Raw genomic sequence first — 57,197 nt, 5'->3', positions numbered from 1 at the left:
TGGCGATTTCGATGGATTGATCGACCTCTTCGCTCGACCCTGCGATCACATTCATCAGAAAGTCGGCTGGCTCGCCGCTTGCGGGAGAATGTGGTGTGAAACAGCCCGAATCAACGGCGAGCGAATTGATGATCGGGCGCGGTGAGCCCAGGTCAAATTCGGCCCAGCCTTGCGTATCGCCATCGACAATTGCGATTGTCCCGAGGCTTTCCTCACAGGTGACGAGTTCGACATCGTCCTTGGCCTGCGCCGGCGCATGTGATGCCAGAGCGGCGATAACGGCGATGGATGCCAGTTTTGCAGTCAGTCGTTTCATTGCACTTCCCCTTACGAATTGTCGCGTGGAAAGCTTGTCGCAAGCGAGGGGCGCGCGGACCACACACAGTCCTTGTCACGAGGATGACAAAGGCTGTTAGGTGTGCGACCTGCGCGCCCCTTGCTCACCGGTTTTACTGCTGGACGCCGCCCCAGCTGATCATGCCGCCCATCATCGCTTCGGCCCCAGCAATCGCGCCTGCCCTGTCGGTGACTTGCCGTGCGGTCACCGCCTCAAGCGTCGGCATCGTTGCAGGTGCGATCGAGGCTGGCGCATCGCTTTTGCCAGAGGCGGCGACATCCCAACGGCTCCAGTCGGTCGCCGCGCTCGAAGGCGCCTGCACGCTGGTCGGGCTTGCAGCCCCTTCCTGGGCGAAGATCGCAAGGCCCGAAGCTGCGACAACACGGCTGAGACCGCTGTCTGTCACATTCATCGCCAGAGCGGCATAGGCAGCATCATCACCATAGAGTGTCCCGCTTACGTTGACGAAACAACTGATCGAGCAAGTGTCTCCGGTCGAGGTGACGGTACCAATTGAGTTGGCAAAAGAGCCGCCAAAGGTGAAGCCTGCACTGCTCACCACAAGGTTGATGTCGCTGCTCGCCGGATCGGCTGCACCGCCGTTGGTCGATATAGACCAGCTGCGTCCGCCCACGGCCATGGTAAGGTCGTAGCCGACAAGGTTGCCTGCGCCAAAAGCGATGGCAAGATCACCGGTGAGAGTGCCGGGCGCAGAGCCCGCGTTGTCGGTCGCTGAGGTCCCGCCGATCAATTCGTAGGCGACTGTGCCGCCCGGAAGGCTCGTGGTCACTTCGCCGGTCATCACATGATAACCGCCATTGGCGCCCACGGGGAAATCGAGATTTCCAAGAAGGCCAGTGGTTTGAACCGTGCCATTGGTCCACCGTGCCCACGCGACTTCGCCAAGATCGGTGGCTTCGACAATGGTTGTGTCGTTGCTGGAAACGGTCCCGACGAGCGATGACATACCGGTGATCTGGCCATCAACGAAGTCGACCGACCCACCAAAGCCAGTGTTGAGCGACCCGTCGAGGAAGGCATAATACACCTGACTATCGCGCGCGCCGGTGAAGCCTGTGCCGCCGCCAGTGCCGCCACCTGTGCCGCCGCCGGTTCCGCCGCCTGTGTCTCGGGTGCCTGTGGCGCCGAAAACGGCGATCCCTTGTGCAAGCGTGTTCACCGCGCCGCTGATGTCGTTGACGAGAAACGCGGTCGCAGAGCTAGCAGCACCGTCGCCAAAAAGTCGTCCCGACAAAGTCGCGGTGCAGCTGGAAGTGCAAGCATTGGCGCTGCTGGTGAAATTGGGAGCCGCCAGTTCGAAGGGATTCTGCACGAAAGGCAGTGTGATCTCGCTCTGCGTCGGATCAGCGACCCCGCCTGTTGTAGCAGTTGACCATGTTTTGCCGCCAACAGTCATATCGAGTTCAAGACCGATATGTCGGGGCCCAGCAAAGCTCACGACCATGTCGCCTGTGATTGTGCCCGGTGCGCTGCCCTGATTATCAGTCGGGCTCGTCGAACCGATCAGTTCGTATTCGACAACACCTGTCGTCGGCAGATTGATTGGGCTGGAGCCTGAGAAAACGTGTGCCGAGCTGTTATTCGCCCCTGAGAAACTCAGGAAATTGGTGACGGTCACGGTTCCATTGGTCCAACGGCCCCACGCCAGGTCATCGTTAGAGCCACCCTCGACGATTTCAGCGGTAACTGGCTCTACGGGGCCTGCTCCGGTGGTAAATCCGGCGAGCCTGCCGTCAGATACCGTCGCTGTGCCCAGCCCGCGTGCATTGTCCGCGGCGTTATAGAAGATGGTGCTGAAGACGTCGGAGCGCGTTGTGATAATCGGGTTGCCGCCCGCGCCACCACCGGTGCCCCCATTGCCACTATCGCCATCAACCGCGCCGAAAATCGCAGCGCCAAGAATGTTTACCGCATCAGCGGAATTGCTCAGGTTGAAATCGCTCGCGGTGTATTGCGTGCCGAATTGCGAGGCTTGTGCATCGGGAACCTGGACCTGAAACACGATCTGGCCCGAGAAGCCTGAGCCGCGCGATCCGGGCGCTGAGACGTTGAAATATCCCAAATTGCCATTGCCATCGCTCGGCAGGAAGATTGGCCGGCCCTCTCCTGCTACTCCGCCGTCAGTCGCAAAATTATAGGTGAAGTCGGCAAAAGCAATTGACCCTTCGATTGCGAAAGCGGGGCTCGTTCCGAAGATAATCGCGGCATCGGCGGCAAAGGTGCCAGGTGCCTGTGATCCGTCGATCAAGGTTGGCGACGTGGCTGCCAGCAATTCGTATTCGACCCGTCCGGTCGGATAATCCGCCGGGCCGGTAAAACCGTTCGCCAAGAGGTAATGGAACCCCTGATTAGCGGTCAGGTCGTAACCGAACAGCTCGCCCCTGCCGTTTGAGCGTTGATAGGTGCCGTTGGTCCAGCGACCGATCAGAAGGTCTTCATTGCCACTGATGTCAACCGTTTGCGCCGTCCCGCGATCAGCATAGATGAAATTCTGACTTGCAAAGACATATTGCTCCAGCCCGCCATTTTCATCGAGAATAGCATCGTAAGGTCCAGGGCCAAGCAGGCGGATATCCCTGACATAGGCATCGTCGATCGGATCCCTGCCTTCATCGGCCCATGAGCCTGCGCCAATGATCCCGGTGCCTTGCGGGGTGAACCCGCCGGTATAAACGAGCGTCGGATTGTTGCCTGAGCCCGGATCACCCCCGCCATTACCGCCGCCCATTCCGGGCAGACCATCGAACAGGTCGGGATCGTTTCCTGCGAGCAGGAAGTTGAAATACTCGATGAAGAAATCATTGAGATCGCCAAACCCGGCAAGCCCCCCTTGCGCTGCGGTCAGTGCGGCGAGATAGGCCTGGATCGTTGCCTGATCGAGCTCGGTATATTCGCTGGGCAGATTGCCCGCTTCAAGGAAGGCGAAATAGGCATTCAGAGCCGCGACATACTCGAGATAGACAGGCAGCCCTGTAAATCCGTCGGGCGCACCGCCAGAGGCGAGGAATGCAAAATACGCCGAGAGCAGCGCGGCATTTTCGCCAAGCAGGTCATCGACCTGTCCAGATTGCTCCACCGCGCTGAAAAATTCGCGCAAGGCCGCAAGGTCGGTCTCGGTGAAATCCGAGGGCAGGCCATTTGCAGACAGGAACGCGGCATAGGCGTTGAGCGCGGCTGCGAACGCGGGGAAATCAGGTGGCACAGGAAGCCCTGCGAAATTGTCGGGATTGCCGCCATCGCTCAGGAAGGCGAAATAGGCTTCGTAAAAATCAGCCAGATCGCCGAGGAACAATTGGGTTGCCCCCGCTTGCTGGAGCGCGGCGATATATTGTGCGATCACCTCTTGCGACAACGGCGTGTAAGCCGATGGAATACCGCCATTTTCGAGGAAGGCGAAATAGGCGGCAAGCTCGGTTTGATAGCCTGCGAACACATTGGCCGGAAGCCCGGCGAAGGCATCGACATCGCCCCCTGCGCGCAAGAATGCGAGGTAGTCGGCGAAAAATTGCGCCTGAACACCATCAAGGTTGGCAAGCAGCCCGGTGTTCGAAAGCACTTCGAGATAGGCGCGCACTGTCGCCTGATCGAGAGCTGCGTAGTCGCTCGGGCTCTGGCCGCTTGCGAGATAGGCGAAATAGTCGGCAAGCGCGGTCTGGAACTGCGCGGCAAAGGCAATCCCGCCATTGTCGAGAAACGCTGCGATCAGGGCCTGATCGGCGGCGCTCAGCTGAACCAGAAGGCCGCTTTGCTGAAGAAAGGCGATGGACGCCGCGAGCGCTTCGTCGCTTGCGCCGGTGAACTCCGAAGGTACGCCGCCAGCGCGCAGGAATGCAAAATAGGCGGCAGTCAGATCGGTGAAGGATGCAGCGAACAGATCGCGGTCCTGCCCGCTTGCGATAAACGCGAGATAGGCATCGACCAGCGCGCGGTCCTGCGCGCCAAGATCGGTCAGTGCACCGGTGCGATTGAGGAAAGCGAGATAGGCGTCGATATCCGCCGCTGTTGCAACGCCGCTGCTAAAGCCGCCGGGCACCCCGCCTGCGCGAAGAAGCTCCAGATAGCCGAGCGTGAAGGCGCTGTATGCGGAGAGGAAGTCTGCGCCCGATGCGCCGCTCGCCAGAAAGCGCAGATAGGAACGGATGATGTCGGCTTGCGCTGCGTTGAAGGGCGCGCCGCCATATGCTCTTTCAAGATCGGCTGCCGCTGCGACCAGCAATGCAAGATCGCCGCTCGGGAACCGGTCGATGGAAGGGTTCGCGACCGCGGCTTCGACCCGGCGGCCTGCATCGATAATGTCCGATGACGCGCCAGCGGCTGCAAGCCCATCGCCGAGCGTGACCGGAATACCGTTAAGCGCCGCGTTCACCGGGCCTGCATCGCCGCTGATGGTGGCGACCTCAACCGGTTCGGTCGTTGCACCTGGCTGGCGTTGCGGAGCGTTGGCGATGGTGCGCCTGGGCCCCTGACCCGCTTTTGCACCCCACATATCGCCCGCCTTGTATGTCTTGGCGCGCCCGTTCTCACGGCCCACCTTTACACTTCCGGTCAGCGTATGGCCCGAGGCGCTACCGTCCTCGGCCACAGAGAAGCTGGCCGCCGAATCGGCGCTTTCGACCCTTGCAATGGTGCCGCCAGGCATCCGGACCTCGGTCGCGGACCGGCCCGCGCCCGTCACCGTGATCGAGCCTTTGTGAAGGTCAATCGAGCCGTTCTGGTTGAGCGTGTATTGTGTGCCCTGCGTGATCGAAACGGTCGCACCGGATGCCAGCCTGATCTGCAACAGCCCCGTGGTTTGCGTGGTGCGTTGTCCGGCCTGGACCTGCGTTGCCGAAGTGCTGAAAAGGACATCATTGGCACTTGCCGGCACGCTAAGGGCAAGCACTGAAGCCCCGATGAGAAGGACGCGCGAGGTGGCTTTTGAAGTTGTTGTAATGGCGGTCATGTCATTGCCTCCAAGAAAGAATCAAAATTCGAGACGCGCGCCGACCGACACGGTCCAGCGCTCAAAGTCGAAAAGGGGAATGTTGCTCCAGTTGCGCGTGTAGGTGGCGCTCGGCTGGAGGAAGAGATTGTCGAGCACGGCGACTTTCACTCCGCCACGAACATCAAGGCGTTCGTCCTCGCGCTCCACAAGGAACAAGGGGTCGCTCGTGTCATGGCGGCGAAGGTCAAACGCTGCGCCGCCGACCAGCGCGATGCGCTTGGCCACCGGCACTTCTGCGCCGACATTGGCAGCGACAAAGCCAAAGCTTTGCGCATCGCCTGCTTGCTCACGGGTTTCTTCCTTGCCCCCTGAGATATTGGCGGCGAAATTCTTTCCGACAAAGCCGACGCCCGCTGCGAAACGATCGGCATCGCGCAAGGGGTCACCATCGAAATTGAGCCGGTTCCACTGCGCCGAAACGCTCAGCGCACGGCCCCCCGAAAGCGGTTTTGTGTATTGGGCAATCGCCCCGACGGAGGAACGGAAACCGTCATCATCAAGCCAGAACCGCTGTACCTGACCCGAAAGCGAGACGACGTCGCGGTTGGCAAAAGTGTGGGCATAGCCGGCGGTCGCGGTAACGGCGGCCTGATCAAATGCGCCAGAGCTGAAATTGTCGCGCCAGCTGCCCAGAGCCGATGCGAACAGGCGATCCTGACGCCCTATTGCGGTAACGCCCGAGATGCCGCCGGTCAGCTCGTAATATTCATCGCTTTGCGCCTGCGCAGCGGCGCCCAATTGGCCTGCTCCCAGAAAGCTGAACAACGGGATTACAATCGCGTCCTGCGCGGTGGCGGTGTTGATATTGTCGTCATAGCCCACCCGTGCATCGACAAAGCCGCTCACATCCGAGCCGCCGCCTGCGATTTGCCTGTCGAACTGGCGCACGAAACCGGTGAAGCGCTGGCGCACGGGATCGGGCAAGGTGGGGTCATCGACGACGGTCGCGAATTGTTCGCGCGCGGTGTCGATATCGCCCGCCAGCGCATAGGCGCGTGCCAGCTCGGCGCGTGCGGCTGCATTGTCGGGTTGGACCGCAAGGACCCGCTGGAGCGCGATGATCGCATCGCCAAAGCGGCCTGCATCTATCGCTGCAATGGCAAGCTGATAGTCGAACGCAGGATCGCCTGCCCGTTCGCCAGCCTGTGCCGCAAGTGCCTCGTAATTTGCGTTTTCACCGGCTTGCGCCTGCGCCATCGCAGGCGCGAATGTTGCAAGCGATGCCGCACCCACGAAAGCCATCTGGCGTGCCGCGTGGAAAAGGTTGAACATATTGAAACTGCCCCCGTTATCACCCAAAATTCGCCCCGCATCGGGGCTCGCATGTGGGGCAATGCCGCAGTTGTCCGCGCGCGTCCGCTGACAAGCATCGTTACCGATGTGACAAAGGCTGTTAGGAAGGGCGGCCACGCGCAGATAACGTCTCAAGAGTGGCAATCTCGCGGGCAAGACACTATAGACAAGCCCATGTCTTCGCCCATCCATCAATTTGCAAAGCTTCCGCAGGATGCAAGCCCGGCTCCCGCTGTGGTCCCGGGCGCGGCTCCTGCGCCGCGTGCGCGCGAAATCGGCGAAGCGCCGCGTGTCGGCGTGATCTACAATCCGCGCAGCCACGGCAATAAGGGCGTCGATTTCGACTGCGACCAATCGCCGCAAGTGCACTTTGCACTGCCCGGCGATCGCGAGGACTTGCCGAACGCTCTGGCGGATTTCGTGCAGCGCGGGATCGACCTGCTCGTCATCAATGGCGGCGACGGGACCGTGCGCGATGTGCTCACGAGCGGGGCGGCGATCTTTGGCGATAACTGGCCGGCTGTTGCCGTCCTGCCCAAGGGCAAGACCAATGCGCTGACCTTTGATCTGGGCGTGCCGACCGGCTGGACCTTGCAGGAGGCGATTGATGCCTTTGACCAGGGCACGCGTGTGCGCCGTCGCCCGATGGAAGTGACCCCGCTGGGCGAAACGCAAAAGAGCCGCCTTCTGGGTTTTATCCTTGGCGGCGGCGCGTTCACCACCGCGACAACTGCGGGGCAAAGCGCGCATAAAATGGGCGCGTTCAATTCGATGGCCGTGGTCGTTGCGGGCGTGCTGGGTGTTTGCCAGTGGCTGTTTGCCTCACGCGAAAATTCCTGGCGCAAGGGATCGAAAATGCGGATCGGGCTTGGTCCGGACGATACGCCGCTTGAACATTCGGGCGTGGGCGATCCTGAATGGCGGCAGATATTACTGGCCTCGACGCTTGAGCGAATGCCGGGCGGCGCCACTCCCTTCGGCACGGCGCGCGGCGGATTGAAAATCGCCGTAACCGATCAGATTTCACGCAAATCCGCAGGGATCGTGCTGCAGATGCTGCGCGGAAAAACGCCTGAAAACATTCGCGAAAAAGGGTTCCACCAACTCAGCACCAGCCAGTTCACCTTGCGCATCGAAGACAGCTTTATCGTCGATGGCGAGGCGTTTCCGCCCGGCGAATACCTAATCGCGCAAGGGCCAGAGCTGGAATTTGTCGCGCCTTGAGGCGTGAAGGATCCGCGCACAATGTCCAGCGACACACAATCCCTGCATCAGCGGATCGAGGCGCGCGCCAAGGCCGGCGTTGATCCGGCGGTCGCCGAATTTGCGCGCCATCTGGCGGTGGAAGCGGGCGCGTGTGCGGTGCTGTTCTATGGCTCTAACCTGCGCACAGGCTCGCTTGAAGGGGTGCTTGATTTCTATATCCTGCTGCCCGGCGATCAGCGCGAGCGCATCTGGCCGCGCGTAAGTTATCAGGAGCGCGAGGCCGCCGATGGCACGCCGTTACGCGCAAAAATCGCGACCATGGCGCTATCGACCTTCGCCAAGGCCGCCTCTGGCGAATTGCTCGACACAACGATCTGGGCGCGGTTTGTCCAGCCCAGTGCACTGGTATGGGCCGCCGATGATGCGGCGCGCGGGCGTGTGATCGAGGCGATCGCAACCGCCGCGCAGACCGCAGCGCGCCTCGCGGTGGCGCTTGGCCCTCCTTCAGGGACAGCCGAGGACTATTGGCGTGCGCTTTTTCGGGCGACCTACAAGGCCGAATTCCGGGTTGAGAAGACGGGCCGCGAAAACGATATCCTGAGCGTCAATGCTGACCATTTCGACGGGCTTTTGCCGCTTGCGCTCACGGCGGGTGGCGTTCCCTATACGGTCACGAACGGGCGCATCACGCCGGGCCTTTCGCAAAGGGAGCGTTCGCAAATCCTCAAATGGTGGAAAGCGCGCGAGGCGATGGGCAAGCCGCTCAACTTCACACGGTTGATCAAGGCAAGCACCACGTTCGAAGGCGCCGCCCGCTATGCCGCATGGAAGGTGGAGCGCCACACCGGCATGCCGGTGGAAGTCACCCCGTTTCGCGAGAAATACCCGCTGCTCGCCGCGCCTTCGGTGTTATGGCAGCTGCGCAAGCACCGCCGGACACCCAAAGGCTAACGGCGCGATCAGGTCATATATTTCATTGTGATCGAGATGGATTTGACCCCATCGCCAACGCTGAAGCGGGTTTTATCGATGCCCGGCTTGCCAAGATTGAAGATGTTGATCGAGGGGTTGTTCGACATTGCGCCGCCATCGGTGCGAAGGTCGGTTTTGTCGTTATTGTTCACATCGTGGCGCACCGCGACCGCGTAATTGCCGCTTTCGGGAACAGGCAGACAGACCGTCATCCGGCCCCGGCGCGCCGGGACCTCGACGCGGTTCAACCATTTGCCCGAGGTGAGCCAATCGGCCTTGGTGCCGTTGTAAACCTGTGCGCGGATGGTTCCGTTTGCTTCCCTGATGCCATTGATCGTGACCCGCACCGCCGGTCCATTGCCGGGCGCACAATTGCGCATCACATTGGGCACGGGATTGCGATAGTCGCTTGCGCTGCTCGCCTGAGCAAACGCAGGCGCACTTGCCCCTGCCACGGCCATTCCAGCCAGCGTTGCAGCCCCGCCAAGGGCGGCAATCGTTTTCATTTTCGCCATCAATTCAAACCCTTTGTTGAGCGCGCGCTGCGGTGTTGTTGCAGGTTTTTTGCAAGGGTCCACCCCTGCCTTTGCGCGAATCTATACCGCTCTTTTGCAAGATGCGGGCTGAATTGCGCCTGAATTGAGTGTGTTGCCTCGGGTTAAGCTATCGGCGCGATGCGCGATACCGCAGTGCAAAAGAGCGGGGAAAAACCTTGAACCCCGCCTTGCTGCACGATTCGCGGGCAGAGTAAGGCGGGGATTAACCCTTTTGACCCACGCCCTCCTGCCTGAAAGCGTGATCATGCCAACGCCGCTTATTTCGCCCAGTATCCTTTCTGCCGACTTTGCCAACCTTGGCGAAGAGGTGCGGCGCGTTGATGCGGCCGGTGCGGACTGGATCCACATCGACGTAATGGACGGCCATTATGTGCCCAATATTACAATCGGACCCGATGTGGTGAAGGCGCTCCGCCCGCATTCGGACAAGACATTCGATGTCCACCTGATGATCGCGCCGGTCGACCCTTATCTTGAGGCATTTGCCGAGGCGGGCGCGGATATCATCACGGTCCATCCGGAGGCCGGCCCGCACGTGCACCGCACTTTGCAGGCGATCCGGTCGCTGGGCAAGAAGGCGGGTGTGGTGCTCAATCCGGGGACGCCGGTCGAGGCGCTCGACAACCTCATGGACCTCGTTGACCTTGTGCTGGTGATGAGTGTGAACCCCGGATTTGGCGGGCAGAGCTTCATCCATTCGCAGCTGGAGAAGGTCCGGCGGATCCGCGCCATGATCGAGGAAACGGGTCGCGATATTCATTTGGAAGTTGATGGCGGTGTGAACGCGGACACCGCCAGATTGTGCGTCGAGGCGGGTGCCGACGTGCTGGTCGCAGGTTCTGCCACGTTCAAAGGCGGGCCAGAGCAATATGCGGCAAATATCAAGGCGCTTAAGGGGGATGGGTGATGGATACGCTTTTCAGCGCGGGCGAGCCGGACGATCTGACTGAGGTCGAGGATGGCCGCTCGGGTGACGATCAGGGCGCGCTTGGCCTTGGCGCAGGTGAAGAGCTGCATCGCAAAGCGCAGCGGGAGGAGACGCCCCCGCCTTTCCCCGCCGAACCCATCGACAATTCACGCGCACTTGCGCTGAGCGATGTGATTGCGCCCCGTGCGCGGCCGGGTGAGGCGTTGATCCGGATGGCTTATCGGATGGGTGTGCCCGGTCACACGCTGTCTGCGCCCTTTCGCAAAGCCCCTGCAAAACGGCTTTTGGCGACCGTCATCACCCCCACCACCGGCGACCGCGCTGCGGGGATGGCGCTTAGGGCGGGGTATTTTCAGGTTCACGGCGTCAAACAGCCCATCGGTTCGCTGGATTTCAATCCGGGCACGCGGCTTGCTCCGGGGCTTGAGCGATCAATCCATTCCTTCTCATGGTTGTCCGACCTTGCAGCCTGCGCCCCGCGCGAGGAATGCACAGGCGTTGCAGAACGCATAACGACCGCCTGGCTCAAAGCGCATGAGGCGCGCACACGCCCCTCGCTCAACAGCGCGGCATGGGACCTTGAAAACACAGGGCTCAGGCTCCTTGCCTGGCTTGTTCACGCACCCTTGCTGCTTTCAGGCGAACTGCGCCCGCGCCTTCTCGATGCGATGGAAGACACCGCGCACTGGCTCGACCGCAAGGCTTTGCGTTCTGGCGCTGGTCTTGGCCAGGTCGCCGGTTGGGCAGCGGTGACGGCGGCGGGCCTTCTTCTTCCCGAAGGCCGCCCGCGCCGTCTTTATGGCGAGGCAGGGCTGATCAAGGCGCTGGGTGAATTTGTTGCCGAGGATGGCGGCAATCTTGGCCGTTGTCCGTTGGCACAGATGGAGGCGATCCGTGTGCTGACCGATCTGGTCTCCTGCTACGAAGCGGTGAACCGCGACGCGCCCGAAGCCTTGCTGGTGATGCGTGAGCTATTGGTGCCGCCGCTCCTTGCGCTGCGTCACGGGGACGGCGCGCTTGGCAATTGGCAGGGACATGGCGCGATTGCGGCTGATCGGGTGTCTGCCCTGATCGTTGCAAGCGGTGTACGCACGCGGCCTCTCAATGAGCCAAAGCACTGGGGCTATCAGCGCGTCAGAGCGGCGCAGACAACGGTGCAATTCGATGCAGGACCACCGCCGCGCGCGCGCCACACGCGCATCGGATGTGCTTCGACACTCGCGTTTGAAATGTCCGACGGTGCATCGCGCGTTATCGTCAATTGCGGCGGCTCCGCGCTTGCAGGGGGGCTGGTGCCTGCGCACATCGGTCAGGGTCTGCGGGCAAGCGCCGCGCATTCCACCCTCGTTCTGGATGATGCCAACTCAACCGCCGTGCAGTTGCATGGCAAGCTTGGCCGGGGCGCCGAAACGGTCGAGGTCGAGCGGCGCGTTGTCGGCACTGGCTCTGGCTCGCAGCGGCGCGAGGGCGTGCGGGTCGAGGCAAGCCACGATGGCTATGCCCAGCGTTTTGGCCTGATACACGAACGCCTTCTCACCATCGCCAATGACGGCAACGAAATCGCTGGCGAAGATGTGCTGGTCCCCACCTCGAGCAAGGGTAAGCGCGGCAAGGTCGGCTTTGCGATCCGTTTCCACCTTGGAAAAGGGGTCGAGGCGCATCTCAGCGAAGACGGCCTTGGCGCAAGCCTCCTCCTGCCCGATGGCAAGCTGTGGCAGCTTCGTTTGCGCGGCGAAGCGCCCGGCGGCGATGAGATCAAGCTGACACGCGATGACAGCATGTGGGTGGATGGCGAAGGACGCCCTCACGCAACCGAGCAATTGGTGATAGAGGGCTTGGCCTCACGCAGCGGAGCGCACTTCGGCTGGCTCCTCAAGAAGATGGGATAGACCAAAAATGGCATCAACGGTGATCAAGCGGGCGCTTCTTTCGGTGTCCGACAAAAGCGGCTTGGCAGAATTGGGCAAGGCGCTCACCGCGCGCGGGGTAGAGCTTGTAAGCACCGGCGGCACGGCGCGCACGCTGCGCGAGGCAGGGCTTGAGGTGAAGGATGTGTCCGACCTCACCGGTTTTCCGGAGATGATGGACGGGCGGGTCAAGACGCTCCACCCCAAGGTTCACGGCGGCCTTCTCGCGCTGCGTGACAATGACGATCACGTCGCCTCCATGGAAGAGCACGCAATCGGCGCGATCGACCTTGTCGTGGTCAATCTCTACCCGTTCGAGGCAACCGTCGCCAAAGGGGCAGAGCGGGCCGAGATCATCGAGAACATCGACATTGGCGGGCCTTCGATGGTGCGCTCGGCGGCCAAGAACCACGGCTTTGTCACTATCATGACAGATAGCGGCGATTACGCCGAATTGCTCGAAGAACTGGACGCCAATGACGGCGCGACCTCAGATGCTTTCCGTATCCGCATGGCGGGCAAAGCCTATGCCCGCACGGCCGCCTATGACGCAGCGATTGCGAACTGGTTTGCCTTTGGCGATGCCTTCACCAATCCACTGGGGACAGAGGCTCTGAAGGCGACGCCGTTCACCGACACCATGCCGCTCGCCTTCAAACGTTCGGACACGCTGCGTTATGGCGAGAATCCGCATCAGTCGGCTGCGATTTACGTGCCGCAAGTCACCGGCACCAACGGCGTGCCACAGGCCGAACAGCTTCAGGGCAAGGCGCTGTCCTACAACAATTTGAACGATGCCGATGCGGCGCTTGAACTGGCGGCGGAATTTGCAGGTGGCGATCCTGCCGTGGTTATCGTCAAGCACGCCAACCCATGCGGCGTGGCGCAGGCGGGCACTTTGCTCGAGGCGTGGAACGGCGCGCTGCAATGCGACAGCGTTTCGGCCTTTGGCGGGATCGTTGCGGTCAATACCGAGCTTGATGGCGCAACGGCTGAAGCGATTGCCAGCATCTTTACCGAAGTTGTCATCGCGCCTTCAGTGAGCGCGGAGGCGCGCGAAATCTTTGCGAAGAAGAAAAACCTGCGCCTGCTTGAATGTGGCACTCTGCCCGATCCGCGGCGCGGCGGCTTTTTCATGAAGACGATTGCGGGCGGGATGCTGATCCAGGGGCGCGACAATGGCGCTGTCACCATGGAAGACCTCAAGGTGGTCACCAAGCGCGAGCCGACAAGCCAGGAACTCAAGGACTGCCTGTTCGCATGGACCGTTGCGCGCCATGTGAAGTCGAACGCGATTGTTTATGCCAAGGACGGGATCACGGCTGGCATTGGCGCAGGCCAGATGAACCGCCGCGATTCGGCGCGGATCGCGGCGAGCAAGGCGGCAGAGGCTGCGGAAACCTACGAATGGGGCGAACCCCGCACCAAGGGCAGCGCGGTTGCCTCGGACGCTTTCTTCCCGTTTGCAGACGGCCTCATTTCAGCGGCTGAAGCAGGCGCGAGCGCGGTTATCCAACCGGGCGGTTCAATCCGTGATGAAGAGGTGATCGCGGCGGCAGATGAAGCGGGCCTTGCCATGGTCTTCACTGGCATGCGGCATTTCAGGCATTAGTTTGTTTCGTGCTCCCCCATCCGGGGGAGCGTCCTCGCTAGACGGGCAGGCAAGCTGCCCCCGCTGCGGGCGGGCGGTCGCCCTTGCGACGCCTGCTGCGTCGAACAAGCACTACGTCGAAATGAAGTCGCGGAGCACAGTCACGCCTGGTGACCGCAAGCCCGACCGGGCGCCCGCAGGTGCCCCGAAGCGAAGCGCAGGGAACAGCACCGAGGACGAAGGCGCGGATGCGCCTTCGAAAAACTTAGGAAGGTATAACCGTCCGAGCGTTCTGACCGTCACCTTCGGGAGCGGCGATGATGTCGCGGGTTACGCGGCCTTTGGCGACGGTGTTGGTGCCCTCATCGCCGACAAGCGAACGGATGCTGGGAGCCGCTGCCCCTGCACGGTCGAGCGCGCTGGTTTCAATGCTACTGCGTGGTGCCGGCCCGCCGAAAAGCGCGTCGAGCGCCTGTTCCTGCGCGGTTCCTTCGGCTGCGCGAGGCGCGCCGGGGGCAGGAGGGGTGAGCGTGAAGTCAGGCGGGATCACCAGCGGCGCCTGACGCTGCACGGCGAATTCATCGGGGCGGTCACGGTTAAAAATCCCGCTTCCCCCGCAAGCAGCAAGCATTGCCGCGCCCGATGCGAGTAAAATGGCGGTTTTGACGTTACGCATTATGAATTCTCCGCTTGGGCGATTTCAGCGCCCTCTTCACCATCCTTTTCGCGCACAAACAGACTGCGCGCAAGGATGATCACAACACCAATGGTGATAGCCGCATCCGCGACGTTGAAAACAAGAAATGGCCTAAAGCTACCGATGTGAAAGTCGGCATAGTCGATCACATAGCCGAACACATAGCGGTCGTAGATATTGCCAATCGCCCCGCCCAAAATGAGCGCGAGGCCCAGAATATCGCCCAAAATCTTCTCGCGCATCATCCAGACGAGGACCACGAGGCCGATCAGCGCGGTCATCGCGACAAGCAGCCAGCGCATCTCCATATTGGTCGCCTGAAGCATGCCAAGGGAGATGCCCCGGTTCTCGACATAGGTGAGATCGAAGAACGGCAAAAGCTCGATATTGCGCACATTGCGCAGGTTCAGCGGGCCGATCACGTACCACTTGATGATCTGGTCGATGACAGCGACAAAGGCCGCAAAGCCTAGCCCGATCAGCCGGTTACGGGTGAACAGATTATTCACCAACCACTCCTTCACACCGGCCACACAGCGCGCCGTCTTCCGCAACATCGGGAAGAAGGCGCCAGCAGCGGCCGCATTTGTGGTCAGAAGATTTGGTGACTGTCACCTCGTCCGTATCGCCGCGGGTCACTGTCCCGGTGATGAACAATTCGGCGAGTTGTTCGTCGCTCACGCCTTCTGGCACTGCGGAGGCTGGCACGGTGACGGTCGCTTCATTGCTGGAACGGATCACCTTCTCGCGCCGCAGCGGCTCAATCGCCTCGGTCACACGCTCGCGAAGGGCGCGCAATTGCTCCCACTTGGCGCGGTCAGCGGGCACTTGCGGCACGCTCGGCCATTCGAGAAGGTGGACGCTGCCCTCTTGTTCGCCATCTTCGGGATAGCGGGTTTGCCACACTTCCTCGGACGTAAAGACCAGCACCGGCGCGGCATAGCGCACCAGCGCGTGGAACAGCAGGTCGAGCACCGTGCGATAGGCATTGCGCGTGGTCGAATCCTCCCCATCGCAATAGAGCGTGTCCTTGCGAATATCGAAGAAGAAGGCGCTGAGGTCCTCGTTACAGAAGTCCACCAGCAGGCGGGTGTAGGTGTTAAAGTCGTATTCGGTCGCGGCCTTTTTCAGCTTGCCGTCAAGCTCGGAAAGCAGCGAGAGAACGTAGAGTTCAAGCTCCGGAATTTCGCCGCTATCTGACATATCGCCGACATATCCATCGAGCGCGCCGAGCAGATAGCGGAAGGTGTTGCGAAGGCGGCGATATTGGTCGCCCACGCCTTTCAGGATTTCATCGCCAATGCGGTGATCTTCGGTGAAATCGACGCTCAGCGCCCAAAGGCGGATGATGTCCGCGCCGGTCTGCTCCATCACCTGCAGGGGCGAGACCGTGTTGCCGAGCGATTTCGACATCTTCTTGCCCTTGGCATCCATCGTGAAGCCGTGGGTGAGCAGCTGATCGTAAGGCGCGCGGCCACGAGTGGCGCAGCTTTGCAGGAGCGAGGACTGGAACCAGCCGCGGTGTTGGTCCGAGCCTTCGAGATAGAGGTTGGCGGGCCATTGGAGGTCGGGCCAGCGCCCGCTTTCGAGAACGAAGGAATGCGTACAGCCCGAATCGAACCACACGTCGAGGATGTCCATGACCATCTCGAACTCTTCGGGATTGTGCTGGTCTCCGAGGAACTCGGTCTTGCGGCTTTCATCCCAGGCATCGACGCCTTCTTCTTTGACGGCTGCGACAACGCGCGCGTTGACCGCTGCGTCTTGCAGATAGGTACCGTCGGGGCGCACGAACAGCGTGATCGGCACACCCCACGCGCGTTGGCGTGAGAGCACCCAGTCGGGCCGCCCCTCGACCATGGAGCCGAGGCGGTTCTGGCCTTTTTCAGGGATGAACTCGACCCGGTCGATTTCCGACATGGCGCGGCTGCGCAGCGTGCCGCCGCCGTCGAGGTCCTTGTCCATCGGCACAAACCATTGCGGTGTGCAGCGGTAGATCACTTTGGCTTTGGAGCGCCATGAGTGCGGGTAGGAGTGCGCGTAGTCGGCAGACGCACTGAGCAGGGCGCCCGCTTCGCGAAGGTCCGAGCAGATCGGCCCATCGGGCGCGTTGAACGGTTTGTTGATGACCGAGCGGCGGCGTTCCTTGCCCTCGTCGTCTGTGTCATCTGCGCCCAGCCACGGCCAATCATCGCGATAACGGCCATCGTCCATCACGGCGAAGACGGGGTTGAGGCCGTTAGCTTTGCACAGGTCGAAATCGTCCTCGCCGTGGTCGGGCGACATATGGACAAGGCCGGTCCCGCTCTCGGTGGTGACAAATTCGCCTTCGAGGAAGGGGCGCGGGGTAGCGTAAAATCCGCCGAGATGGTGCATCGGGTGGCGGGCTTTGGTGCCTGCTAGCTCTGAGCCTTTAACCGAATGAAGCATACGCTCGAATGGTGCGGAACGACCTTCGCCAAGCCATTCGCCCGAAATCTCGAACACAGCATTCTTCGCACCGAAGTCACTGACATCGACCATGGCAGCCAACGCATTCAAACGCGACAGGAAGCTTGGTACAAGGTCTTTTGCGATCAAAAGCCGCTTGCCGTTAAAGGGCAGGCCTGCATCGTGCAAACGCTTCTCTGCCTCGTTCACATCACCCGCGATCTCGCCGCCAGTCTTGCCTTCGGCTAAGCCAACCACGTCGACTACGAGCGAGAAAATCGCATACTCAACATCCGCCCCATAAGCCAAAGCCTGGTTCACCGGGATCGTCCACGGCGTCGTCGTCCAGATCACCGCATGCGCGCCGACCAGCTCCGGCACCGCCGACTCGATGATCTCAAACGCCACGTCGATCTGCGGGCTGTCGGTCAGGTCCTCATACTCAACCTCGGCCTCGGCCAGAGCAGTTTTCTCAACCGGCGACCACATGATCGGCTTTGACCCGCGATAGAGATTGCCAGCCTCGGCAAACTTGCAAAGCTCGGCAACAATCGTCGCCTCGGCCTGAAAATCCATGGTGAGGTAGGGGTTGTCCCAATCGCCCATAATGCCAAGGCGCTTCAGCTGCTCGCGCTGGGTGTCGACCCATTTCTGCGCGTAGGCGCGGCACTCGGCGCGAAATTCCTTGGCCGGAACCTCGTCCTTATTCTTCTTTTTCTTGCGATATTGCTCTTCGACCTTCCACTCGATCGGAAGGCCGTGGCAATCCCAGCCCGGCACATAGGGCGCGTCTTTGCCCATCAGGTTCTGCGTGCGGCAGACCATGTCTTTCAGGATATGGTTCAGCGCATGGCCGATATGCATATCGCCATTGGCATAGGGCGGGCCATCGTGGAGGATGAACTTCTCGCGGCCAGCGCGGGCCTCGCGGAGCTTGCGGTACAGATCAATCTCGCGCCAGCGCGCCTCAATGCCCGGTTCCTTCTGTGGAAGGCCGGCTTTCATCGGGAAGGCAGTCTTCGGCAGGAAGACGGTGTCCTTATAGTCGCGTTTTGTGCTGTCGTCTGTCATTGTGGGAGCGCGCTTAGAAGCCTTCTCGCTTCCTCGCAATCCTTCTCCATCTGAACCATCAAATCATCGAGGCTGTCGAACTTGGCTTCACCGCGCAGGAAATGGTGGAAGGCGACCTCAATTTCCTGACCATAAAGGTCGCCGGAAAAGTCGAAGAAATAGGGTTCGAGCAGCTCCTTGGGCGGCTCAAATTGCGGGCGGATGCCGATATTGGCCGCGCCTTTGTAGGTTTCGCCGGACGAAAGCACCGTGCCTGTCACCGCATAAACCCCGTATTTCGGGCGCAAATAAGTGCCGATGGCTATGTTCGCGGTGGGATAGCCCAGCTTGCGCCCGTTTTTATCGCCATGTTCGACAATGCCCCGAATAGCGAAGGGGCGAGTGAGGAGTTCGGCTGCCAACTCCGGGTCGCCGTCGCGCAATGCCTCGCGCACGCGGCTGGAGGATATGACGCCCCCTCCATTTTCATTGGCGCTTTCAACCGCTTCGACAACCCGTGATTTAAGTCCCTGCTCGGCTCCGAAGGTCTGGAGCAATTCGACATTGCCCTTTGCCATCTTCCCGAAAGAGAAATCACCGCCGGTGACTACGCCATATGCGCCAAATCGTTCAATCAGGATCTGGGTGATGAAGTCCTCGGCGCTGGTGCTCGCTAGCTCTGCGTCGAAATGGAACACGAGCATCGCGGTTGCGCCTGCGGCGAGGTAGAGTTCCTGCCGCTGTTCCAGAGTGGTCAGGCGAAAGGGCGGCACATCGGGCTTGAAATGGCGCACAGGGTGCGGGTCAAAGGTCGCGATGATCGAAGGGCGGCCCTCCTCGTGTGCCCATTTGATCGCTTCACCCGCAACCGCCTGATGCCCCTGATGAAATCCGTCAAAATTGCCCAGCGCGATGACAGCACCGCGAAGGGGCTCCATCACAGGCTCGCGGTGGTCGAGCCAGCGCATTACTCGGCCTTTGTCCGTTTGTAGGTGACGAAGGAGAAGGCAGGCGTGTCGCCTTTCGCCTCGTGATCTTCGCGCGCCACCTCGATCCATTCGTCGCCCAGCGGCTTCATGAATACATCGCCCTTGAATTCCGCGTGGATTTCGGTGACTTCCACGCGGTCGGCCATGGGCCGGAACACGTCATAGATCGCAGAGCCGCCGACAACGGCGATTTCGCCCGTGTCATTGTTTTCGCGCGCCAGATCCAGCGCATCGGCGACGGTGTGCACCACCTCTGCGCCTTCGCAGCTCCATTTGGGGTGGCGGGTGAGCACAATGTGGCGACGACCGGGCAATATGCCGGGCAGGCTCTGGAAGGTTTTGCGCCCCATAATCATCGGTTTGCCCATGGTCATGGATTTGAACCGCTTGAAATCGGCAGGAATATGCCACGGCAAACGGTTCTCAAACCCGATAGTGCCGTTGGCAGCGCGCGCGTAAATCAGGAAGATCTCGTGGTTCATATGGTGGCGCCGGATGCCGCGTTCGATACGCGCGTCACATGGCCCATCTTGCGGCCATCGCGCGCCTCGCGTTTGCCGTAAAGGTGCAGGTGCGGCTCGCCCTCTTCGGCCAGAAGCTGGTGCGCGGTAAGGGCATCCTCGCCAACGATATTGCGCATCTCGATCCGGGCAAAGCGCGTTTGCGTCCCGCCAAGAGGCAGCCCCGCGACGGCGCGGATGTGGTTTTCAAACTGGCTGGTCGCAGCGCCCTCAATCGTCCAGTGGCCCGAATTGTGCACCCTCGGCGCCATCTCGTTGAAGATCGGACCGTTGGCAGTCGCAAAGAATTCAAGTGTCAGCACCCCGACATAGCCAAGCGCATCGGCGGTCTGGCGGGCGATTTCACGCGCCTTTTCGACTTGCCCTTCGATGACGTCGCCTGCGGGCAGGGTTGAAACCGCGAGCATTCCGCCCTCGTGGACATTGGCGGTCGAATCCCAGAAGCGCACCTCGCCATCGCCGCCACGCACAAGGATGACGGAGAATTCGGCGGCGAAATCTACGAAGCCTTCGTAAATGCAGGTGCGCCCCGGAAAGCGCACGCCTTCGGCCTCATGCGCCGATGAAATGCGCCACTGGCCCTTACCGTCATAGCCATCGCGCGCGGTCTTGAGGATGCCGGGCGCGCCGATCGAATTGACGGCGCGGGCAAGCTCTTCATCGCTTTCGACGCGGGCATACGGCGCACAGGTCGCGCCAAGATCGCACACGAAGCTTTTTTCGTTCAGGCGATCTTGGGCGACTTCCAGGGCGCGCCTGCCGGGCACGATCAATTCGGATGGAAGCGCGTCGATCACCGATACAGGGACATTCTCGAATTCCCAGGTGATGACATCGCACTTTGACGCAAACGCGGCGAGCGCAGCCTTGTCGCCCCAGCCGTTTTCGAAGAAGTCGGCGCTCACCTCGGCGGAGACATTGTCCCCGGGAGGCGCGTATCCAATAACGCGGTAACCCAGCTGCACGGCGGCCTGCGCCATCATGCGGCCCAATTGGCCCCCGCCAAGAATGCCGATTGTCGAACCCGGTGTGAGAGCCAAAATGTCCTGTCCCCATTGCCTTGCTGCCTGCATGTCGCGCTGGCGCTAAGGCTGTGTTGCTTTGGCCAAAGGCTTTAAGAAAACCCCAGCGTTTCTACAAGATCAGCGTTTCTACAAGATCAGCGTTTCTACAAGATCAGCGTTTCTACAAGATCAGTCGACGGGTGTTTCGCCTACATCGGATGTTCGTGCGGCGCGCCAATCCTGGAGCCGCTCGGATAACTCCTCATCGCCCAGCGCCAGAATGGACGCCGCCATAAGCCCTGCGTTCTTCGCGCCCGCCTCGCCGATTGCCAATGTGCCGACGGGAACCCCGCCCGGCATCTGCACGATCGAGAGAAGACTATCCATGCCAGAGAGAGCTTTGGACTGCACCGGAACGCCGAGCACGGGCAGATGGGTCATCGCCGCGATCATGCCGGGCAAATGCGCCGCCCCGCCGGCGCCTGCGATAATCACATCGAAGCCTTCGCCCTCGGCTCCCTTGGCAAAGGCGCTCATCCGGTCGGGCGTGCGGTGGGCCGAGACGATGCGCGCCTCATGCTCGACTTCAAGTTCGTCCAGCACCTCGCTTGCACACTTCATGGTCGGCCAGTCCGACTGGCTCCCCATGACGATTGCCACCTTGCCTGCCATCACGAATCCTTCAGATAATAGCGTTCGCCTGGCACCAGGCGTCCATCGTCTTTGGCATCAAAATCATAGATGATCGGCTGACCCGTCGGGATTTCGAGGCCCGTGATGTCCTCATCCGAGATGTTCGACAGGTGCTTCACCAGCGCACGAAGCGAATTGCCGTGGGCCGAGATAATCACCGTCTCGCCGCTTTCGAGCACGGGAAGAATATCGCTTTCCCAATAGGGGAGCACGCGCTCGATCGTGAGTTTCAGGCTTTCGGTGTAGGGAACGTCGATCCCGTCATAGCGCGGGTCCGCGCCCGGATCGTATTGGCTGCCCGGCTCCATTGGCGGAGGCGGCGTATCGAAGCTGCGGCGCCAGATGTGGACTTGGTCCTCGCCGTGCTTGTCGCGTGTTTCCTGCTTGTCGAGGCCGGTGAGCCCGCCATAGTGGCGTTCATTCAGACGCCAGTCTTTTGTGACCGGTAGCCACAAGCGGCCCATTTCTTCCAAGGCCAGATTGAGCGTCTTGATCGCGCGGGTTTGATAAGAGGTGAAGCAGGTGGTCGGTATGACCCCTTTTTCCTTCATCAGCGCGCCTGCCGCCTTTGCTTCGGCAACGCCTTTCTCGGTCAGATCAACGTCCCACCAACCGGTGAAGCGGTTTTCGAGGTTCCACTGGCTTTGGCCGTGGCGCACGAGAATAAGCTTTGGCATTGTCACTCCGTATTAGCGGGTGGTCAGATCCTTTTGGAATACGGCGCGCTGGTTAGCTTGGCTCACCGGTCTTGGAAAGGTCTTGCGCGTCCGATTCGCCATTTTCGTGTGGCGGTTCCTCGCGCATTTCGCGGGTTTGCGCTTTCCTGCGGCGAAGATTCTCGCGCAATTTGGCCGCGAGCCGCTCTTCCCGCGTCATTTCAGATGATTTTCCTTCACTCATAATTAGTGCCCTGCCGCCTAAAAACGCCAAGCTCAAGAGGGTTTGCGCCATTCGCGGCATACACCCTTGGCAATCGGGCTTGACATTCGGGGACCATCTGACGATAGGCGCGCCTCGGTTAGCTGCTGTAGCTCAGTGGTAGAGCGCACCCTTGGTAAGGGTGAGGCCGAGAGTTCAATTCTCTCCAGCAGCACCATTTCCCTGCATTATGAACCAACGGTAGCCGGGTAACCTGGTCGCAGCGCCGCACCACGTCTGTGTTCGCTGCCTCTTCAATCCGTTCGATTTCGCGCCTTTGGGCGGTTTCTCAAGTGTCGCAGGCGCTGTGAACTCAAACAGGCTCGTCCATCCTCGCCATCGCCACGTAGCTTGGCGTATATGAGGCTTTGCAGATTGGCTGCTTGCCGATAACAAGCGCCCAAACATTAAGACGAAGAGGTGCCGCTATCAATTTCGAACTTCCCGAAGAGTACCAGATGCTCGAAGACCTCGTGCAGCGGTTTGTGCGCGATGAGTTGATGCCGTTGGAGGCGGGCGTTCTTGAACGCGATGCGAACGGACAGGGCGGATATATCACGCCGGATGAGAAGGCGCGGCTTGATAAAGTTTCAAAGGATATGGGGCTTTGGGCGCTTGATGCGCCGGAGGAAGTGGGCGGCTCAGGCCTTCCGCACGTCGCGCTTGTCGGTGTGAATATCGCCATGGGCAGCACGGTGGCGAAATATAACCTTCCCCCTGACAGCCCGAATCTGAAGATGCTCGCAGGCTATTGTGATGAACGCCAGCGCGAAGCCTATCTTGTGCCCCATGTCGAAAAGGGGACACTGTCGGCCATCGGCATTTCGGAGCCGGGTGCGGGCGCTGACCCTTCTGGCATGAGCACCAAGGCGGTGCTTAAGGGCGACAAGTGGATCATCAACGGGCGCAAGATCTGGATCACGTCGGCAAAAGAAGCCGATTTCACGATCCTTCTTGCGCGCACCGACCCTGAGGCCAAGGGTTCGGCGGGCATGTCGGCCTTCCTCGTGGACCGCGATGCGCCCGGTTTCAATGTGGTAAAGCAGGTGCCGATGCTGGGCGGCGAATACACCTATGAAATCGCACTCGAGGATTGCGAGGTCGAGGACTGGAAGCTGCTTGGCAAAGAGGGCGAGGGTTTTGCGCCGATGCAATTGCGCCTCGGCACAAGACGTATGCAGATGGCGGCATGGTGCATCGGGGCGGCCGAACGCGCTCTCCAGATCATGACCGAACACGCGCCGGAGCGCGTAACTTTCGGAAAGCCGCTTTCCGCGCGTCAGGCGGTGCAATGGTGGGTGGCCGATGCCAAGACCAAGATCCATGCCGCGCGCCTTATGGCTTATGATTGCGCATGGAAGCTCGATGAGGGGCGCGATGTGCGCTCCGAGATTTCCATGATCAAGGTCTATTGCAGCGAGATGGCTCAGGAAGTCATCGACAACGCGATGCAGTGCCTTGGCGGGATGGGCGTAACCAAGGAAATGCCGCTTCACATGCTCGCAGGGCGTGTGCGCAATATGCGCATCTATGACGGCCCATCCGAGGTGCACCGCATGGTGATCGCGCGCAATTCCATGAGCGTGCCCAGAGGATAAAGTGCGCAGTTTTCGCGCCGGCGCTCTAGTTTTGTCTTGCGCTGGCACGCGCGCCTTCGCACATAGCTTTGCATGAGCGACGAAGGATCTGGAAACCCGGACGACAAGACAGGCTCCGGCACGAGCGCAGGCGGCGCACAAAAGCCTGCCTCCAAACCCGGTCCTGCGAGCCATCTGTTCGGCCATGATGGCGGGGCAAAGCCGTGGGACCCGGGCCAGCGCCGGGCAGCCGCCGCGCCTTCTGCGTCGCCGGCCTCCGCTCCTTACCCGCGCGATGCGCAATATGCGCCCAGACCGCAAGGGCGCCCCTTGGGCGAGGATGCCGGCGAGGACGGATCAAGTGCTCCTGTCGCAGACCCGACCTCTTCGATATTCAGCGATGTCGACGACGAGGCAGAGCTCACTAGGCTGCACCCCAATTACAAGCTGTTGATGCGGCTGACGGCTGTGTTTGTGGGCTTCCTTCTGATGATCGCGGGGCTCGTCGTCGATGGCGCCCTGCAAAATGAAGGTGCGCCCATACCCTTTGGCGTGATCACCGGGATTGCGGTTCTCATCGCGCTGTTCATCATCATCCGCATCCCGCTCGCACGCTACAACGCGCGCGGTTACCAGATCAGCCATGATCGCCTTCGCGTGGTGCGCGGGATCATGTGGCATTCCGACACCATCGTCCCCTTTGGCAGGGTGCAGCATATTGACGTTGACCAGGGCCCGATCGAGCGCGCCTTGAGCATTGCCACGATGACGCTGCACACCGCCGGCAGCCACAATGCCTCGGTCCGTCTGCCGGGTCTGGGGCATGAACTTGCAATTCAGATGCGCGAGGAAATCCGCGCCCACATCAAACGTGAGACGATGTGAACGAGGCGGTGTCATTAGCGGCCGAGCACGAGGGCGCGCCGGAAGGGCTTAACACCGACCCCAAAACGGTGGCGGTCGGCCTTTTGGCAAGTGTCCAGAACGCGATCCTGCCAACGCTCGCGATCACCTTTGGCACAGGCGGCATTGGCACTTTCGTCGCTATCCCCGTGGCAGCCGCCATCATCCTGATCGGCACATTTTTCGCCTACATCAGTTGGAAACGGCTGACTTACACTATCGGTCAGTCGGACATACGGGTTGAAAGCGGCGTGCTGAGCCGCGCGGCGCGCTCTGTCCCCTATGAGCGTATCCAGGATGTGAGCCTTGAGCAGAAACTGCTTCCGCGCCTGCTTGGTCTGGTGTCGGTCAAGTTTGAAACCGGTGCTGGCGGGGGTGAGGATCTGGCGCTCGCCTATCTCACCGAAGAACGCGGCGAGGAATTGCGCCAATTGGTGCGCGAGCGGCGCGACAGCAACGAAACGGCGGAGGCGAGTGCCGAGCGTCAGGTCCAAGCGCAATCCGACGATGCCGAAGCACTCTTCACCATGGGACCCGCACGGCTTTTCACCTTTGGCCTGTTCGAATTCAGCCTTGCGATCTTCGCAGTGCTGGGCGTTGCACTCCAATATGTCGACAGCCTCGACCTCATCGACTTTTTCCGGCGCGAATTCTGGGAAAGCGCGATTGAAGAATATGGCCTCGACATCGGCGCGCTTGACCGCTCGATGCAGGTGATCGGGGTAATTCTCAGCCTGTCTGCGCTGTTCGTAATCGGGACGATCACCGGCATGGTCCGGGTTTTAACCCGCGAATGGGGCTTTCTGCTTGAACGCACCGCGAGAGGATTCCGTCGCCGCCGCGGTCTGTTCACCAAAACCGATGTGGTCATGCCGATCCACCGCGTGCAAGGGGTGCGGATTGGCACGCGGCTCCTGCGTTACCGCTTCGGCTGGCACTCTTTAAGCTTCGTCAGCCTCGCGCAGGACATGGGCGCATCAAGCCACGTGGTCGCCCCCTTCGCCAAGCTGCACGAGATCGCGCCGATTGCAGAGGCGGCTGGATTTGCGCTTCCGGACGAGAACACCGATTGGCGCCGCGCGAGCGAGAAGTATCTGTTCGACAGCGCGCTTGGCGATGCCTTCAAGTTTGTGATCCCCGCGATTGCGGCGGGCGCTGCGACCAGCATCTATGCGCCCGAATGGACGAGCCTTGCCGTCGGGGCGTTCCTTGTGGTCGCCGGAATTACGGTCATCCTGAACGTGCTTGCATGGCGCTATCAACGCCACGCACTCGATGAGCGGCAGATTGTCTCTGCGCGCGGGGTGCTTTCCCCCCGCAGCCAGATTGCGACGCGCCTGAAACTGCACTCGGTCGAGATTTCGCAAGGGCCCATTGCGCGCCTTCGCGGCTATGCGACCGTGCATCTGGGACAGGCGGGCGGTGTTTTTGCAATCCCCGGCGTGCCAATTGAGCGGGCACGCGAGGTGCGCGCAAAGGTCATGGAGACGATTGCCGTAACCGATTTCAGCCAGTTGGAAACGGCTTAAGCGCGAAGGTCAGCCCACTCGGGATTTTCGTCGAACTTCTTGGCGACGTAGGAGCATTGCGGGACAATCTTGAAATCCAGCCGCCGCGCGTCTTCGATCATGCGCTCAACCAAAAGCCCCGCAATCCCACGCCCGCCGATTGCTTCGGGCACGATTGTATGCGTTGCAACGCGCACGTTCTCGGCCTGCGGCTCCCATTCAAGGTGACCGGATGCGCTTTCACCTTCGATCGCGGCGACATACTTTCCGCCCTGCCCCTGAACGTGGTGGGTGATTGTGACTTTGTTGTCCTGACCGCTCACGAAAAATTCTCCTTCTTGCTGCGCTGATTATTGCCAAGAGCCTCGATAGCAGTAGAGGCATGAGGCATGAGTGATGTGAAGCCCTTCCTGTCTGACAACGCCGCGCCCGTCCACCCCAAGGTCTGGGAAGCGATGCGCGCAAGCGATAGAGCGGACAACCCCTACGACGGCGATGCGCTTTCCGCGCAATTGGATGAACGGTTCAGCGATCTGTTCGGACGCGAATGTGCAGCGCTCTGGGTGGCGACGGGGACGGCGGCGAATTGCCTGGCGCTTTCTACCATGGTGCAGCCGCACGGCGGCGTGGTCTGCCACGAAGAAGCGCATATCGAGGTCGATGAAGGCGGCGCGCCGGGGTTTTATCTTCACGGGGCAAAATTGATGCTGTGCGCCGATGGTCACGGGGGCGAGGGCGCCAAGCTTACGCCCGATCAGATCGCCGCTCACATCGACCCCATCCGCGACGATGTGCATCAGGTGCAGCCCCACGCCATCGCGATTACGCAGGCGAGCGAATATGGCCGCTGCTATTCACGAGCCGAGCTTGAGGCCCTGAGTGCTTTTGCCAAAAGCCGGGGCCTTGGCCTGCACATGGACGGCGCGCGTTTTGCCAATGCGGCGGCATTTCTGGGCGGTTCAGCGAAGGAGGCGGCTTACGGCGTCGACAGCCTCGCTTTCGGTTTCATCAAGAACGGCGCGATGAGCGCGGAAGCGGTGGTTCTGTTCGATCCGGAACAGGCGAGCCTCGCCAAATATCGCCGCAAGCGCGCCGGTCACCTGCAATGCAAGGGCCGCTATCTCGCCGCGCAAATCCTCGCGATGCTCGACGGCGATCTGTGGCTTGCCAATGCCGCCCACGCCAATGCAGCGGCGGGCGAAATCGCAAGCGGTTGCGGCGAACGATTGATGCACCCGGTCGAGGCGAACGAACTGTTCGTGACGCTTTCCCCCGAAGAACGCGACGCTTTGCGCGCCCAAGATTTCGCCTTTTACGACTGGGGCGCAGATGCCGCGCGTTTTGTCACCGCATGGGACACGCGCGAAGAGCACGCGGCGGCTCTGGGCAAGGCCATCGCCAGCCTGTGAGCGCGTCCGCCCCATCAATTCTGAACTGGCGGGTGATTGTCCCCTTTGTGCTGACCGGCACGATCTGGGGATCAACGTGGTTTGTCATCACCGGACAGATCGACGGCGTGCCGGCGGCATGGTCGGTGTTCTATCGCTTTGCGCTTGCAACCCCGGCGCTGTTCCTCGTCGCGTTCCTGATAAAACGCAGGCTTCGCCTGAACCGGCCAGAGCACTTGCTCGCGCTGCTTGTCGGCCTGTTCCAGTTCAGCGGCAATTTCCTCTTCGTCTATCACGCAGAGCTTTACGTGACCTCCGGCATCGTCGCGCTGATGTTCGGTTTGATGATGGTGCCCAACGCGCTTCTGGCGAGGGGATTTATCGGTGAGCGCGTGCCAAGCGGTTTCATGATCGGCAGCGCGGTTGCGATCGTCGGGGTCTCCTCGCTCCTTTTCAATGAATGGACCACCAATCCCGATGCGGGCGTGATCGGCGGCAATGTGGGCCTTGGAATTGTGCTTGCGCTGCTGGGCATCTTGTCCGCTTCGGTCGCCAATGTGATTCAGGCCAACCCCACGGGCCGCGCCGTGCCGATGGTGAGCCTGCTTGCATGGGCGATGCTGTACGGGACGGTTTTCGATCTGGGCTTTGCCCTTGCGACGGCTGGCCCGCCGCCTGTGCCAACGCAACCCGGCTATTGGGGCGGGATTGTGTATCTGGCGCTCATCGGCTCGGTCATCACCTTCCCGCTGCATTATAATCTCGTGCGCGAGATCGGGGCGGGGAAAACCGCGTATAATGCGGTCCTCACAATCTCTGTTGCGATGGCGGTGTCAACTTTGTTCGAGGGCTATCGATGGACCCCGATAACCATTGGCGGGATGGCGCTTGCGGTTCTGGGGATGATAATAGCCTTGAGGTCAAAGCAGGTTAGCTAGCCCTTCGACATAGGTCGGATATTGCAGCTTCCAGCCAAGCACGCGCTTGGCCTTGCCGTTCGCAACGCGCCGGTTCTCGCCGTAAAATCCGCGCGCCATCGGTGAGAGTTTGGCTTCCTCAAGCGTTTCCATCCCGGGCGGCTCCACACCAAGAAGCGCGCAGGCGTGTTCGGTCACGGCATTGCCGCTGATCGGCAAGTCATCGCCAAGGTTGTACGCGCCCGCAGGCGCATCGCTGGTGAGCGCGGCGACAACACCGCTGGCGATATCGTCCACATGGCAGCGGCTGAACACTTGCCCCGGCAGGTCAATCCGCCGCGCCCGTCCCTCCCGCACGCGGTCGAGCGCGCTTCTGGTCGGGCCATAGATACCGGGCAGGCGAAAGACCCTCGCCCCCATTTCCATCCAAGCCGCGTCCGCCTCGGCCCGCGCATTGCGGCGGCCTTCTCCGGTTTGGGCAATCGTGGGGGTGGCTTCGTCGACCCATGCGCCTTGCTGATCGCCGTAAACCCCGGTGGAGGAAAGGTAATAGAGCGCGCGGCCCCCTAAGTCCTTGCCGTATGATGCCAGCACCGGATCATCGCCAGCCTCGCGGTCAGGCGGGACGGAAGAGAGGATGTGGGTTGCGCGTTCCACAGCGGATTTCACAGCGCCCGCGTCGCCAAAATCAACGGTCCCGGCGCTCCCCGTCGCCTCGACCTTCCAGTCCAGGGCTTCAAGGCGGGCGGCGATGCGTTTGGCGGTGTAGCCGAGGCCGAAAATCAATAAATGCGACATTGCTTGCCTCAATCGGTTGGAAGCGGGGCCAAATCAATCTAAATCGATGCCCATGGATATAGCGACAACCCCATCGAACCCTCAAGGCAACCCCGAACTCGCCGATGCAGCGCCCACTCCGCATGAGCCGCCTGTGATCCGGCGCGAGGATTACAAGCCGTTTGCATGGCTGGTGCCCGACACAAAGCTGCATTTCGACCTCGGCATTGAAACGACGACGGTGACTGCGACGCTCACCGTCCGGCGCAATGCCGATGCGGATGCGAGCCAGGTCCTTCGGCTGAACGGCGATGGCCTTACCGCGAAAGCGGTGCTGGTCGATGGCGTCCCCACCGATGACTGGGTGATGGAGGGGCCCGACCTGCTCCTCACGCTTCAGGGCGAGGATCACGAGGTGACGATCACCACCGAAATCGCTCCCGACAAGAACACGACGCTGATGGGGCTTTACGCCTCGAACGGGATGCTTTGCACACAATGCGAGGCCGAGGGATTTCGCCGGATCACCTTCTTCCCCGACCGCCCCGACGTGCTTTCAACCTACCGCGTGCGGATGGAGGCGGATAAGGCCACGTTCCCGATCCTCCTGTGCAACGGCAATAAGGAAGAAACAGGCGATCTCGACGGTGGCCGTCACTTTGCCGAATGGTTCGACCCCTGGCCAAAGCCATCCTATCTCTTCGCGCTCGTCGCGGGCGATCTTGTCGCGAACAGCGGGCCTTTCACCACCATGTCCGGCCGCGAGGTCGAGTGCAATATCTGGGTGCGGGCCGAGGATTTGGGCCGCACCGATCACGCTCTCCAGTCGCTCCACAATTCGATGAAGTGGGACGAAGAGGTGTTCGGGCGCGAGTATGATCTCGACCTTTATAACATCGTTGCCGTTTCCGATTTCAACATGGGCGCGATGGAGAACAAGGGTCTCAACATCTTCAACACGAAATACGTGCTGGCCGACATTGAAACTGCGACCGATGCCGATTTCGACGGTGTCGAAGGCGTGATCGCGCACGAATATTTTCACAACTGGTCGGGCAATCGCATCACCTGCCGCGACTGGTTCCAATTGTCGCTGAAAGAGGGCTTCACCGTCCTTCGCGACCAGCTGTTCAGTCAGGATATGCGCGGCGAAGCGGTCAAGCGCATCGAGGATGTGCGCATTTTGCGCGCCGCTCAATTCCCGGAGGATGCAGGCCCCCTGGCGCATCCGATCCGCCCGGACAGCTACCGCGAAATCTCCAACTTCTACACCGCCACCGTTTACAACAAAGGCGCCGAAGTCATCCGCATGATGCGCTCGATGGCAGGGGTCGAGCGTTTCCGCAAAGGCACCGACCTTTATTTCGAGCGTCACGATGGTGAGGCGGCGACCTGCGAGGATTTCATCAAGGCGATTGAAGACGGCGCCGGGCTCGATCTCACCAATTTCCGCAAGTGGTATTCGACCGCAGGCACGCCGGTGGTGAAGGTGCGGCGCGAGAGCATTCCGCGCGATCACGATGACTGGCTGCACATCTCGCAGTTCTTGCGTGGTAAAGACGGGAACGAGGTGCCTTGCGACTTCACCATTCCGCTGCGAATTAAGCTGTTTGGTGAGGGCGTGGGCGATGAGGAACAGCTTTTGATCCTCGATAAGCCCAGCATGACCCTGCCCATTGATGATCGCACCGATGCGATTTCGATCAACCGTGGCTTCACTGCCCCGGTCATCATCGACACGGCTGCCAGCAAGGCTGCCTTGGTGACCTTGGCGCAAAAGGATGACGACCCGTTTGCCCGCTACGAGGCGCTGCAGGAATTGACGGTGATGTACATGCTCGGCGCAATTCGCGGTGAGTTCGACCCATCTCGCGGCACTTCAGATCTTCAGCGCGATGCTATCGCCGGTTCGAAGGTGAGCTTTGAGCGTTCGCTTGTGCGGGCGTTCAAGTCGGTGATCGAAGATCCCGACCTCGACGATGCTATGCGCGGCGAATTGCTCAGCCTGCCAAGCGAAACCTATCTGTTCGAGCGTATGGCAGGCGGAGAGGCCAAGGCTGATCCGGGCGCGATCCATGCCGAGCGTGAAGGGCTGAAAGCGATGCTCGGGCGCGAGCTTAGCGATGAATTCCATGCGCTCTACGATCGCTGCGAAAAGGTTGCCTACGATGATCCCGCCGGGCGCGGTGCGCGCAAGGTGAAGACAATGGTTCTGGGCTATGCCGCTGCATCAGACCCGGTAAAGGCCGCCGAACTCGCGGCCCATCAATATGACCGCGCGGACAATATGACCGACCGCCAGGGCGCGCTGATGGTGCTCGCCAGCCTTGATCGCCCCGAACGCGAGGCGCGGCTTCAGGACTTTTATCAACGCTTCAAGGGCAATGACCTTGTCATCGACAAATGGTTCACGCTGCAAGCGCTCTCATTGCATCCCGATGTGCTTGCGCAGGTAAGGGCGCTTGCCGAACATTCCGACTTCACCATGAACAACCCCAACCGCGTGCGTTCGCTCTACATGGCGTTTGCCGGCAATCCGAGCGCGTTTCATGCCGCGGACGGATCGGGATACAAGATGATTGCGGACTGCATCATCGCGCTTGATCCGATCAACCCGCAGACGGCTGCTCGCTTTGTGCCAGCTCTCGGCAAATGGCAGCGGATCGAGCCGGGCAGAGCGGCATTGATGAAGGGCGAGCTTGAGCGAATCGCGGCGCAGGACAATCTCTCGCGCGATACCTTCGAACAGGTGAGCCGCAGTCTGGATGGCTGATACGCCCTTTCAGATCGAGCGCTCGCCTCACCTCGAAGGCGTCCCCCATGCGTTTTTCGGCTCGGCGGGCGGCGCGCATCAATTCGGGTTTGGTGGGCCCGGAGAGAGCAATGCGATCAGGCGCCTGCGGGCCGACGCGGCGAGCGCCCTGGTCAAGGGTGCGCCTCTGGTCACGCCCCATCAGGTGCACTCCTGCGACGTGATTACCGTTGAGGATGCGTGGCCCGATACGCCCGAAGGTCGCCCGGTTGCCGATGCGCTTGTGACGAATCGCTCGGGTCTTGTGCTCGGCATTGTCACCGCCGATTGCGGGCCGGTGCTTTTCGCCGATCAGAAAGCGGGCGTTGTGGGCGCGGCCCACGCCGGATGGCGCGGCGCACAAGGGGGCATCCTTCGCAACACCCTCGCCGCGATGGAGGCGCTGGGTGCAAAAGGCCCGGACATTGCCGCTGTCCTTGGCCCGGCGATTGCGCAGGAAAGCTATGAGGTGGACGAAGCTTTCCGCGAGAATTTCACCCCATCCGACGATATCCATTTCACCCCCGCCGGCATGCGCGAGGGACGCGAGCGCTGGCATTTCGACTTGCCGGGCTATATCGCCGCGCAGCTTGAAGCGCAGGGCATCGGGACCGTTTCAATCATCGGCCAGGATACCTACGCCGCCCGGTCGACATACTATTCCTACCGCCGTGCTACTCAGCAAGGTGCACCCGATTATGGGCGACAACTCAGTGCAATTGCGGTGCGTTAGGGCTTGCAAATCTTTGCCCCTTGCGCGTAGCCGAACTAATTGTGCTTAAAACACCATTGGCTTTCCCAAGAATTCTCTTATAGGGGCGCCAATCGTGGAACGCGCGTTTCGACCAATCGTTGGAACGCTACGATGGATTGGGATAGCTGGCGCGCGGGTCGCGATGCTGGCAAGAATAACTGAAACACCGCACCGGGGTTCCCTCCGGTCGCGGTTAGATTAGCAGGGTATCGAAAAATGGCTTCGACTGCAGACAACGCAAAAGCTGAAGAAGGCGCTGGCGAAGGCGTGCGCCGCCGCGACTGGATCCACATCGCCGCTGTGAGCACCGCTGGTGTTGGCGGCGCTTCGGTTTTGTTCCCACTGGTGAGCCAGATGGCTCCGACCGCCGACGTTCTGGCCGCATCGACCACCGATGTTGATGTCTCGGCGATCGAGCCGGGCCAGTCGATCAAGGGTGTTTTCCGCGACCAGCCATTGTTCGTGAAGCGCATGACCGCTGATGAAATCGCTGAAATGAAGGCCACCGATGCTGGCTCGCTTCGCGATGCAGAGACGCTTGAAGACCGCCTTGGCGAAGGCAACGAAGACATTCTGGTCCAGCTTGGCGTGTGTACCCACCTTGGTTGTGTGCCGCTGGGCGCCGGCGAGGGCGAGGACAAGGGTGAGTTCAACGGCTATTTCTGCCCGTGCCACGGTTCGCACTACGACGCCGCTGGCCGCATCCGCAAAGGCCCTGCGCCGACCAATCTCGTGGTGCCGGATTTCGCCTTTACCACTGACACCACCATCCGTGTCGGCTAATTGATCGTAGCTACGGTTACGCAGACTGTTTCAACGAAAAGAACGAGCAAGAGAGCATTATGAGCTTCGCCTGGGCAAATTCTTACGAACCGAAGAATGACTTTACCAAGTGGCTGGATGAAAAACTCCCGCTGCCACGGTTGGTCTATAATGCGGTTGGTGCCGGTTATCCGGTTCCGCGTAACCTCAACTACATGTGGAACTTCGGCGTTCTCGCCGGCTTCTTCCTCATGTTCCAGATCATCACCGGCATTGTGCTGGCGATGCACTATTCTGCGAACACAGAGGTCGCCTTTGGTCAGATTGAGCACATCATGCGCAATGTGAACTATGGCTGGTTGCTGAAATACGCCCACGCCAATGGCGCGAGCTTCTTCTTCCTCGTCATTTACCTGCACATTTTCCGCGGCTTCTATTACTCATCGTATAAAGCGCCGCGCGAGATGATCTGGCTCCTCGGGGTCGTGATCTTCCTTCTCATGATGGCCACTGCCTTCATGGGCTACGTGCTTCCATGGGGCCAGATGAGCTTCTGGGGTGCGAAGGTGATTACAGGGCTCTTCGGTGCCATTCCGTTCATCGGTGAACCGCTTCAGGTCTGGCTGGTCGGTGGCTATGCGCCGAACAACTCGACGCTGAACCGCTTCTTCTCGCTGCACTTCCTGCTGCCGTTTGTGATCCTTGGTGCGGTTATCCTGCACATCTGGGCGCTCCACATTCCGGGCTCTTCGAACCCGACCGGCGTCGAAGTGAAAGCGGAAAGCGACACGGTTCCGTTCCACCCATATTATACCGCCAAGGACGGCTGGTTCCTGGGTCTGGTTCTCTCGCTCTTTGCGGCCGTCGTGTTCTTCGCGCCAAACGCGCTGGGCCACGCTGAAAACTGGATTGAGGCAAACCCGCTTTCAACGCCTGCGCTGATCGTGCCTGAGTGGTACTTCTACCCCTTCTACGCGATCCTTCGTGCCTTCACCGGCGATCTCACCATTCCGTTCACCGGGATCGTGCTGATCGAAGCCAAGCTTCTGGGTGTCATCGCGATGTTCGGTTCGATCCTGCTGTGGTTCTTCCTGCCATGGCTCGACAAGAGCCCGGTGCGTTCGGGTTCCTATCGTCCGTTGTTCCGCATTTTCTTCTGGATCTTCGTCGTCGACATGGCTGCGCTGTTCTACCTTGGCGGTGCGAAGGCGGAAGAACCCTACATCGTGCTCTCGCAGATCGCGACCGCGTGGTACTTCCTTCACTTCCTGGTGATCCTGCCGATCATCAGCCAGATCGAAGTGCCAAAGGCCCTGCCGTTCTCGATCACGGACGCTGTTCTTGGCAAGAAAGAGCCAGCAGCACCAACCGCGGCTGAACCGGCTGAGTAACCCTTTTCACTGACCCGATAACGAGAAAGAGTTAGGTCATGACCATTCGTCTTGGAGGCATTCTTGCAGGTATCGCGATCACGGGGGTTTTGATCCTCTGGTCGCTGATGCCGGGTCTCTTCAACTACGCAAGCCCTGAAAAGCCCGACTATTACGCTTTCCAGGAGGAAAACATCGCGCCTGAGGGCGGGTTCTCCTTCGACGGTGCGTTCGGCACTTGGGACTATGCGCAGCTGCAGCGTGGCTACCAGGTTTACAAAGAGGTCTGCTCGGCCTGTCACAGCCTGAAGTTTGTCGCGTTCCGGAACCTGCAGGAGCTTGGCTATACCGAGGCCGAGGTTCGCGCAGAAGCGGCACAGTGGGAAGTTCCCGGAATCGATCCCAAGGACGGCTCGATGGTCAAGCGTCCCGGTCTTCCGACAGACATGTTCCCGTCGCCCTATGCGAACGAAGTCGAAGCGCGTGCGTTCAACAATAACGCGCTTCCGCCTGATCTCACCCTGATCACCAAGGCGCGTAAGGACGGTGTGCACTATGTCTACTCGTTGATGCAGGGCTATAACGAGCCCGATCCAGAGGATGTGGCCAAGTCACCCGACTTCGAAACGCCTCCGGGTCTGTACTTCAACGAGTACTTCTACAACATCAACATCGCCATGCCGCCGCAGCTTCTTGATGGCATCGTCACCTACTCTGACGGCACCGAAGCGACCGAAGAGCAGATGGCACAGGATATCGCTGCGTTCCTGACTTGGGCGGGCGAGCCTTCGCTGATCAAGCGCAAGCAAACCGGTTGGTTCGTGATCGGCTTCCTGCTGTTCGCAACGCTCCTTGGCTTCATGTCCTACAAAACGGTGTGGGCATCGAAAAAGGCCGAGAAGAAGAACAAGGCAGAGCTCATCTGATCGCCCTGCAATAACGATTACAAGCGCCCCGCCACCCGCATCCGGATGGCGGGGCGCTTTTGTTTTGACCCGTAGAAGCCAGGACGCTCTGATGACCTTCTCGCCCATGACCCCTGACGCGCTTAAACAGCTTGTGCGGACCGTTCCCGATTTCCCGCAAGAGGGTATCCAGTTTCGCGATATCACCACGCTCATCGGGCATGGAGAGGGGCTGGCCTCAAGCATCCATCTCCTCGCGCAGATGGCGCGGGCCAAGGGCGCACAGAAAATCGCAGGCATGGAAGCGCGCGGCTTTATCTTTGGCGCAGCTGTCGCGGTGCAATTGGGCGTGGGCTTTGTCCCGGTGCGAAAGCCGGGCAAGCTTCCGGTCGAGACGATCGGCGTTGATTACGACCTTGAATACGGCACCGACCGGTTGGAAATCGACCCCGGCGCAATCGGCAGCGGAGAGCGTGTTGTGATCGTCGATGATCTTATCGCCACCGGCGGCACTGCGCTTGCCAGCAGCCAGTTGCTCCGGCAGGCAGGCGCCGAGGTCAGCGATGCCTTATTCGTGATTGACCTGCCTGATCTTGGCGGCGCGGACCTTTTGCGCGGTGCGGGCGTTGAGGTAGGCGTATTGATGCAATTCGACGGCGAATAACGCTTCTGCTTCCTTCGCTCTGACCAGAAAGACCCGCGCCATTTCTCTAGAAACTCAAGCCATTACAATCGCCGCCGTGGGTGCCCTTGGCATCGGCGCACAGTGGGCCGCATGGCGCACCGGGTGGCCGGCTATCGTGCTCATGTTGGCGGCCGGTTTTATCGCCGGCCCGATCACCGGATTGATCGACCCCGAGACCGCCTTTGGCGAACTGCTCGACCCGATGATATCCATCGGGGTGGCGCTCATCCTGTTCGAAGGGGGCCTCAGCCTTGATCTTCGCGAGCTGAGGCATTCAGGTCGGGCAGTCTGGCGTCTGGCGACCATTGGGGTTGCTGTTGGATGGGCGCTGGGCGCGCTCGCCGGCTATTACATCGCAGGGCTGGTGTGGCCCGTTGCGGTCCTGTTTGGCGGTATTCTGATCGTGACCGGTCCCACCGTTGTGATCCCGCTTTTGCGTCAGGCGAATATCCAGCCCAGACCCAACTCGATCCTCAAATGGGAAGGTATCGTCAACGATCCCATCGGCGCCCTTTGCGCGGTGCTGGCCTATGAATACTTCCGCCGCCTCAACGAATTTCCCGATGCAAGCGTCTTTGACGTTGCGCCCCCGCTGGTCATCGCTGCGATCCTTGCAGGGCTCGTCGGCTATGCCGCGGCGCGGTTCATCGCATGGGTATTCCCGCGCGGTGCGGTCCCCGAATATCTCAAGGTCCCCGTGCTGTTCATCGCGGTGATCGGCGTGTTCGTTCTCACCAACCAGATCGAGCACGAAGCGGGGCTTGTTGCGGTCACTGTCATGGGTGTGACGCTTGCCAATAGAGACGTGTCGAGCATGCGTTCGATCCACCCGTTCAAAGAGAATATCGCGGTCATCCTTGTCTCGGGCATCTTTATCGTGCTGGCAGCATCGCTCGATTGGGAAGAATTGACCTACCTCCAGACCAGCTGGCGGCCCTGGGCATTTCTTGCCGTCCTTCTTTTTCTGGTGCGCCCGATTACCGTTCTCGTCAGCCTTCTGGGCAGCGACATCCCGTGGAACGAACGCATATTCGTCGCGTGGATCGCGCCTCGCGGGATCGTTCTCGTGGCGATTTCGGGTCTTTTTGCGCTCCGCCTCGGAGAGCTTGGCGTTGCAGGCGGGCAGATCCTGATCGGTCTGAGCTTTGCAGTCGTTGTCACCACGGTCATTGCCCACGGGTTCAGCGTGAACCTCGTTGCAAAGGCGCTGAAGGTCAAAGGCGATTCGCGCCCCGGCCTCTTGCTGATCGGCTCGAACCCGTGGACGGTCGAACTTGCTAAAGAGCTTCAGGCGGTGGGCACTCCCGTCCAGATTGTCGACCAGAGCTGGCAGCGTCTCGGGCGGGCACGGCTTGAAGGTTTGCCCAGTTACCACGGCGAAATCCTTAACGAAGCGACCGAACACAACCTTGATCTGACCCCGTTTCAGGTCCTCGTCGCTGCAACCGAGAACGAGGCGTATAACGCGCTTGTCTGCAACGAATTCGCTCATGAGATCGGCCGCGACATGGTCTATCAACTGGGTGAAAACCAGAACAGCGAGAGCCGCACGGCCCTGCCCGGCAGCATCAGGGGCCGCGCCTTGTTCGAAACCGGCTTTGGCGTCGACGAGGTCAATGAACGCGTGCGCGCCAACTGGGTCTTCAAAAAGACCAAGCTGACCGAAGAATTCACTTTCGAAGATGCACAAAAGCTTTTGCCCGAGGAAGCGAGCCTGCTTCTGATCGTGCGCGAAACCGGAACCCTGCGGTTCTTCACCCACGCCGTGCGGCCTGTCCCGCGTCCCGGAGACACGGTGATTTCCTATGTCCCGCCAAAGGCGCCAGAGCCGAACGGTTCTGAATCGAAGGCTTCCAAAGCCAAAGACCCAGAACTCAAAGCGCAAGAGAAAGCGAGCTGATGCGCCCAGTCCCTCTTACATTTTACGTCGCCATTCCTCTCCTGTTCTTGAGCGCGTGCCGAAGCGAAAGCGAAGTTCCCGCGCAGCCTGAACCGACCGCATCGGCATCGACTGGAGCGACCTCGATCCTTCGCCCCGATGTCGAAGTGCCCGAAGAAGTTATCGCGCCGGTTGAAAGCTTTGAGACGACGATCGGCTTTCCCGAAGGCGGAGGCGACCTCGATCCCAATGCAATTGATATGCTTGAAATGGTCGCGGCTTCCGAACAATTTGCGCTTTCCACGCCGATTATCCTTCGCGCCCATAGCGATAGTGCCGGCAGCGATGCGGCAAACGCGCGCGCCGCGGAGGAGCGGGGGCTGGCCGTGGCCGAATGGTTGATCGAGGCAGGCGCCGCGTCAGAGCGGATCGAGGTGATCGTCTTTGGCGAACAAAACCCGATTGAGCCCAACGCGCTGCCCGATGGCATGCCCAACGAAGCTGGCCGCGCTGCGAACCGGCGGGTTGAGATCGAGATATTGCCTCGCGCCCCTGAAGCGCAGCAAGCCACCGTGCCGCAAAACGCCGGGTCCCGCGGCACCGGTCCCAAAGGCACTGGGCCGCAAGAAGAGCCTCTAGAGCCCAGCGACGAGAGCTAGGACCTCATCGGCCAATTCCTTGCGGCAGATGAGAAGGTCGGGAAGATAGGTGTTCGCGCGGTTGTAGCGGATCGGCTTTCCATCGATGCGCGAACAATGCAGGCCATGCGCGTGTGCCACGGCGACGGGCGCGCAGCTGTCCCATTCGTATTGCCCGCCTGAGTGGAGATAAACCTCCGCTTCGCCGCGCACCACGGCCATGGCCTTTGCGCCTGCCGATCCCATGCCGACAAGCTCGCCGCCCATTGCTTCTGCCACTGCGACGGCCTCTTTTGCAGGGCGCGTGCGGCTGACGAGAAAGCGCGGTTTCGCAGCGGGCTCGGGTAATGGGCTGACCTGATCTGTGTGCAGGACGACCCCGCCATCAAGGCCGGGCAGGGCCACGGCTCCGGTGGTGGCGACCCCATCGATCGAAAGGCCAATGTGGACCGCCCAATCCTCGCGGTTTTCGCCATATTCGCGCGTGCCATCGACCGGATCGACGATCCACACCCGCGATTTTGCAAGCCGACTGGTGTCGTCCTTTTCCTCTTCGGACAAAAGCCCGTCATCGGGCCGCGCAGCGCGCAGGGCATGGACCAGAAACTCGTTCGCGGTTTCATCGCCCGCATTGCCCAGCGCCTTGCCCTCGAACACGCCGCTATCGCGCACTTCAAGCAAGATGCGTCCGGCGATTCTGGCCAGATGCGCGGCGAGTTCTGCGTCGTTCATGCCGTTTCCTCAGAGTGGCCAGTTACGGGTTTCGCGGGGTCGCTTAAACCCCAGGACACATTGCTCCAAGCCCGTTCATGGAAATAATAGAGCACCATTTTGGTCAGCACCTCGCTTAACGCAATCGCGCCAGCGGCTTTGAAGGACTGAGTGAACAGCCAGCTCAGGACAAATGTGTCGAGGCTGCCCAGCACGCGCCAACTGACCGCTTTGGCAAAAGAGCGGCTGTGAGCTTCGCGCCCATTGAAAAGGAACATTGCGTTTTCCTACCCGGAGTTACTTCAACGGCAGAATTTGAGCGATGATGTATTCGGCAGCCTCGAGAGGCGTCATATCCACCGTGTTCACGCGGATTTCCGGATCTTCGGGCGCTTCATAAGGGCTGTCGATCCCGGTGAAGTTCTGAAGCTCGCCGCTACGCGCCTTTTTATAAAGCCCTTTGACATCGCGGCTTTCCGCAACCTCGAGAGGCGTATCGACGAAAATCTCGATAAATTCGCCCTCGGGGATCATCTCGCGCACCATCTGACGCTCTGCGCGGAAAGGCGAGATGAAAGCGGTGAGAACGATCAATCCTGCATCGGCCATAAGCCGGGCAACTTCACCAATGCGGCGGATATTCTCAATCCGGTCGGTCTCGGTAAAGCCCAGATCCTTGTTGAGGCCGTGGCGCACATTGTCCCCGTCAAGAAGGAAGGTGTGCCGGTTCATAAGGGCAAGCTGTTTTTCGACCTCATTGGCGATTGTCGATTTGCCAGAGCCAGAAAGCCCGGTGAACCACAGGACACGCGGCTTCTGGTTCTTGAGGCTAGCGTGATCGTCGCGGGTGATGGTGGTCGCCTGCCAATGCACATTTTGCGCACGGCGCAGGCTGAATTCGATCATCCCGGCGGCAACGGTCGCATTGGTGAATTTGTCGATCAGGATGAAACCGCCCAGCCCCTTGCTTTGAGAATAGGGCTCGAACACGATCGGCTTGTCGGTGGCAAATTCGGCAACGCCGATGGAGTTCAGCTCCAGCGTCTTGGCCGCCAGATGATCGAGGCTGTTAACGTCGATTTCGTATTTTGGCGGCTGAACGGTCGCAGTCACCGTCTGACTGCCGATTTTGAGCCAGTATCCCCGGCCCGGCTTCATCGCGGTTTCGTCCATCCACACAAGCGTGGAGGAAAACTGGTCCGAGGCCTCTGGCGGGTTATCGCCAGCCGCGATCACATCGCCGCGGCTGCAATCGACCTCGTCTGCAAGGGTCAGCGTCACCGATTGGCCAGCCACCGCCTCGCTCAGGTCACCATCGAAGGTTGCGATGCATTTGACCGCGCTGGTTTTGCCCGAAGGCACCACGCGCACCGTATCGCCGGGTTTCACCGTACCGCTGGCGATCTGGCCTGCGAACCCGCGGAAGTCGAGGTTCGGGCGGTTCACCCATTGCACCGGCATCCTGAAAGAGGCTTCCTGCGCAACGGTGCTGGAAAGCTCGACGCTCTCAAGATGGTCGATCAGTGAAGGGCCATCGTACCAGGGGGTGTTGGCAGAGGGCGACGAGGTGATGTTATCGCCCTTGAAACCCGAGATGGGGATAGGGGTGAACGCCTCGATCCCGACCTCTTTGGCAAAGTCAGTGTAATCGGCGAGGATCGCGTCAAACGTCTCTTGCGAGTAATCGACAAGGTCCATCTTGTTGACCGCGAGAACCACGTGTTTGATGCCAAGCAAGTGCACGAGGAAGGAGTGCCGCCGTGTTTGCTGCAGCACGCCTTTGCGCGCATCGACAAGGATCACGGCCAAGTCAGCAGTGGACGCGCCCGTCACCATATTGCGGGTGTATTGTTCGTGTCCCGGCGTATCGGCGACGATGAACTTGCGCTTTTCAGTTGTGAAAAAGCGATAGGCGACGTCAATGGTGATGCCCTGTTCCCGTTCAGCGGCGAGGCCATCGACGAGCAGCGCAAAGTCAATCTCTTCGCCTTGCGTCCCGTGGCGCGCGCTGTCGGCTTCGAGGCTTGCCAGCTGATCTTCGAAGATCATCTTGGAATCGTACAAAAGCCGCCCGATCAGGGTCGATTTGCCGTCATCCACGCTGCCGCAGGTGATGAAGCGCAAGAGGCTCTTGTTCTGGTGCCCTTCGAGATAGGCGTCGATGTCTTCGGCGATCAGCGCATCGGTTTCATAAGCGGGGTGGTTCTTTTCCATCAGAAATAGCCCTCCTGCTTTTTCTTCTCCATGCCGGCACCGCCTGCATCTTTGTCGATCACGCGGCCCTGACGCTCGCTGGTGGAGGTGAGCAGTGTTTCCTGCACCACTTCGGAAAGGGTCGACGCGGTGCTTTCAACCGCGCCTGTCAGCGGGAAACAGCCCAGCGTGCGGAAACGCACCGATTTCATGGTGATCTCCGGCTTTTTGCCCATCACCCGTTCGAGCCGGTCGATATCGTCTGCCATAAACAGGCCGCCCTCCCATTCGAACGTAGGGCGCTCCGCCGCGAAATAAAGCGGCACGATTTCGATGTTTTCGGCCATGATATATTGCCAGATGTCGAGTTCGGTCCAATTCGACAGAGGGAAGACGCGGATGCTCTCGCCCTTGTTTTTTCTGGCGTTGTAGAGGTTCCAAAGCTCGGGGCGCTGGTCTTTCGGGTTCCAGCTGTGGGAGGAGGTGCGGAAAGAGAACACGCGCTCTTTTGCGCGGCTCTTTTCCTCATCACGGCGCGCCCCGCCAAAGGCTGCGTCAAAACCATAGTGGTCAAGCGCCTGTTTCAACCCTTGGGTCTTCCACATATCGGTGTGCAGCGGGCCATGATCGAACGGGTTGATGCCGCGCTCCTCGGCCTCTTCGTTGTGCCACACCAGCAGCTTCATGCCGATCTTTTCCGCCATGCTATCGCGCAGGGCATACATGTCCTGAAACTTCCACGTTGTATCCACATGGAGCAGCGGGAAGGGCGGAGGCGCGGGGTAGAATGCCTTGCGGGCGAGGTGCAGCATCACTGCGCTATCCTTGCCCACCGAATACAGCATGACCGGATTTTCAGCCTCGGCCACCACTTCGCGAAGGATGTGGATGCTCTCGGCCTCGAGCCTTTGAAGGTGCGTGAGTAACGTCATGCAAGCGCCACTAAGGCGTAAGGCCCGCAAAGCGAAACTAGAAAAGCTATTTGTGATGAAAATTTTGGAGCGGGTAAGGGGAATCGAACCCCTCTAGCCAGCTTGGAAGGCTGGAGCATTACCACTATGCTATACCCGCTCGTCAGCTAGGCGCGCCCATTGCCACTAAATCAGCGCGCTCGTCAAGCAACTTGAGCCGTCGCCTCGGCCCGGTTTGCGCGCACCGATGACCAGAACGCAAGGCCGATGAGCACAGCGCCAATCAGCCCGGTGATGACCTCCGGAATATGCGCGAAGGTGTTGATGTACATGATCACCGCGAGCGCCAGAATCGCGTAGAACGCGCCGTGTTCGAGGTAGCGATATTCGCTCATCGTGCCCTTGCGCACGAGGAAAATGGTCATCGAACGCACAAACATCGCGCCAATGCCAAGGCCGATAGCGATGATGATGAGGTTATTGGTGAGCGCAAAGGCCCCGATCACTCCGTCAAAGGAGAAACTTGCATCGAGGACTTCGAGATAAAGGAACGCGCCAAACCCGGCCTTGGCGACATCGCCTGAAGACGGGGTGGGTGGTTCAAGCACGTGGTTGACGATCTCGACGGCGAGATAGGTCAAAAGCCCGCCAATCGCCGCAATGATAAAGGTCAGCGCGTCCGCGTCCGCCAGCATGGTCGAAGTTGCCCAGGTCCCTGCAAGAACAAGGCCGATGGAGATCGCTTCGATATCGGCAACCTTTGCCAGGGGACGCTCGATCACGTGGATCCAGTCGTGGTCCTTCTCTGAGTCGAAGAAGAATTTGAGCCCCACCATGCCAAGAAATGCACCGCCAAATCCCATCAGGCCGATATGCGCATCGCTGACGATGCGCTGGTATTCGGCAGGGTCGCTTAGCGCCAGACGCACCGCGTCCACGGGGCCAAGCGAGGCCGCGACCATCACGATCACGATCGGGAATACCACCCGCATTCCGAACACCGCAATCGCAATGCCCCATGTGAGGAAGCGTTGCTGCCAGACCGGGTCCATGTCTTTGAGGATCGAGGCGTTGACGGCGGCATTGTCGAAAGAAAGCGAGACTTCGAGCACTGCAAGCACCGCGCAGATCCAGAGGATCGAAAGCGTGCCCTCAAGAGTGCCGGACATCGTCCAGCCATACCATCCGCCCAGCGCCATGCAGATGGCGGTGAAGAGGAAAGAGCCCCAGAAGTGCTTCAGCATCGCGGTGTAAGTCCTTCGTCGCCGGTCACGCGGAAACGGCCATGTTGTCGATCAAGCGGGTGGTGCCAATGCGCGCGGCAACCAGCAGCCTCGCAGGCGATCGCGTTAGGCGCTCCAGTGGCGCAAGGGAAGCGCTATCGGCAAGAACGGCGTAGTCGATGCTGGCAAATCCGGCCTGCAACAATTCCCCTTCGAGCGCGGCAAGGGCCGGGGCCACCGGCTGCCCGTCCTCGATCCGTGCAATCGCCGCTTTCATCGATTGCGGCAGGGTGGTGGCTGCGGCGCGGTCGCCTTCGGACAGGTAGCGATTGCGGCTCGACATGGCGAGGCCATCGCTCTCGCGCACGGTGGGCACACCGATGATGGAGTGCACATGGGGGCGCGTGAGATCGAGATCGCGGGCCATCGCGCGAATAACGGCGAGCTGTTGAAAATCTTTCTCGCCGAAAAAGGCCATGTCGGGCGCGACCTGATTGAACAGCTTGTTCACGACCGTTGCAACGCCGTCGAAATGGCCGGGCCGCGCCGCGCCGCACAGCCCCTCGCTCACCCCGCTGACCGAAATGCTGGTCACGAAATTCTCCGGGCCGTCCGGATACATTTCGCCCGGTTCCGGCGCCCAAAGGAGCGCGCAGCCTTCGGCCTCCAGCATTGCGGCATCTTCGGCCAGCTGGCGCGGGTAGGCATCGAGGTCCTCATTGGGGCCAAACTGCGTCGGGTTTACGAAGATCGAGGCGACAACACCGTCACATTCCTCGCGTGCACGGCGGACCAGGGTCAGATGCCCTTCGTGCAGCGCGCCCATCGTCGGCACCAGGCCAATACGCGCGCCATTTTCGCGAAGCCTAGCGACACTTGTTCTCAACATTTCGAGCGTGGTTGCAGTTTGCACCTCTGGCTCCCCTCGGATAACACTTGGGCCGCGATAGACCGGGGCGCTGCGTTTTCACAAGCTCCCCTTACGCAATGGGTCAACATTCGAAGCCGGTGGGCGTGGCGCACCGGCCCAACGCACAGGATAGTTTCTATGGGCGGCGCGCCTGCAAAACACGGCACACACCGGATTGTTTTTGCCAATGAGAAAGGCGGAACCGGCAAGTCGACGACGGCTGTGCACGTCGCGGTAGCCCTGTCCTATCAGGGCGCGCGGGTGACCATGCTCGACCTCGATCCGCGCCAGCGCACATCGCACCGTTATATGGAAAACCGTTTCCACACGATGCAGCGGCGCGGGCTGGAACTTCCGACGCCGGCCTGCGAAGTGTTCAAGGGCCGCAGCGCAGAGGCGCTTGGCATCAAGATCGACAAACTTGAACACGACTGCGATTTTTTAATCATCGACAATCCGGGCCGCGATGATCCTCTGGCGCGCGCAGCGGTCGAGCAGGCCGACACTCTGGTCACCCCCATGAACGACAGTTTCGTCGATTTTGACCTCATCGGACAGGTCGATCCGGAAAACTTCAAGGTGAAAAAGCTGTCCTTTTTCGCCGAGCTTATCTGGGAGGCGCGCATGAAGAGAAGCCGCGCCACCGCGAGCGGCGAGCGACCCGAAATGGACTGGATCGTGGTGCGCAATCGCACCGGCCACACCGAGGCGCGCAACATGGCGCGGATCAACAAGGCGCTTACCGAAATGGCGAAGCGGGTAGGCTTTCGGGTGACCCACGGCTTGTCAGAGCGGGTGATCTACCGCGAGCTTTTCCCATCGGGACTTACCCTCCTCGACAAGGGGCATCTGGGCGAACTTGGCACCAGCCACCTGGTCGCGCGCCAGGAGCTGCGGTCCCTCGTGATGGCTTTGCAGCTACCCGATATGACAAGCGGTAAAAACGGGGCCAAGCCTTCGATGGAGGCTGCATGACGTCATGCTGAAATTTGCCGTCATCCTCGTGCTTGTCGCGGTGCTGTTCCGCTGGGCCATCGGCAAATGGCCTTGGGAAATGCTCTCGGGCCCGCAATCGCGCCAGAAATCCCAGGCACAAAAACTGGCAGAGGCGCGCAGACATCTGGACGTAACGCGCAAGGCGACCCGCGAGGAAATAATAAGCGCGCACAAAAAGCTTATCGCACAGGTTCATCCCGATCGCGGCGGGTCGAGCACCAAGGTGCACGATGCCAATGACGCGCGCGATATCCTGCTGGCCGATCTGGGGGCCGGGGATAGCGAGCAATCTGGCAAAGAGCCGCCAGCCTGAAACACGTGCTAACTTGAAACAGTGGCCTGCCTGAACACCGGCCAGCCTGAACACCGGCCTGCCCAAATGGCTTGACCGCCTTAATCACCAAATTGGCACCAATCTTTGCAAGCATTGCAAGGGATTGGCTGCTAAGCATAGCTGAGTAGCCACCTGTCAATCACTCTCGAATTGAGGCCCGACTTCTCATGTCACATACTTTTGATCCCACTGTCCTTCGCGAATACGACATCCGCGGCATTATTGGCGAAACACTGGGAGTGGACGACGCGCGCGCAATTGGCCGTTCGTTCGGGACCCTGCTTCGCCGCGCAGAAGAAGAGGCCGGCATCGCAGGAGCGCCAAAAGTCGCGGTGGGTTACGATGGACGGGTCAGCTCACCCATGCTCGAACACGCTCTGGTCGAAGGGCTGACGGCCAGCGGTTGCGATGTGGTCACGGTCGGCATGGGCGCGACCCCGATGTTGTATTACGCCGAAGCTTCAAGCGAAGAGGTGAAAGGCGGCATTCAGATAACTGGCAGCCACAATCCCCCCAATTACAACGGCTTCAAGATGGTATTTCAGGGGCGACCGTTTTTTGGTGCCGATATCCAGCGGCTCGGCACGATGGCGGCGGCCGGGGACTGGGCCGAAGGGGCGGGAGAAGTCTCGTCCCGCGACATCCTTGGCGAGTATGTCGAGCGCATGCTCGAAGGACTTGCCGGAATTGACGAGAGCAAACTCGGCGGCCTGAAGGTCGGCTGGGACGCAGGGAACGGAGCGGCCGGACCTGCTCTCGAAGCGTTGGCGGCGCGATTGCCGGGTGAACACCATTTGCTGTTTACTGAAGTTGACGGTCATTTTCCAAATCACCACCCTGATCCAACGGTTGAGGAAAATCTGGTGGATTTGCGCAAGCTTGTCGCGGAGAAGAACCTCGATTTTGGAGTGGCCTTTGACGGCGACGGTGACCGGATCGGCGCGATTGACGGTGAAGGCCGGGTGATCTGGGGCGATCAGCTGCTCATGATCTACGCCGAAGACGTTCTGAAAACCCATCAAGGTCAAACGATTATCGCCGATGTGAAGGCGAGCCGCGCGCTGTTCGACCACGTGGCAAAGTGCGGCGGAAAACCGCTGATGTGGAAGACGGGCCACTCGCTCATTAAATCCAAAATGAAGGAGACGGGCTCGCCTCTCGCTGGCGAAATGAGCGGGCACGTATTTTTCGCCGATACCTATTACGGCTTTGACGATGCGCTTTATGCCGGCGTTCGCCTGCTTGCCGCCTCGGCGCGGTTGGGCAAATCGGTGACCGAGCTTCGCGGGGCCATTCCCGATATGCTCAACACGCCGGAAATGCGTTTCCAAGTGGACGAAGCGCGCAAATTCCCTGCGATGGCCGAAATCACTGAGCGGCTTACCACCGATCCCGGCGATGGCGTCGAAGAGGTCAATGCAACCGACGGCGTGCGCGTGAATACCGCCGATGGCTGGTGGCTGCTGCGCGCCTCGAACACACAGGATGTGCTGGTCGCGCGCGCGGAAAGCGATACGAAAGAAGGCCTCGAACGCCTGATCGCGCAGATCGACGAGCAACTCTCGCTTTCGGGTCTGGAACGCGGCGAGAGTGTCGGGCATTAATCGTCAAACGATTGCATTGAGGATTAGAGACATGAAACGTTTCCTACTTGCCGCCGCATCGGGCCTCTCGCTCATTGCTGCCCCTGCGCCCGCGCTTGCTCAAGGATCGGGTGAGCCAAGCGCGCAGCAGCTTGAAGCGATGGGCGACATGTTCGCAGGAATGTTCGCTTCCGAACCCCTGACCGACGAACAAGAGGCGCGGCTGCCCGCTGCAAAAGCGTTGATCGACGTGATGATGCCCGAAGGCTTTTATGCCGACATGATGGGCGAAATGATGTCGAGCACCATGATGCCTTTACTCGATATGATGAGCGGTCCCGGCGCCGCCGACATGGTGATCGGAAGCCGTCTCCTGGTCGAACCGGAAGTGACGGCTGCACTCTCACAGGAGGAGAAAGCCGACCTCGCCCTATTGCTCGATCCCGCCTTCAGTGAGCGCGGCACCATCATACAGGACGTTATGGGCGACATCATGTTCGAGGCCGCAGTCCTGATCGAGCCCGGCTTCAAGGAAGGGATGGCCAAAGCCTATGCGATCCGCTTCGACGATGCGCAGCTTGCCGATATTGCCGCCTTCTTCGAAACGCCGACGGGCAAGCTCTACGCTCAGGAAAACATCAAGCTGATGGCTGATCCGCAAGTCATGTCGGCAAGCATGCAGGCGATGCCGCAGATGATGCAGCAATTCGGCGATATGGGCGCCCAGATCGAAGCGGCGATGGCCGCGCTCCCGCCGGAGCGTAACGTCGCAGACTTGAGCCCCGAAGAGCGCAGCCGCATGGCGCAGCTTCTGGGCGTGGATGCAGCCTCGCTTGAAGATGTGGTTTCACCACGTGTCGAAAGCGATCCTCAAGGCGAGTGACAGCACCCTCAGTCCCTTCCGAAATCCAGTCGTGGTTTGACGCGCGCGGGTGGCGTATTCGCCGCCACCAGCTGGATATGCTCACAAAGGCGCGCGAAGGGCGCGATGCGCTGCTTGTGGCGGATACAGGCGCGGGCAAGACGCTTGCGGGCTTTCTGCCCACCTTGTGCGATTTTGCGCCCTCCGGGGGCGAGCCGCCCGAAGATGGCCTCCACACGCTCTACGTCTCTCCGCTCAAAGCGCTCGCTCACGATGTGAAGCGCAATTTGCTCACCCCGATCGAGGAGATCGGCCTTCCCATCAGGGTCGAGACGCGCTCTGGCGATACGTCGTCTGATCGCAAGAAACGCCAACGCGAAAAGCCGCCCCACGTGCTGCTGACAACGCCGGAGAGCCTGTCGCTGCTTCTGTCTTACCCGGAGAGCATGGAGCTTTTCCGCACGCTGAAACGCGTGGTGATCGACGAGGTGCACGCCTTTGCGACGGGCAAGCGCGGCGACCTTCTCGCGCTGGCGCTGGCGCGGTTGCAGCGCCTCGCACCCGATATGCAGCGGGTGGCATTGTCGGCAACGCTCGCCAACCCGCTCAGCTTTCAGGAGTGGCTTACAGCCCAGCCTGCTGATGATACAGGCGAAATCCAGAAGGCCGACCTTGTTCTGGGCGAAGACGGTGCCGAGCCCGAGGTTGATATCCTTCTGCCCATCGAAGAGCGCGTTCCCTGGGGCGGGCACGCAGGTCGCTGGGCGGTGGGTCAGTTGATGGAGGCGATTGCCGCCAATCGCACCACGCTGGTCTTCACCAATACGCGATTTCTGGCCGAGTTCATTTTCCAGTGCCTGTGGGAGGTGAACGAGGACAATCTGCCGATCGGGGTCCATCACGGCAGCCTTTCAAAAGAGGCGCGGCGCCGCGTTGAGGATGCAATGGCGGCAGGCGAATTGCGCGCTCTGGTGTGCACCGCAAGCCTCGATCTGGGGGTCGATTGGGGCGATATTGATCTGGTCGTGCAGATGGGCGCGCCCAAGGGTTCTTCGCGGCTTTTGCAGCGAATCGGGCGCGCAGGCCACCGTCTCGATACGCCAAGCCGCGCGGTCCTGGTGCCCGGGAACCGGTTTGAATTCCTCGAAGCCATGGCGGCAAAAGACGCGGTCGACGAAGGGATGCGCGACGGCGAGGAATTTCGCGCCGGCGGGCTTGATGTGCTCGCCCAGCACGTGATGGCCTGCGCCTGCGCGGCGCCCTTTCACGAGGACGATCTGCTTGCCGAAATCCGCTCGTCCATGGCCTATGCGTGGCTCGACAAGGCGACATTTGAGCGGGTGCTGCATTTTGTCGAGAGCGGCGGCTACGCACTCAAGGCCTATGACAAGTTCAAGCGGATCGTGCGCGATAAAGCGGGCGTATGGCGGCTTTCCCACCCCAATCAGGCGCAGCGCCACCGGATGAACGCCGGCATCATTGTCGATAGTGAAATGCTCCAGGTGCGCTTCAAGAACGGGCGGCAGCTTGGCAAGGTGGAAGAGCGGTTTGCCGCGCAATTGTCCGCCGGAGACACCTTCTTCTTTGCGGGAATGAGCCTTGAGGTGGAGAGCGTCAAGGACATGGATGTGATTGTGCGCGCGGCGAAGACATCGGCGACGATCCCTTCCTATGGCGGCTTGCGCCTACCGCTCACCAGCCATCTGGCAACGCGGGTGCAGGCCATGCTGGACGATCGCGCGGGCTGGGGGCGCTTTCCCGATGATGTGCGCGAATGGCTCGAGGTGCAGGATTATCGCAGCCGCCTGCCAAAGCCCGGCGAATTGCTGGTCGAAAGCTTCCCGCACGGGGGCAAGCACTACACCGTCTATTACACCTTCGAGGGGTGGAATGCGAACCAGTCGCTCGGCATGCTGATCACTCGGCGGATGGAGAGCCTGGGGCTGATGCCTGCCGGATTTGTGGCGAATGACTACACTTTGGCGGTGTGGGGGCTGAAACCCGTGACCGACCCCAAGCCGCTGTTGTCGCCTGATATTCTGACAGAGGAATTCACCGACTGGGTGACCGAGAGCCACCTATTGCGCCGGGCTTTTCGCGAAGTGGCGGTTATCAGCGGCCTGATCGAACGCCAGCATCCGGGCAAGCGCAAGACGGGCAAGCAAGTCACCTTCTCGACCGACCTCATCTACGATGTGCTCAAGAAATATGAGCCTGACCACGTGCTGTTAGAGGCCGCCTGGGCCGATGCGCGCGCGCGGATGACAGATGTGGGGCGGCTTGCGGATTTGCTAGAGCGTTCGCAGCATGAGCTGGTGCATGTGGAGCTTGAGCGGGTTTCGCCCCTCGCGGTGCCGGTGATGACGATGATCGGGCGCGAGGCCGTGCCACAAGGCGCTGTCGATGACGAGCTGCTGATCGAGGCGGAGAGCCTTGTGGGTGAAGCTATGCGGATCGATCCGCCCCTTGAGGGGGATTAAGCTTGTTTCTCTTTGCGAAAGCGCATCCGCGCCTTCGTCCTCGCTAGACGGCCTTCGCATTCGCTACGGCCCCCCTGCGGGCGGGGGGGCGCTCTTGCGACGCCTGCGGCGTCGTTCTGGCTCTATATATCAATGAAGTCGCGGAGCACGGTTTCGCCAGAAACCGCAAAGCACGACCGTGCGCCCGCAGGTGCCCCGCAGCGCAGCGGAGGGAACAGCACCGAGGACGAAGGCGCGGATACGCCTTTCAAAGACAAACACCCCCCACAACAAAAAAGGCGCCGCGGTTTCCCGCAGCGCCCTTTGTCAGAGCCGAGGCTCTAAAGCTTATTCCTTGCCGAAAACGCGGTATTTCTCGTTTCCGACAAAGCCGAACTTGGTCACGCCTGATGTCTTGATCGTTTGCAGCACCTTGGCTGAAAGATCGTAGCTGGCGAGTGCTTCAGGCTCGAATTGCAGCTCAGGCTCAACCGCCATCTGCGTGCTCTCAGCGAGAAGCGTGCGCAGCTGACCTTGTGTGATGGTTTCACCATTCCACAGGATCTGGTTTGCAGCCGTCAGAACGAGCTTGTTCTTCACCGGGTCAAGAATGACATCGCTCGGCGGTGTCTCACCTGATGGAAGATCGATGTCGACCGAGTGGGTCGCCACCGGAATGGTGATGATGAACATAATCAGCAGAACGAGCAAAACGTCGATCAGCGGGGTCATGTTCATGTCGATCATCGGTTCGCCGTCGAGTTTACCTCCAGCCATACCCATGTCAGTTTCTCCTTATTCTAGCCGTTAGCCGTTTGGATCGACAGGATTGGAAATGAACCCAACCGTCGGATAGCCAGCAGCTTGAACGTTGTAGATAGCCCCTGCGACGCAGCGCCATGGAGCGTTCTTGTCGGCACGGATGTGGACCTGCGGGATCTTTTCAGGATCATTCATGATCGCTTCGACACCGCCGGCAGCCTGAACAATCTTGTCGAGGCGTTCGAACGCCGCGTTGTAGAGTTCTTCAGAAGTCATCGGTGTGATGTTGTTGAAATAGACCCGGCATTCGCCAGAGCGTGTTGCACCTTGGAAGCCGGTGCGGATCGGACCCGCTGTGTTACCGGCTGCGTCGGTGGTGCTGACGGTGAGCTGGAGGTTTTCAACCTTATTCTTCGACTCGCGTGATTCGAAGATAGGGATCTCCAGCCGTTCAATCGTCTGGATCGCGACCGGAACCGCGATCAGGAAGATGATCAGGAGAACCAGCATCACGTCCACGAGTGGCGTCGTGTTGATGTCGGACATTGGGGTATCGCCCCCGCCTCCCGTCGAAATCGCCATTGTGAATTCCTTACTTGCTCAAAGAGGAGCGTTGGTCTTGCCGGGGCGGAAGCTTTGCCGGCCTGGGGCCTATCGGGCGTCCGACCCGTCGAGGTGCCGCCGGTCTTGCAGGGTTACTGCGCGACCGGCGGCAAGACGATTACTTCTTGACCGATGCGCTTGCACCGCCAGCCGTGGTGGCTGGCTTCTTGGCAGCTGCTGCCGCGGTTGCTGGCTTCTTGCCGGCTGGTGCTGCTGCACCAGTGGTTGGCTTGATAGCGCCGTTCGAGCCGATGTAGGCGACGATGTTGTTCGAGAAGTCGGTCATCAGAGCGTCGATGCGGCGGTTGCGCGACTGGAGCCAGTTAAACGCAAGCACAGCAGGCACAGCCACGAGAAGGCCGATAGCGGTCATGATGAGCGCCTCACCAACCGGACCTGCAACCTTGTCGATCGATGCCGAACCTTCGATGCCGATGTTGATCAGAGCGCGGTAAATACCGATCACGGTGCCGAGCAGACCAATAAACGGTGCGGTAGCGCCGACCGATGCGAGGAAGGAAAGACCGCCAGACAGAGCCTGGTTGATGGTGTTTTGCGAGTGGGCAAGCTCTTCTTCGACGAAGTGAACTTCTTGTCCTGCACCTTCCATTTTGCCGTGGTGATCCTGTGCGGTCACAGCATCGTCGGCAAGCTGGCGCCATGCCGAGTTCTTGTCGAGCTTGGTAGCGCCTTCACGAAGCGAACCTGCACGCCAGAACGCGCCTTGGACGTTCTTGTACTGACGCATCACTTTGGCTTGTTCGAAATACTTGGTGAACAGGATGTAGAACGAGCCAACTGACATGATGATCATGACAGCAAGGATCGACCAGGCGACGGGGCCGCCTTCTTCCATGGCCTTCCAGAAGCCGAACTCGTTGACGGGTGCTTCAGTGTCGGCAGCCGCCGCAGCAAGATAGTAAAGGTTCATTGCGAGTAATCCTCTTGAGAAAATTTCCGTAAGCCCTGGCGAGATTGTCCCCTCCGCCAGCACATGCGGTATTTGGTTAGTTCAATCGATAAGTGATCCGGGTCGAGAATGCGCCCGTTGTCGGGTTGCCAGCGTCATCGAGCGCTGGATTGAAGCGACCATAGCGCTCCACACCCTTACAGGCTGCCTCATCGAGAATGCCCGAGCCGCTTGACGACGTGACCTGACAGCCGGTTGCACGGCCGTCTGCGGTTACCGTCACGCGGACACCGACAGTGCCCTCGATTTCCTCACGCAGGGCGCGTGATGGATAGTTCTCTTGGATCCGGCCAGCCCAGCGGTTTTGACCGCGCGGGCTTGCACCACGTGCCTGAGAAGGCGGCGGTGGTGGCGCAACAGGAGCCGGAGGTGGAATCACCAGAACCGGAGGCGCAGGCGGCGGTGGCGTCGGCTGCGTCTGAATTGGTGGGGGTGCCGGCGCGATCACGATCGGCGGCGGCGGTGCTACCGGCGGAGGTGGCGGTGCATTCTCCGGCGGTGGTGGTACCTCGTCGGGTTCTTCCGGCGGGGGTGGTGGTTCCTCAATATCAACCGTCGTAACGCGCTCGATCGCTTGGACCGCCTTACTAATCGTCAGACCCATTGCCATACCCACAAGGGCAAGAGCAACAAACCCTACGGCGAAGATGAGCCCGACCATTTTTGCTGGCGTCAGCTTATTTGATTGGTCAGCGTAGGACATGCAGTCGCTTTCACTCCATACTCAATGTCGAACCGGGGAGTTCGACACACAATTTTCACATCAGGGCCAAACCAAGATATCGTCGAATTGCAACCAAGGCGGCCAAACAACGCACTCAACCAGACCCGGGCTGTGACTCCCAGAATCTTGAACTTCCGATTGGTCAGATTTCTCTCACACGACGCCCGTCAACCCGGCAAAGCGCTCGCGAAATTTCGTCCCAATCGACTGCACGCAACAAGTCCATTATGGACCAGAAACGAAACAGCGCTCTCCACGTGCTGACTTTGTCCCCAACCTCAACACGAACCATGTCCATTAACGAGCAACACCTAGGCAATCAAACGCTTTATCCATTCAGGGGTGATTCATTGCGATAGGTTTGCAATAAGAAGACCCGCAAAAGCTTGCGGATAAAGCACATGAGGAAACCCGATGGTTTGGCGCGTTAACACAAATTTAACATTTAACTTCAGCAGGCTAGCTGTGATTGCAAGCGCTGTGGCAGGCCTTGGGTTAACGGCTGCGCCTGCCTATTCCCAAACCCCTGTCCCAGAAATGGCCAATCCCGCAGACAGGGCCACTTATGCCGATTTGGTCGCTCTTGCGGAACGTTCTGACATGGTTATCCGCGCCCAGATTCGCCGCCAGATCCGCTTGAAACCCGAAAGAGCGCCCGGTCTGGAGCCCGGATTTGCAAGGCTCTATATGGAAGCGCAGACCGTTTCGCTGATCGCCGGCTCGGCGGCAGTGGGCGAATCGCTGGCGTTTCTCGTCGATGTGCCGCTGGACGCCAAGGGAAAGCCACAGAAGTACAAGAAGCGCGAAGTGCTGCTGTTTGCAGACCGGGTCGAGGGCGATCGCGGCTCTGTGCGGTTGACCGGAAAGCAGGCAATGTTCGATTACACCCCCGCCTTTGAAGCGAGGCTGCGCCCGATCCTGACCGAACTTGCCTCTGGCGATGTGCCGCCGATGGTCGAGGGGATTGGCGATGCGCTTTCGGTGCCCGGCACGCTCGTGGGCGAATCGGAAACGCAGATCTTCGTGAAGACCACGGATCGCTCGCCCGTTTCCATCACTGTGCTGCGCCGACCCGGACAGCCGCCTCAGTGGGGCGTGTCTTGGGGGGAAATCATCGATTCGGCGGCGCGCGCGCCCCGGCCCCAGACGCTGCGCTGGTATCGTCTTGCGTGCTCTTTGCCCGACCGCCTGCCTTCAAGCGCCAACCTTGCGCGCGACCCGGCAGCGCGGCGGTTGGCAGAGGAGGACTATCGCTATGTGCGCGAACAGCTTGGCCCGTGCCCCAGAGCGATAACCACTGCGATAACCGCACCGCCCCAGATGTAAGGGCGTGCAATCTCTCTTGACGTGAGAGTGATGACCCCTAAGCGGGTGCGCCTTATTGGGATCATCACACACTCGGGAGCACTCCTTGGGCATCACTGCATCATCTTCTCGCCCTTTGCGCATCGGCCTTGCGGGCCTTGGAACCGTGGGCGCGGGCGTCATCCGCCTGCTGGAATCCAACGGCGATCTGATCACCGGCCGTGCAGGACGCCCGATTGAAGTGACCGCAGTAAGCGCACGCGAACGGGGCAAGGATCGCGGCGTCGATATCAGCGGCTTTGCGTGGGAAGACGATATGACCGCACTTGCCGCGCGCGATGATGTCGACGTTGTGGTCGAACTGGTCGGGGGTTCGGATGGCCCCGCGCTCACCCTGTCACGCGCAGCGTTTAACGGCGGCAAAAGCCTTGTCACCGCGAACAAGGCGATGGTCGCCCATCACGGTATGGAGCTTGCCCGCGCAGCCGAATCAGGCGGCCTTGCGCTCAAATTCGAAGCGGCGGTGGCCGGCGGCATTCCCGTGGTCAAAGGGCTTCGCGAAGGCGCAAGCGCCAATGAACTGACGCGCGTTTACGGCATCCTCAACGGCACCTGCAATTACATCCTCACCACGATGGAGGCGAGCGGCGCAGACTTTGCCGAAACCCTCGCCGAGGCGCAGGCGCTTGGCTATGCCGAAGCCGATCCGACCTTCGATATCGAAGGCGTTGACGCAGCGCACAAGCTTGCGATCCTTGCCACTATCGGGTTCGGGGTCGAGCTGGATTTTGCCAATGTCGATACCGTCGGCATCGTACAGGTGCGCGCCGCCGACATTGCCCAGGCCGATGCGCTTGGCTTTGTCATCCGCCTGATTGGCGAAGCCGACGTTCAGCAGGATGCAGACGGGCCAAGGCTGCTTCAACGTGTGCGCCCGTGCCTTGTCGCAAAAGATCACCCGCTTGCGCCCGTCGATGGTCCGACCAACGCCGTGGTGGCAGAGGGCAATTACGTAGGCCGCCTGTTGTTTCAGGGCGCAGGTGCTGGCGATGGTCCGACGGCAAGCGCGGTTGTGGCCGACCTTATTGATATTGCGCGCGGTGATGTGGGCGCGCCGTTTTCAGCGCCTGTGGATGCTCTAACGAAGCTTTCGCCTGCCGAGCCTGGTGGCCGCATGGGCCGTGCATACCTTCGCTTTACCGTCAATGATCGCCCCGGCGTTCTGGCCGAGATTACGGCTGCCATGCGCGATGCCGATGTCTCGATTGAAAGCCTTATTCAACTGGGCCTGCAGAAGGCGGGCGGGGCAAGCGATGACAGCGAAGTGCTGGTCGCGATGGTCACGCATGAAGGGCCAGAGGCCAATGTAGTGAAAGCGATCGCGCTGCTTGAGGGTTCAGACAGCCTGACAGGTGAGCCGCTGGTTCTGCCGATTATGGCTTGAGCCGGGGCGGCGGGTCGTAGCGACCCTTATTGCCCCGGCAAATCAGGTGCATCGAGCCCGGCTGCGCGGCGGCGGCGCTGGATTTCTTCAGGGCTGAGCTCTTCATCCTGACCGAGCGCTGGCAGACCCCTTGCGATACGGTCTGCATCCGAACCTTCGGGCGCTTGCGGCAGGCTTTCCACGTCGATCATCAACACCGGCTCGGGCGCTGAACCGATGCTGATCGAATTGGCCAGCTCGCGCATACCGGAAACA

The 57,197-nt window shown here is 60.4% G+C and carries 51 protein-coding genes and 2 tRNA genes (2 of these 53 cut by a window edge); 26 read left to right on the top strand and 27 right to left on the bottom strand.

The annotated features are described in order from the left end of the window. The 3 genes from MWU38_RS06280 to MWU38_RS06270 all read right to left on the bottom strand — a co-directional run. Positions 1 to 316, bottom strand: the 5' portion of a protein-coding gene (locus MWU38_RS06280; protein WP_247270955.1) for an SH3 domain-containing protein. It extends 557 nt beyond the left edge of the window; only the first 316 of its 873 coding nucleotides appear in the window; its start codon is at positions 314 to 316; its stop codon lies beyond the left edge, outside the window. Between the two features lie 133 nt (positions 317 to 449). Next, positions 450 to 5,300 carry a hypothetical protein gene (locus MWU38_RS06275; protein WP_247270954.1) on the bottom strand — a complete coding sequence of 1,617 codons (4,851 nt, stop codon included), beginning with the start codon at positions 5,298 to 5,300 and terminating at the stop codon, positions 450 to 452. A gap of 21 nt (positions 5,301 to 5,321) precedes the next feature. Continuing rightward, positions 5,322 to 6,614 (bottom strand): tetratricopeptide repeat protein, encoded by a 1,293-nt coding sequence (locus MWU38_RS06270; protein ID WP_247270953.1) that lies wholly within the window; start codon positions 6,612 to 6,614, stop codon positions 5,322 to 5,324. Between the two features lie 195 nt (positions 6,615 to 6,809). Here MWU38_RS06270 and MWU38_RS06265 point away from each other — a divergent pair, with 195 nt between their 5' ends. Both MWU38_RS06265 and MWU38_RS06260 read left to right on the top strand, forming a co-directional pair. Further along, positions 6,810 to 7,859: an acylglycerol kinase family protein gene (locus tag MWU38_RS06265; protein WP_247270952.1), complete on the top strand. Its 1,050-nt coding sequence runs from the start codon at positions 6,810 to 6,812 to the stop codon at positions 7,857 to 7,859. Positions 7,860 to 7,880: 21 nt separating this feature from the next. Further along, the gene (locus tag MWU38_RS06260) at positions 7,881 to 8,792 is read left to right on the top strand and encodes a hypothetical protein (RefSeq protein ID WP_247270951.1); all 912 of its coding nucleotides are present in this window, start codon (positions 7,881 to 7,883) and stop codon (positions 8,790 to 8,792) included. Between the two features lie 8 nt (positions 8,793 to 8,800). Here MWU38_RS06260 and MWU38_RS06255 read toward each other — a convergent pair whose 3' ends face one another. Then, positions 8,801 to 9,328: a DUF2141 domain-containing protein gene (locus MWU38_RS06255; protein WP_247270950.1), complete on the bottom strand. Its 528-nt coding sequence runs from the start codon at positions 9,326 to 9,328 to the stop codon at positions 8,801 to 8,803. Between the two features lie 286 nt (positions 9,329 to 9,614). Between MWU38_RS06255 and rpe the strand changes: the two genes are divergently transcribed. The 3 genes from rpe to purH are packed head-to-tail and all read left to right on the top strand — an operon-like array spanning position 9,615 to position 13,817. Next, the gene (gene rpe, locus MWU38_RS06250; protein WP_247271255.1) at positions 9,615 to 10,277 is read left to right on the top strand and encodes a ribulose-phosphate 3-epimerase; all 663 of its coding nucleotides are present in this window, start codon (positions 9,615 to 9,617) and stop codon (positions 10,275 to 10,277) included. Then, complete coding sequence (locus MWU38_RS06245; protein WP_247270949.1) at positions 10,277 to 12,187, top strand: heparinase II/III family protein; 1,911 nt, start codon at positions 10,277 to 10,279, stop codon at positions 12,185 to 12,187. The genes rpe and MWU38_RS06245 overlap by 1 nt, the downstream gene beginning before the upstream one ends. 7 nt (positions 12,188 to 12,194) lie before the next feature. Continuing rightward, on the top strand, positions 12,195 to 13,817 hold the full coding sequence (gene purH / locus MWU38_RS06240; protein ID WP_247270948.1) for a bifunctional phosphoribosylaminoimidazolecarboxamide formyltransferase/IMP cyclohydrolase: 1,623 nt from the start codon (positions 12,195 to 12,197) through the stop codon (positions 13,815 to 13,817). Positions 13,818 to 14,061: 244 nt separating this feature from the next. On the opposite strand, the gene MWU38_RS06235 is transcribed toward purH, so the two are convergent. The 9 genes from MWU38_RS06235 to MWU38_RS06195 form a co-directional block, all read right to left on the bottom strand. Continuing rightward, positions 14,062 to 14,472 (bottom strand): DUF3035 domain-containing protein, encoded by a 411-nt coding sequence (locus MWU38_RS06235; RefSeq protein ID WP_247270947.1) that lies wholly within the window; start codon positions 14,470 to 14,472, stop codon positions 14,062 to 14,064. After that, the gene (lspA, locus tag MWU38_RS06230; RefSeq protein ID WP_247270946.1) at positions 14,472 to 15,002 is read right to left on the bottom strand and encodes a signal peptidase II; all 531 of its coding nucleotides are present in this window, start codon (positions 15,000 to 15,002) and stop codon (positions 14,472 to 14,474) included. Before lspA ends, MWU38_RS06235 begins: the two co-directional genes overlap by 1 nt. Then, complete coding sequence (locus tag MWU38_RS06225; protein ID WP_247270945.1) at positions 14,995 to 17,994, bottom strand: isoleucine--tRNA ligase; 3,000 nt, start codon at positions 17,992 to 17,994, stop codon at positions 14,995 to 14,997. Before MWU38_RS06225 ends, lspA begins: the two co-directional genes overlap by 8 nt. Then, a complete protein-coding gene (locus MWU38_RS06220) occupies positions 17,991 to 18,941 on the bottom strand; it encodes a bifunctional riboflavin kinase/FAD synthetase (protein WP_247270944.1) in 951 nt (316 codons plus the stop codon). Before MWU38_RS06220 ends, MWU38_RS06225 begins: the two co-directional genes overlap by 4 nt. Beyond that, entirely contained in the window at positions 18,941 to 19,444 is a 504-nt protein-coding gene (locus MWU38_RS06215; RefSeq protein WP_247270943.1) for a dihydrofolate reductase, read from the bottom strand. The genes MWU38_RS06220 and MWU38_RS06215 overlap by 1 nt, the downstream gene beginning before the upstream one ends. Continuing rightward, complete coding sequence (locus MWU38_RS06210; protein WP_247270942.1) at positions 19,441 to 20,556, bottom strand: 5-(carboxyamino)imidazole ribonucleotide synthase; 1,116 nt, start codon at positions 20,554 to 20,556, stop codon at positions 19,441 to 19,443. The genes MWU38_RS06215 and MWU38_RS06210 overlap by 4 nt, the downstream gene beginning before the upstream one ends. Before the next feature lie 120 nt (positions 20,557 to 20,676). Next, positions 20,677 to 21,159: a 5-(carboxyamino)imidazole ribonucleotide mutase gene (gene purE, locus MWU38_RS06205; RefSeq protein WP_247270941.1), complete on the bottom strand. Its 483-nt coding sequence runs from the start codon at positions 21,157 to 21,159 to the stop codon at positions 20,677 to 20,679. After that, the gene (gene gpmA / locus MWU38_RS06200; RefSeq protein ID WP_247270940.1) at positions 21,159 to 21,857 is read right to left on the bottom strand and encodes a 2,3-diphosphoglycerate-dependent phosphoglycerate mutase; all 699 of its coding nucleotides are present in this window, start codon (positions 21,855 to 21,857) and stop codon (positions 21,159 to 21,161) included. Before gpmA ends, purE begins: the two co-directional genes overlap by 1 nt. A gap of 52 nt (positions 21,858 to 21,909) precedes the next feature. After that, positions 21,910 to 22,080, bottom strand: a complete 171-nt coding sequence (locus MWU38_RS06195; protein ID WP_247270939.1) for a hypothetical protein — start codon at positions 22,078 to 22,080, stop codon at positions 21,910 to 21,912. Between the two features lie 121 nt (positions 22,081 to 22,201). Between MWU38_RS06195 and MWU38_RS06190 the strand changes: the two genes are divergently transcribed. The 4 genes from MWU38_RS06190 to MWU38_RS06175 all read left to right on the top strand — a co-directional run bounded on the left by MWU38_RS06190 (position 22,202) and on the right by MWU38_RS06175 (position 26,107). Next, positions 22,202 to 22,276: transfer RNA gene (locus MWU38_RS06190), tRNA-Thr, on the top strand. A gap of 280 nt (positions 22,277 to 22,556) precedes the next feature. After that, entirely contained in the window at positions 22,557 to 23,696 is a 1,140-nt protein-coding gene (locus MWU38_RS06185; RefSeq protein WP_247270938.1) for an acyl-CoA dehydrogenase family protein, read from the top strand. 72 nt (positions 23,697 to 23,768) lie between these two features. After that, positions 23,769 to 24,560 carry a PH domain-containing protein gene (locus tag MWU38_RS06180; RefSeq protein ID WP_247270937.1) on the top strand — a complete coding sequence of 264 codons (792 nt, stop codon included), beginning with the start codon at positions 23,769 to 23,771 and terminating at the stop codon, positions 24,558 to 24,560. Between the two features lie 8 nt (positions 24,561 to 24,568). Next, a complete protein-coding gene (locus tag MWU38_RS06175) occupies positions 24,569 to 26,107 on the top strand; it encodes a PH domain-containing protein (RefSeq protein WP_247270936.1) in 1,539 nt (512 codons plus the stop codon). Here MWU38_RS06175 and MWU38_RS06170 read toward each other — a convergent pair. After that, positions 26,104 to 26,409, bottom strand: a complete 306-nt coding sequence (locus MWU38_RS06170; RefSeq protein WP_247270935.1) for a GNAT family N-acetyltransferase — start codon at positions 26,407 to 26,409, stop codon at positions 26,104 to 26,106. The genes MWU38_RS06175 and MWU38_RS06170 overlap by 4 nt on opposite strands. A gap of 66 nt (positions 26,410 to 26,475) precedes the next feature. Between MWU38_RS06170 and MWU38_RS06165 the strand changes: the two genes are divergently transcribed. Further along, entirely contained in the window at positions 26,476 to 27,495 is a 1,020-nt protein-coding gene (locus MWU38_RS06165) for a beta-eliminating lyase-related protein (protein ID WP_247270934.1), read from the top strand. After that, the gene (locus tag MWU38_RS06160; RefSeq protein WP_247270933.1) at positions 27,492 to 28,412 is read left to right on the top strand and encodes a DMT family transporter; all 921 of its coding nucleotides are present in this window, start codon (positions 27,492 to 27,494) and stop codon (positions 28,410 to 28,412) included. The genes MWU38_RS06165 and MWU38_RS06160 overlap by 4 nt, the downstream gene beginning before the upstream one ends. On the opposite strand, the gene MWU38_RS06155 is transcribed toward MWU38_RS06160, so the two are convergent. Beyond that, on the bottom strand, positions 28,395 to 29,189 hold the full coding sequence (locus MWU38_RS06155) for an SDR family NAD(P)-dependent oxidoreductase (RefSeq protein ID WP_247270932.1): 795 nt from the start codon (positions 29,187 to 29,189) through the stop codon (positions 28,395 to 28,397). The genes MWU38_RS06160 and MWU38_RS06155 overlap by 18 nt on opposite strands. A gap of 52 nt (positions 29,190 to 29,241) precedes the next feature. On the opposite strand from MWU38_RS06155, the gene pepN reads away from it, so the two are divergent. The 8 genes from pepN (at position 29,242) to MWU38_RS06115 (ending at position 38,973) form a co-directional block, all read left to right on the top strand. After that, positions 29,242 to 31,941 carry an aminopeptidase N gene (gene pepN / locus MWU38_RS06150; RefSeq protein ID WP_247270931.1) on the top strand — a complete coding sequence of 900 codons (2,700 nt, stop codon included), beginning with the start codon at positions 29,242 to 29,244 and terminating at the stop codon, positions 31,939 to 31,941. Then, a complete protein-coding gene (pgeF, locus tag MWU38_RS06145; protein WP_247270930.1) occupies positions 31,934 to 32,692 on the top strand; it encodes a peptidoglycan editing factor PgeF in 759 nt (252 codons plus the stop codon). The genes pepN and pgeF overlap by 8 nt, the downstream gene beginning before the upstream one ends. A gap of 237 nt (positions 32,693 to 32,929) precedes the next feature. Further along, positions 32,930 to 33,496, top strand: a complete 567-nt coding sequence (petA, locus tag MWU38_RS06140) for a ubiquinol-cytochrome c reductase iron-sulfur subunit (protein ID WP_247270929.1) — start codon at positions 32,930 to 32,932, stop codon at positions 33,494 to 33,496. 59 nt (positions 33,497 to 33,555) lie between these two features. Further along, positions 33,556 to 34,866 (top strand): cytochrome b/b6, encoded by a 1,311-nt coding sequence (locus MWU38_RS06135; RefSeq protein WP_247270928.1) that lies wholly within the window; start codon positions 33,556 to 33,558, stop codon positions 34,864 to 34,866. Between the two features lie 38 nt (positions 34,867 to 34,904). Further along, a complete protein-coding gene (locus MWU38_RS06130; protein WP_247270927.1) occupies positions 34,905 to 35,771 on the top strand; it encodes a cytochrome c1 in 867 nt (288 codons plus the stop codon). A 106-nt stretch (positions 35,772 to 35,877) separates the two neighbouring features. Next, positions 35,878 to 36,414: an adenine phosphoribosyltransferase gene (locus MWU38_RS06125; RefSeq protein WP_247271254.1), complete on the top strand. Its 537-nt coding sequence runs from the start codon at positions 35,878 to 35,880 to the stop codon at positions 36,412 to 36,414. 76 nt (positions 36,415 to 36,490) lie between these two features. After that, entirely contained in the window at positions 36,491 to 38,335 is a 1,845-nt protein-coding gene (locus MWU38_RS06120; protein ID WP_247270926.1) for a sodium:proton antiporter, read from the top strand. Further along, positions 38,335 to 38,973: an OmpA family protein gene (locus tag MWU38_RS06115; RefSeq protein WP_247270925.1), complete on the top strand. Its 639-nt coding sequence runs from the start codon at positions 38,335 to 38,337 to the stop codon at positions 38,971 to 38,973. The genes MWU38_RS06120 and MWU38_RS06115 overlap by 1 nt, the downstream gene beginning before the upstream one ends. On the opposite strand, the gene MWU38_RS06110 is transcribed toward MWU38_RS06115, so the two are convergent. From MWU38_RS06110 to panC, 7 genes are all read right to left on the bottom strand, one after another. Continuing rightward, entirely contained in the window at positions 38,950 to 39,684 is a 735-nt protein-coding gene (locus tag MWU38_RS06110) for a 3'(2'),5'-bisphosphate nucleotidase CysQ (protein ID WP_247270924.1), read from the bottom strand. The two genes, MWU38_RS06115 and MWU38_RS06110, sit on opposite strands and share 24 nt — an antisense overlap. Beyond that, entirely contained in the window at positions 39,681 to 39,941 is a 261-nt protein-coding gene (locus tag MWU38_RS06105) for a DUF2061 domain-containing protein (RefSeq protein ID WP_247270923.1), read from the bottom strand. The genes MWU38_RS06110 and MWU38_RS06105 overlap by 4 nt, the downstream gene beginning before the upstream one ends. Positions 39,942 to 39,960: 19 nt before the next feature. Next, a complete protein-coding gene (cysN, locus tag MWU38_RS06100; RefSeq protein WP_247270922.1) occupies positions 39,961 to 41,877 on the bottom strand; it encodes a sulfate adenylyltransferase subunit CysN in 1,917 nt (638 codons plus the stop codon). Then, on the bottom strand, positions 41,877 to 42,788 hold the full coding sequence (gene cysD / locus MWU38_RS06095) for a sulfate adenylyltransferase subunit CysD (RefSeq protein WP_247270921.1): 912 nt from the start codon (positions 42,786 to 42,788) through the stop codon (positions 41,877 to 41,879). Before cysD ends, cysN begins: the two co-directional genes overlap by 1 nt. A 65-nt stretch (positions 42,789 to 42,853) precedes the next feature. Then, a tRNA-Gly gene (locus MWU38_RS06090) sits at positions 42,854 to 42,927 on the bottom strand. A 43-nt stretch (positions 42,928 to 42,970) separates the two neighbouring features. After that, positions 42,971 to 44,011 carry a DUF475 domain-containing protein gene (locus tag MWU38_RS06085; protein ID WP_247270920.1) on the bottom strand — a complete coding sequence of 347 codons (1,041 nt, stop codon included), beginning with the start codon at positions 44,009 to 44,011 and terminating at the stop codon, positions 42,971 to 42,973. Between the two features lie 25 nt (positions 44,012 to 44,036). After that, a complete protein-coding gene (gene panC / locus MWU38_RS06080; RefSeq protein ID WP_247270919.1) occupies positions 44,037 to 44,903 on the bottom strand; it encodes a pantoate--beta-alanine ligase in 867 nt (288 codons plus the stop codon). Positions 44,904 to 45,038: 135 nt separating this feature from the next. Here panC and MWU38_RS06075 point away from each other — a divergent pair, with 135 nt between their 5' ends. The 5 genes from MWU38_RS06075 (at position 45,039) to MWU38_RS06055 (ending at position 51,155) form a co-directional block, all read left to right on the top strand. Then, entirely contained in the window at positions 45,039 to 45,875 is an 837-nt protein-coding gene (locus tag MWU38_RS06075; RefSeq protein ID WP_247270918.1) for a division plane positioning ATPase MipZ, read from the top strand. A gap of 4 nt (positions 45,876 to 45,879) precedes the next feature. After that, complete coding sequence (locus tag MWU38_RS06070; protein WP_247270917.1) at positions 45,880 to 46,209, top strand: molecular chaperone DnaJ; 330 nt, start codon at positions 45,880 to 45,882, stop codon at positions 46,207 to 46,209. A gap of 188 nt (positions 46,210 to 46,397) precedes the next feature. Continuing rightward, positions 46,398 to 47,834 (top strand): phosphomannomutase/phosphoglucomutase, encoded by a 1,437-nt coding sequence (locus tag MWU38_RS06065; RefSeq protein ID WP_247270916.1) that lies wholly within the window; start codon positions 46,398 to 46,400, stop codon positions 47,832 to 47,834. A gap of 31 nt (positions 47,835 to 47,865) precedes the next feature. After that, positions 47,866 to 48,696, top strand: coding sequence for a DUF2059 domain-containing protein (locus tag MWU38_RS06060; RefSeq protein ID WP_247270915.1), 831 nt, complete (start codon positions 47,866 to 47,868; stop codon positions 48,694 to 48,696). Then, positions 48,693 to 51,155, top strand: coding sequence for a ligase-associated DNA damage response DEXH box helicase (locus MWU38_RS06055; protein WP_247270914.1), 2,463 nt, complete (start codon positions 48,693 to 48,695; stop codon positions 51,153 to 51,155). Before MWU38_RS06060 ends, MWU38_RS06055 begins: the two co-directional genes overlap by 4 nt. A 327-nt stretch (positions 51,156 to 51,482) precedes the next feature. Here the strand turns inward: MWU38_RS06055 and MWU38_RS06050 are convergent, their stop codons facing one another. The 4 genes from MWU38_RS06050 to MWU38_RS06035 all read right to left on the bottom strand — a co-directional run bounded on the left by MWU38_RS06050 (position 51,483) and on the right by MWU38_RS06035 (position 54,172). Further along, positions 51,483 to 51,917 carry a biopolymer transporter ExbD gene (locus tag MWU38_RS06050; protein ID WP_247270913.1) on the bottom strand — a complete coding sequence of 145 codons (435 nt, stop codon included), beginning with the start codon at positions 51,915 to 51,917 and terminating at the stop codon, positions 51,483 to 51,485. Between the two features lie 24 nt (positions 51,918 to 51,941). Further along, on the bottom strand, positions 51,942 to 52,478 hold the full coding sequence (locus tag MWU38_RS06045) for a biopolymer transporter ExbD (RefSeq protein ID WP_247270912.1): 537 nt from the start codon (positions 52,476 to 52,478) through the stop codon (positions 51,942 to 51,944). A gap of 139 nt (positions 52,479 to 52,617) precedes the next feature. Continuing rightward, on the bottom strand, positions 52,618 to 53,430 hold the full coding sequence (locus tag MWU38_RS06040) for a MotA/TolQ/ExbB proton channel family protein (protein ID WP_247270911.1): 813 nt from the start codon (positions 53,428 to 53,430) through the stop codon (positions 52,618 to 52,620). A 76-nt stretch (positions 53,431 to 53,506) separates the two neighbouring features. Beyond that, positions 53,507 to 54,172 carry an energy transducer TonB gene (locus MWU38_RS06035; RefSeq protein ID WP_247270910.1) on the bottom strand — a complete coding sequence of 222 codons (666 nt, stop codon included), beginning with the start codon at positions 54,170 to 54,172 and terminating at the stop codon, positions 53,507 to 53,509. Between the two features lie 558 nt (positions 54,173 to 54,730). Between MWU38_RS06035 and MWU38_RS06030 the strand changes: the two genes are divergently transcribed. Together MWU38_RS06030 and MWU38_RS06025 are read left to right on the top strand one after the other, a co-directional pair. Further along, on the top strand, positions 54,731 to 55,519 hold the full coding sequence (locus MWU38_RS06030; protein WP_247270909.1) for a hypothetical protein: 789 nt from the start codon (positions 54,731 to 54,733) through the stop codon (positions 55,517 to 55,519). 85 nt (positions 55,520 to 55,604) lie between these two features. Then, positions 55,605 to 56,942 (top strand): homoserine dehydrogenase, encoded by a 1,338-nt coding sequence (locus MWU38_RS06025; RefSeq protein WP_247270908.1) that lies wholly within the window; start codon positions 55,605 to 55,607, stop codon positions 56,940 to 56,942. Positions 56,943 to 56,968: 26 nt separating this feature from the next. Here MWU38_RS06025 and MWU38_RS06020 read toward each other — a convergent pair whose 3' ends face one another. Continuing rightward, positions 56,969 to 57,197, bottom strand: the final stretch of a protein-coding gene (locus MWU38_RS06020; RefSeq protein ID WP_247270907.1) for a hypothetical protein. 365 nt of this gene lie beyond the right edge of the window; 229 of the gene's 594 nt are visible here — the last part of the coding sequence; the start codon falls outside the window, past its right edge — the gene reads right to left on this strand; the stop codon is at positions 56,969 to 56,971.

The organism is Qipengyuania sp. S6317L1 (assembly GCF_023015615.1).
Lineage (GTDB): Bacteria > Pseudomonadota > Alphaproteobacteria > Sphingomonadales > Sphingomonadaceae > Erythrobacter.
This window is presented reverse-complemented; position numbering and strand designations above follow the sequence as displayed.

Excerpts from the sequence above, each read along its gene's own strand:
- MWU38_RS06275 (WP_247270954.1), bottom strand. The coding sequence starts at position 5,300 with ATGACCGCCATTACAACAACTTCAAAAGCCACCTCGCGCGTCCTTCTC.
- MWU38_RS06270 (WP_247270953.1), bottom strand. The coding sequence starts at position 6,614 with ATGTTCAACCTTTTCCACGCGGCACGCCAGATGGCTTTCGTGGGTGCG.
- MWU38_RS06265 (WP_247270952.1), top strand. The coding sequence starts at position 6,810 with ATGTCTTCGCCCATCCATCAATTTGCAAAGCTTCCGCAGGATGCAAGC.
- MWU38_RS06260 (WP_247270951.1), top strand. The coding sequence starts at position 7,881 with ATGTCCAGCGACACACAATCCCTGCATCAGCGGATCGAGGCGCGCGCC.
- MWU38_RS06255 (WP_247270950.1), bottom strand. The coding sequence starts at position 9,328 with ATGGCGAAAATGAAAACGATTGCCGCCCTTGGCGGGGCTGCAACGCTG.
- rpe (WP_247271255.1), top strand. The coding sequence starts at position 9,615 with ATGCCAACGCCGCTTATTTCGCCCAGTATCCTTTCTGCCGACTTTGCC.
- MWU38_RS06245 (WP_247270949.1), top strand. The coding sequence starts at position 10,277 with ATGGATACGCTTTTCAGCGCGGGCGAGCCGGACGATCTGACTGAGGTC.
- purH (WP_247270948.1), top strand. The coding sequence starts at position 12,195 with ATGGCATCAACGGTGATCAAGCGGGCGCTTCTTTCGGTGTCCGACAAA.
- MWU38_RS06235 (WP_247270947.1), bottom strand. The coding sequence starts at position 14,472 with ATGCGTAACGTCAAAACCGCCATTTTACTCGCATCGGGCGCGGCAATG.
- MWU38_RS06225 (WP_247270945.1), bottom strand. The coding sequence starts at position 17,994 with ATGACAGACGACAGCACAAAACGCGACTATAAGGACACCGTCTTCCTG.
- MWU38_RS06220 (WP_247270944.1), bottom strand. The coding sequence starts at position 18,941 with ATGCGCTGGCTCGACCACCGCGAGCCTGTGATGGAGCCCCTTCGCGGT.
- MWU38_RS06215 (WP_247270943.1), bottom strand. The coding sequence starts at position 19,444 with ATGAACCACGAGATCTTCCTGATTTACGCGCGCGCTGCCAACGGCACT.
- MWU38_RS06210 (WP_247270942.1), bottom strand. The coding sequence starts at position 20,556 with ATGCAGGCAGCAAGGCAATGGGGACAGGACATTTTGGCTCTCACACCG.
- purE (WP_247270941.1), bottom strand. The coding sequence starts at position 21,159 with ATGGCAGGCAAGGTGGCAATCGTCATGGGGAGCCAGTCGGACTGGCCG.
- gpmA (WP_247270940.1), bottom strand. The coding sequence starts at position 21,857 with ATGCCAAAGCTTATTCTCGTGCGCCACGGCCAAAGCCAGTGGAACCTC.
- MWU38_RS06195 (WP_247270939.1), bottom strand. The coding sequence starts at position 22,080 with ATGAGTGAAGGAAAATCATCTGAAATGACGCGGGAAGAGCGGCTCGCG.
- MWU38_RS06185 (WP_247270938.1), top strand. The coding sequence starts at position 22,557 with ATGCTCGAAGACCTCGTGCAGCGGTTTGTGCGCGATGAGTTGATGCCG.
- MWU38_RS06180 (WP_247270937.1), top strand. The coding sequence starts at position 23,769 with ATGAGCGACGAAGGATCTGGAAACCCGGACGACAAGACAGGCTCCGGC.
- MWU38_RS06165 (WP_247270934.1), top strand. The coding sequence starts at position 26,476 with ATGAGTGATGTGAAGCCCTTCCTGTCTGACAACGCCGCGCCCGTCCAC.
- MWU38_RS06155 (WP_247270932.1), bottom strand. The coding sequence starts at position 29,189 with ATGTCGCATTTATTGATTTTCGGCCTCGGCTACACCGCCAAACGCATC.
- pepN (WP_247270931.1), top strand. The coding sequence starts at position 29,242 with ATGGATATAGCGACAACCCCATCGAACCCTCAAGGCAACCCCGAACTC.
- pgeF (WP_247270930.1), top strand. The coding sequence starts at position 31,934 with ATGGCTGATACGCCCTTTCAGATCGAGCGCTCGCCTCACCTCGAAGGC.
- petA (WP_247270929.1), top strand. The coding sequence starts at position 32,930 with ATGGCTTCGACTGCAGACAACGCAAAAGCTGAAGAAGGCGCTGGCGAA.
- MWU38_RS06135 (WP_247270928.1), top strand. The coding sequence starts at position 33,556 with ATGAGCTTCGCCTGGGCAAATTCTTACGAACCGAAGAATGACTTTACC.
- MWU38_RS06130 (WP_247270927.1), top strand. The coding sequence starts at position 34,905 with ATGACCATTCGTCTTGGAGGCATTCTTGCAGGTATCGCGATCACGGGG.
- MWU38_RS06125 (WP_247271254.1), top strand. The coding sequence starts at position 35,878 with ATGACCCCTGACGCGCTTAAACAGCTTGTGCGGACCGTTCCCGATTTC.
- MWU38_RS06115 (WP_247270925.1), top strand. The coding sequence starts at position 38,335 with ATGCGCCCAGTCCCTCTTACATTTTACGTCGCCATTCCTCTCCTGTTC.
- MWU38_RS06110 (WP_247270924.1), bottom strand. The coding sequence starts at position 39,684 with ATGAACGACGCAGAACTCGCCGCGCATCTGGCCAGAATCGCCGGACGC.
- MWU38_RS06105 (WP_247270923.1), bottom strand. The coding sequence starts at position 39,941 with ATGTTCCTTTTCAATGGGCGCGAAGCTCACAGCCGCTCTTTTGCCAAA.
- cysN (WP_247270922.1), bottom strand. The coding sequence starts at position 41,877 with ATGGAAAAGAACCACCCCGCTTATGAAACCGATGCGCTGATCGCCGAA.
- cysD (WP_247270921.1), bottom strand. The coding sequence starts at position 42,788 with ATGACGTTACTCACGCACCTTCAAAGGCTCGAGGCCGAGAGCATCCAC.
- MWU38_RS06085 (WP_247270920.1), bottom strand. The coding sequence starts at position 44,011 with ATGCTGAAGCACTTCTGGGGCTCTTTCCTCTTCACCGCCATCTGCATG.
- MWU38_RS06075 (WP_247270918.1), top strand. The coding sequence starts at position 45,039 with ATGGGCGGCGCGCCTGCAAAACACGGCACACACCGGATTGTTTTTGCC.
- MWU38_RS06070 (WP_247270917.1), top strand. The coding sequence starts at position 45,880 with ATGCTGAAATTTGCCGTCATCCTCGTGCTTGTCGCGGTGCTGTTCCGC.
- MWU38_RS06065 (WP_247270916.1), top strand. The coding sequence starts at position 46,398 with ATGTCACATACTTTTGATCCCACTGTCCTTCGCGAATACGACATCCGC.
- MWU38_RS06060 (WP_247270915.1), top strand. The coding sequence starts at position 47,866 with ATGAAACGTTTCCTACTTGCCGCCGCATCGGGCCTCTCGCTCATTGCT.
- MWU38_RS06050 (WP_247270913.1), bottom strand. The coding sequence starts at position 51,917 with ATGGGTATGGCTGGAGGTAAACTCGACGGCGAACCGATGATCGACATG.
- MWU38_RS06045 (WP_247270912.1), bottom strand. The coding sequence starts at position 52,478 with ATGGCGATTTCGACGGGAGGCGGGGGCGATACCCCAATGTCCGACATC.
- MWU38_RS06040 (WP_247270911.1), bottom strand. The coding sequence starts at position 53,430 with ATGAACCTTTACTATCTTGCTGCGGCGGCTGCCGACACTGAAGCACCC.
- MWU38_RS06035 (WP_247270910.1), bottom strand. The coding sequence starts at position 54,172 with ATGTCCTACGCTGACCAATCAAATAAGCTGACGCCAGCAAAAATGGTC.
- MWU38_RS06030 (WP_247270909.1), top strand. The coding sequence starts at position 54,731 with ATGGCCAATCCCGCAGACAGGGCCACTTATGCCGATTTGGTCGCTCTT.